The sequence below is a fragment of the Microcoleus sp. D2_18a_B4 genome (genome assembly GCF_036702475.1).
Taxonomy (GTDB): domain Bacteria; phylum Cyanobacteriota; class Cyanobacteriia; order Cyanobacteriales; family Microcoleaceae; genus Microcoleus.
In genome coordinates this window covers 1-57,671 of sequence record NZ_JAUBTL010000017.1, presented here as the reverse complement: position 1 = coordinate 57,671, position 57,671 = coordinate 1, and the positions used below count along the sequence as shown (strand labels likewise).

Sequence of the window (57,671 nt, the reverse complement as noted above, 5' to 3'; positions counted from 1 at the left end):
GCTTTTTTATAAAATTAATTTCTTTCCATAACAAAATAATGATAGTTTTCGCTATCCTCATCCTCCTCAGAAGAAAAACCGATAGAAAATGGGTCTTCAATTCCCACAAGTTGTGCAAAAAGTTCAAACACCATCATAAACTTAATCCACTTGTTTTGGTGAGCTATTTTAACCGGAACTTCCCATTCTACGCTCTTAACTTTTCTCTGAAACCATTTATAGCGGTTCTCAAGAAAGTGAAGTAAGTAGGCTGCGTCCCATGCCCTATTGGTGTCAACTTAGCATCAAACCGATAGTCCGGCAGGGGTTTAAACCCCTGCCTCAAAGCTAAAGTCCTCTCAAAGAGGACTGAAGAACTCATTAGTCCTCTTTGAGAGGACTTTAGCTATTAGACAGGGAATTCATTCCCTGGCGGACTGACGGGTGGGCGGGAGGACTGGTGGACCAAAAGCTTAAGTTGACACCAATGCTCATGCCCCATGCCCTATCCCAATTCCCAATAACTACGCTTTTTTAATTTCATTAGTAATCCAATCAAAAGTTTCCATAACTTGCTTCAGTGCCGATTCGTCTTGCAAAGTAAACAAAGCCAGACTAGGCGACCTTCTCTCACCTGGTTCTATAGGTAGCGACAGACCGATCGCACTCAGCTTACTTCTCAATTCCAGCCAATTCGGTTCCGCATTAAACGGCGGCTGGGAACCGTAATTGTTAGCAGAAATCTCCATTCTGCCAGCAATATCTACAGTGAATAACTGATAGGGTTTTCTTCCCCTTTGAGGCAATTGAGCCGCGAAACCGCCATAGGCATCCCCCGTTCCCCACTGGATCTGAACTTCGGGTTCTTGACTTTTTGCCCAAAGGTAAATTGCTTTTGCCATTTGCGCCTCGTCTGCGCCTCGTCTAGCTTTGATTTCCGCAAAAAATGAAGATTCATCCCAGCGCCTTCTTTCGCGCGTTGCGCTGGATTTTTTCTGCTGTGCTTCCGCTGTCTGACCGATCACTCTGGGAACCAGCGTTTTCAAACCGTCTTCACTTACATACTGCTTAATTTCCAGGGCGAAAACTTCAACCGGGTCCATTTGTTCGTTGAGAAATTCCACAACTCGGCGCATTTCAGCAGAAATCTCGTCAGCTACAAACACTAAGCGAACTTTACCCGCTTGCAAATTAGTTTTAACCTTCTGCCAAAATAGGTCTTCATTAGCATTTGCACCGAGAAACTCTTCAAAAATCTGTTCAGGATCGCGACCCCGATCGCGACAATTAGCTTCAAACAGAGCAATAATTGAATCGACAGGCCAGTAAACCAACGCATTAGCAGCATAGTCGATCGACTGACCCAAAACTTTTTGTCGGATATCAGCATTAGGAGTTCGCCGGACATCCACCAAAGTAGGAACTGCATTTTGGTCGAGAAACAAATGATCCAGCGACCACTGCACCGCTGTTTCCTCATCGCTGGGTGCAGCTTCCCGCGAAATTAACAGCCACCTCCGCGCCGTCACCCGATCGATTTGGTCTCCCGCGATCAAATTAGGATAAGTTACTAGCAAGTCTTGTAACTGGTCTTCCGAGTCGTAGGGCTGTTCCATCATTTCTACCAGCCTGTCGTCGTCCTGAATGAGATAAATACCTCCAGCCATGCAAGCCCACCTACTTAATTTTAGATTTTAGATTTTAGATTTTAGATTTCAGGCTTAGTTATTAATCTTCAGTCTTCAGTCCGCAGTCAATGATATCATGTCCGATCAATTAACCATAATATCCCCGTCGGGGCGGGTTTTTGAGATTGTCAATTATTGGCAGGTATTGTTGGCTCACGGGCCCCTACAAAAATCGCGGTCGCTCGATCGGACATGATATGATTTGTGAAGGCGGAAGGCATTGGTCAGAATGCAATAAAAATTTTGAATTCAATAATTTTTATTGCTTGTTAATTAAACAAAAAATTCCTTCTGACTAATGACTGATGACTAATAACTAATGACTAATGACTAATGACTAATGACTAATACAACCAGTAAATACTCGCTGTGCCGGCCCGGTCATGTAAATTCGCCCAGAAACTTCCGCCCATTCGATTTCCAAAACGCCGCCGGGGAGTTCAACCGCAGTTACCCGATCGCACTTTCCTACCAACACTCCAGCTACCACAGCAGCACAAGCACCAGTCCCACAAGCTAGAGTAACACCCGCGCCTCTTTCCCACACCCGCATTTTTACGTAGTCTGAACGTACCACTTGAATAAATTCCGTATTGGTACGCTGCGGGAAGGCTTTGTTGTGCTCGAATTGAGGCCCGACAGTTTCTAAAGCAACAGCCGAAACATCCTCTACAAAAGTAATGCAGTGAGGATTGCCCATGCTGACGCAGGTAACAGACCAAGATTTATCAGCAACTTCGATCGGCACATCAATAACTTTGGCATCCGCTGCAGCCAAAGTTGTCGGAATTTCCGCAGCCAGCAGCCGGGGCACTCCCATATCCACCTTCACCTGACCGTCCGATCGCAATTCCGGGCTAATCACACCAGCCAGAGTGTGGATGCGGTACTGAGTTTTCGCCTCTGACCCGTCCAAATCCGCGATAAACTTAGCCAAACAGCGAATTCCGTTGCCGCACATTTCCGGTTCCGAACCATCGGAGTTAAAAATCCGCATTGTATAGTCAGTGTCGTTTTGACCCGGAAGAGCAAATATCACACCGTCTGCGCCAATCCCGAAATGTCGATCGCACAAATCCACAGCTTGTTCTGGCGCGATCACCGGTTCTGACGAGTGGCGGTTGTCAATCAGAATAAAATCATTTCCCAGTCCGTGATACTTCGCAAACTCGATCGGCATAAAAACAAACCTCTTTTGGTTAAAACGGATTAGATAATTTGATGACCAAATTACCCATTTCCCAGTATTATAAAACTTTATGCAATTTATAGTCCTTTCTACTGAAATATAAACAAATATAATATTTATAACTCCACAGGGATATCTAATTAATGCTGATGTCAATGGCTCAATGAATATCGGTCGAAAACTAGCCGCCAACTTGTTTATCCCTCATCGGGTAGACGCGCTTGTAGTTGCGGCAGTAAGGGTTAAACGGTATAAACAGAAGAATATGGTTTAAGGTAATATTTGACTATATTTTTCTGAACTATGTCTGAATTTGAAACCGGATTGCCCAGCGTTCGCTTAATACAAAGCTACATCAAAGACAAACAACAGGTGGAGATCAAACTCCTTACCGGCGACTTACTAGCGGGCAGAATTTTTTGGCAGGATAATAGCTGCATTTGCCTCCTCGATCCGTCAGAAACACAAATTCTGATCTCGCGGCCAGCAATTGCTTATCTCAAACCCAACGGCTGAGAGTGGGGCATGGTGAAGGGGGCATCGGGCATCGGGCATCGGGCATGGGGCATGGGGCATGGGGCATCGGGCATCGGGCATGGGGCATGGGGCATCGGGCATCGGGCATCGGGCATGGGGCATGGGGCATCGGGCATTGTTGACTGTTCGCTGGAAAGCTCACCACAGTCAACAGTCAACAGTCAACTGCCAACCGTCAACTGCCAACTGCCAACTGCCAACTGCCAACCGTCAACTGCCAACCGTCAACTGCCCACTGCCAACTGACTAATCGCTAAACAGCTTTTCGATGACTTGGGCCTTGACCAAAGGCAGCTTTAAAGCAGGTTGCGGCACCCGCGGTGAGGCCGTCCGCTGCATCAAGCCGAGCTCGTAGAAGCCGCCGCACAGCAGCAAACGATCGCCTTCTTGCAAATTGCTCGTTCCGTCGGGCCAGCGAGTAAATTTCCCTTCCCGGCGGATCGCCCGCACCTGCACCCCGTACTGGGTCAGCAAATCTACCTCTGACAGTTTTTTGCCGGCCCAAGGGCTGTTTGCTGGTAGCCTCAGCCACTGGCAAGAACTGTCGCCCTGCGGGACTGCAACTTCGCCCTTCGCCAGCAACTCAAAACTGATGAGTTCTTCCGGTTCTCCCACTACAAAAAGTCGATCGCCCGGCTGCAAAGCTGTCTTGCCGTTAGGATAATCAATTTCCTCGCCATCTTTGCGGACGATCGCCATCACACTGACCCCTGTCAACTGCCGCAAGTTAGTTTCTTCCAGAGTCATGCTGGCGATGGGAGAACCTAACGGCAAGTTGTACCACTCGCTGTTCATATCTCGAACCGCCACTTTCAAATCCCGCGAAATCGCCAAAGGTTCGCGCGGTGGCCGCAATTCCAGATAGCGGCTGCTGCGAATTTGCTGCACATCCCGCCCGATCGCCATTGCCGAGAGCCCCATGCCAGCCAGCAAGTGGGAAGACAGTTCTAAACTGGCTTCAAACTCCGGCTGCACAACTTCCCAGGCCCCCAGTTGGTAAAGCAGTTCGATGTCTTTATCTTGGTTCGCGCACACCACAATATCCAAATCCGGGACTAATTCTAAAGCCCGCTTCAGACACAAGCGAGTGCTCATGGGATCGGGAAGGGCGATCGCCATTGCTTTTGCCCGTTCCACCCGCGCAGCTTCCAATACGTGCAAGCTGGCAGCATTCCCGTAAATGTAAGGAATTCCTTGCATTCTGCACTCTTGAATTCTACTTTCTGACTCGTCGATTACCACAACTGAACAGTTCCGGCTTTGCAGCATTTTGACTAAAATTCTACCGACTCGCCCGTAGCCGCAAACCACAACATAATTTTGTTCCGGCAAAGTTTCAGCTATTGCCACAGGTTGAGATGTTTCGTCAAAATAGCGCTGCAAAGGCCCGAAATTTTCCGCCCATTTCAATAACTGCGGCACGCTTCTCAATACAAACGGAGTTAGCACGAGGGTGACTGCTGTCGTTCCTAAAATTAACAGGTAAACGTTCCGCGAAACCAGCCCCATAGCTTGGCCGGCACTAGCGAGTACAAAGGAGAATTCTCCTATTTGAGCTAAGCCCAAACCTGCGATCAATGCTGTTTTTAGCGGATAGCCAAATAGTCGGACGATCGGCGTTATAATCAAGAATTTGCCGACAAATACTATAAATACCAGTCCCAGAATTACTTCTAGATGGTTCCACAGAAACATCGGGTCAATTAACATTCCGATGGTGACAAAAAATAAGGATGCAAAAATATCTCGCAAAGGCTCGACATAAGTTAGAGTTTGGTCGGCATATTCCACCTCCGAAATCATTAAACCCGCCACAAATGCGCCCATCTCGATCGAAAAACCCAAATATTCTGTCAGTAGCGCAATCCCTAAAGCCAAAACCACAACTCCCAGCAAAAACAGTTCCCGGCTTTCTGTTTGCGCGAGGTATCGCAGCAATTGCGGTACCATCCAAATGCCGGCGACTACAGCACCGACAGCAAATAACCCGATCCGCAGCAGGGCCCACGCTACCGTCATGCCGATCTCTTCTGCTGGCTGATTGAGTGCCGGCAAAACTGCTAGCATTAGCCCCAAAGCCAAATCTTGAACTACTAATATTCCCAGCATGACTTGACCGTGGGAAGTACCCGATTCATTGCGTTCCATCAAGCACTTGAGTACAACTGCGGTCGAGGAAAGCGACAGAATCGATCCTAAAAACACGCCTTGAGCAGGCGATTCTACCCACCCTACAGCCAAGGAAATTGCAGTAGTAATGGCGATCGTCAGCACAATTTGCAAGCCCCCCCCGCCCAAACTAATGGCTTTAACTTTCTGGAGTTCGGCGAAAGAAAATTCTACTCCCAAGGCAAATAACAGAAAGGCAACCCCGAATTCAGCCAGGGTGTCTACCTGAATTAATTCTTTAATCAGCCCCAAACCAGCCGGCCCAACGACGATCCCTCCCAGGAGATACCCGAGAATTACCGGCTGTCGCAATAGCGATGCAAAGAGTCCTCCTGCTGCGGCAGCAGCGAGAACTAGAACTAAGTCAACGATCAGTCGGAAGTCTTCTTGCACAAGTTTATGAAAAAAGTATAAAGTTATATTATAGTGTCTAATGTGTTGACTATGTTTAGTGGGTTGACTGTAGTTGGTGAGCCAGGGCAACTGCAACTATATAACCCGGTATTTTTTGAGGCTAAAGAGTTTCACTGCTCCCAAAAAGCTTAACCTCTTGCAAGTTTATCTAGGCAGTGCGGCTTTATTGGGGGTAATGTTTCACCTCCACGAGATGAGCGTGGATAGATTTAATCAGGTTACTTTTTTGATCCATTTCAGGCGGGGTGGAGTGATTTGAATTACCTTTGTGTATTGAGTGGTTTTATCATGGTGTACGTTCACAGATATGCGATCGGTAAAAAGGATTAGTTAAAATCGTTTTTATTTATGCAAGCCCTGCTTGCGGATTTACCCGATATACTGGATAATTACTCAGGCACTTTTGTGTTTTTTTATAGTAATCCCCGGTTTTGCTAACAATAAAGATTTAGGTTTTAGACAAGTAATTTTGTCGTTGCTCTTGATACCTCACAATGACAAGTCCATTCGGGATGTAGGTTGGACAAAGCTGCCGTGGCCCCTGTAAAGACTGCGCTAGAGGCGATCGAGTCCCTAACTGTAGGACACCCGTATTTGCTCGGTGACGAACTGAGCATTGGCGATTTCTACGTAATTCGGGTCTTCACTTACCTATCGCAGACCCCAGATTACGAAGCAACGATCGCGCAAACTTCAAAGCTGCGGACTTGGTGGAATAAAGTCAGTCAACTTCCCACTGTGAAGAAAGTCTGTGCTTGACATCTGTGCATTTTATAACTCAGGGGTTTACAACCATGTCGCATTTATTTGAGCCATTGGATCAACGTGGTGTTACCTTCCGAAATCGCATTGCAGTTTCTCCCATGTGTCAATATTCAAGCGTTGATGGGTTCGCGAATGATTGGCATCTGGTTCATCTCGTCAGTCGAGCCGTAGGAGGGGCAGGGCTGGTGATGACTGAAGCAGCGGCAGTCGAGCCTGAAGGACGAATTACGCCGCAAGATTTGGGAATCTGGGACGATGCTCACATTGAAATGTTGGCGCGAATCGTCGAGTTAATTCACCGCAACGGTGCGGTTGCAGGAATTCAACTTGCTCATGCAGGTCGAAAAGCCAGTACAGCGCCTCCGTGGGATGGCGGCGATGTGCTTTCGGAATCTCAAGGAGGATGGACTTCGATCGCCCCTAGCGCGATTCCATTTGAACCCGGTACCCCCGCCCCGATCTCTCTGAGTATCGAAGACATTCAGAAGCAGACGACACTCTTTGTGAACGCAGCCCAACGCGCCCTCGAAGCCGGATTTGACGTAATAGAGATTCATGCGGCTCACGGCTACCTACTGCATGAATTTATGTCTCCCTTGAGCAATCAACGGACAGATGACTATGGTGGCAGTTTTGAGCATCGCATCCGGTTTTTATGTGAAGTCGTAGAAGCGGTGCGAAATGTTTTGCCCGATCAAACACCGCTTTGGGTTCGCATCTCTGCAACCGATTGGGTTCCAAATGGTTGGGACATTGAACAAAGTATTGTACTCAGCTATAAATTAAAGTCACTTGGCGTTGATTTAATCGATTGTTCATCAGGCGCAATTGTACCGGGTGAAAAGATTCCGACGGGCGCAGGTTATCAAACTACCTTTGCCGATCGCATTCGACGCTCCGCGAACATCGCCACCGGAGCCGTTGGTATGATTACTGCACCCGCCCAGGCTGACCACATCATCCGTACAGGTCAAGCAGATATGGTATTACTTGCCAGAGAAATGCTGCGCGATCCTTATTGGCCGATGCGGGCTGCGAAGCAACTACGTCAATCCGTGCCTGCTCCAATTCAATACGATCGCGCTTGGTAATTAAGCGGATTTGCGATCGTCGGTTTTACACAAATCCACTAGGAATCACTTTTTTAGTGTTTCTGTAAACCAGTCGGTCAATAAAGGCTTTTTTGATTCTGTGATCGGCTCCTGTACAAGGCACGTTCCCATCGCCGTGACGTGATTCGATGCGAACGCTAGCGGATGCAGTCAGTCGGATAGTGCTCTTTGGCTTGTTTTAGGCGCATTTGTGGCAATTGTCACCTGAAATCACCCTCGAAGAGATGCGGAGTTTTGCGGCTGCACCGTCTTTTGATGAACTGCTGCATTAGCTTGCTTACAGGGAACTCAGCAAGGTGTGTCGGTGGGTTCGATCGCACATCCCCTCGCGATCTGTTGGCACTCCCCATCCGTTTCTCTGAGTGCATCGTTGTGTCGATCGCACCTTCCCAGGTCAAACTCAACAATATAATAAATCTAGCCACCATAATATCGGATAATTGTAAAGCAATTCACCAAGTCAAAAGCGTCACTAACCCCAGCCTAAAGGCATGGGGCTTGAAAGAGGAAGACTCACCACCTTCTTAATTTGAGACTAAAACAGTGTCTAGCCTGCGTCTTTGAGACAAACTGAATTATCTGGTGGTGGTACACCGAACGATGTTACTGGATGCCTCCCTAGTCTGTAACCTCTCGGATAGTCAGTGGCGAAGGGATATACACACACGGGCTTACCGCCACTTGTTATGCGTACAGGTAGAAAGCACTCGATCCGTAACTGTCCGGGTTAAAGGCGAATACAAAACGTCGAACGTCGTTAGTATATCCAAGGCGGTAACAAGCATTCATCGGGGGAGAATTCCTCCCCCCCCATCCAATGTAAAGCCGTCCTAAAAGGACGGGGTTTCAAACCCATATTTCTGATGAGTATTGACCAATTAAACACAGACTACGGCATAGCCGGACACCTCACCTTCGCCACCGGAAACGGTGGTTTCCCCATGATTCACATCGACAACGGTCAAGCCAAAGCCTTAATTTCTGTGTATTCCGGTCAAGTGCTCTCCTTTCAACCAGCCACCGAAACCACAGACTTGATGTTCGTCAGCGACAAAGCCTACTACGCAGAAGGGAAAGCCATCAAAGGTGGTATACCCATCTGTTGGCCCTGGTTTGGCCCAGATCCCGAAGCCTTGGGGCGTCCGAGTCATGGGTTTGTGCGGAATCGCCTCTGGAATGTGCTAGGAACCGCCACAACTCCAGACGGCGCCACCAAAGTCACTCTAGGACTCAAGGATAACGATGAAACTAGAGCAATTTGGCCCCAAGCTTTTGAACTGGCGATCGAGATTACGATCGGCACCAGCCTCACGGTAGAATTAATCACCCGCAATCTAGGCGACAAAGCATTTCCCCTCACCCAAGCTTTCCACACCTATTTCCAAGTCGGCGATATCAACCAGGTGCAGGTTTTAGGCTTAGAAAATAGCCAGTATCTTGATAAAGCGGATGGTGGTGTGGAAAAAACTCAAGTGGGTGCAGTGGTAGTAACAGGTGAAGTCGATCGCATTTATCTTGATGTCACCAACGAATTAGTCATTGACGATAGCGCCCTCAATCGTCGGATTCGCATTAAATCATCGGGTAGTAAATCCGTCGTAGTGTGGAATCCCTGGGTGACAATTTCTGCAAATATGGCCGACCTTGATGATGCAGATTATCAGCGTTTGCTCTGCGTAGAAACGACCAATGCAGCTACAGATATTGTGGAAGTTCCCTCTCATGGTGAGTTCCGCTTGCAGGCAATTTACAGCGTTGAACGCGACTAAGGAATTAGAGCTTAAGCTTAGCGGTGATGGGGCCAAAATTCCCAGTAAGCGGTTCAACATTTCAATTGGATATTTTGGGCGTTGCTCAAATCCCACCCACAAGACTGGGATTGTTTGTTTAACTATCAGCCGAGAAGTCCCTCGGTATATTTAAAGGGGAGCAATCTGAGCGCCGCGAAGTACCCCGAATAAATTACCGAGCGTGATGTCCAGAAGCGTCGGATGTCGCGGACGGAAGCCGACAATTAGACATTGCGAGTACCTTTAACTTTGATGTACTTTCTAAACATTAAATTGAAAAAATGGTACATTAAAGTAGGTCGAAAAAAGGAAGTTTCCAATGCAACTGACATACAAATACCGCCTCAAACCCACAAAAGCCCAACTAGCAACAATTGTGGCTCATCTAGAACTCTGTCGCCGACAGTATAACTACCGACTCGGCGAAAGATTTAGATGGTGGGAAGCCACGAGAACACCTATCAATGCCTGCCCCTTGATTGTTTCAATAGTCCCTATTGAGGAGATATATCAAAATATTCCCTTAACCAGGGTGCAAACTAGAGATGGCAGAAAAAAGGATGCGTCAGGCAATCCTTTGACTAGAAAAGGTGATGTTTTCTCGAATATTGAAGGCGGATATGTCCAGTGGCAAACCATACAGCTTGCTGACCTAAAAAACACCAAAAAACAATTTCCTGATTATAAGCTTTTGGACTCCCAGGTTTTGCAAGATGTCCTCAACAGAGTGGAAACTTCCTTTTCAAATTTCACCATGCCGGACAAAAATGGCAATCGTAGAGGCAAACCTAAATTTAAAGGTTTTCACCACTACAAATCTTTCACTTATCCTCAATTAGACAACTTAGATATTGCTAAGGATGAGCAAAATAGGATTTGTATTAACCTGGCAAAAATAGGTCAAGTGCCTATGGTTTTCCATCGCCCAATACCAACAGGATTTAAAGTTAAGACGGGTAGTATTATCCCAGAAGCGGATGGGTGGTATATTTCCCTAACGCTAGAAGATAAGACGGTTCCCGTAACGGTTGCAGAAATTCAACCGACGGTCGAGAATGCTGTTGGGATCGACTTGGGAATCACTAATTACATTTATCTTTCCAATGGTGAAAGAGTTGAAAATCCCAGATTTTTGAGGAAGTCGGCCCAGAAATTGGCAAGACTTCAAGCGAAGCTGGCTAGTCGGCTTAAGGGTTCTAAGCCTTGGAAAATAATCAAGGATAAGATTTCTAAACTTCACCAATTTATAGCTAGAGCTAGACTGGACTTTCAGTTTAAAACGGCACATGAGCTATTTGGCAAATGTGATGTTTTAGTTATTGAAGACTTGAGTGTCAAAAATCTGACTAGACGTGCCAAGCCCAAGACCGATATTGAGGATGGCAATTTGGTTTATTTGCCAAATGGTCAGTCAGCTAAAAGCGGATTGAATAAATCAATGCTTGATGCTGCTCATGGGCAATTCACCAGCGTCCTGAAATATGTCGCAGGGAAACTAGGTAAAAACGTTTTGTTTGTCGATCCTAAAGGAACTTCTCAACACTGTTGGAATTGCCTCAATAAAGTTCCAAAAGAATTGTCAGATCGATGGCATTCTTGCCAATGTGGAGAATCTTTGGATCGAGATGAAAATTCAGCCAAACTTATAAAGAAGATTGGTCTAAGTTACGAAAGTGGCGGGGGAACTCCGTCACTCAAAAAAGCCTTTAAAAAAAAGGAAAAAGAAGCCTGCGGTCTAACGGTACTCCGTTGACCGTCAGGTTCGTTCACATACAACTTAAATGCCGATTAGCTGATTGAATTGAAAAACTCTGTCACCCTAATGACTAATAATACCAAATCCCAAATTTCTCCCCTGTTTATTTGTTAGTCCGCGAAAGACGATCGGGTAACGCTCAGTCCAACGGGCCGCAGAGGAAAGTTTGTATAATCGGTTTCAACCGCCGACTCCGATCTTTTTACTTACCATCAATTATTATGCAAAACTTCAACTGGACAAAACTTCAAAATGGCTCAGACATTCGCGGTATCGCTCTCGAAGGCGTTCCCAATGAAAAAGTCAACCTCACCCCCGAAATTGCGACAATCTTAGGTAAATCCTTTGTCAGTTGGCTGGTGCAAAAAGTCCAGAAACCAGCCGCAGAATTAACGATCGCGATCGGGCGTGACAGTCGCCTATCAGGGCCAACCTTAATGCAAGCAGTCATGGAGGGAATCGCCTCAGTTGGTGCAACCGTGTACGACTTTGAAATGGCCTCAACCCCCGCCATGTTTATGAGTACCATTACCCCTGGTTTTGATTGCGACGGCGCGATTATGCTCACTGCTAGCCATTTGCCCTTTAATCGAAACGGCTTAAAGTTTTTCACCGCCCAAGGTGGCTTACAAAAACCGGATATTACAAATATCTTAGCACTAGCGCAAAGCAATAACTTCCAGCCAGCCGCCTCGCCCGGTAACATTACAAAGCATGATTTCATCTCTGTTTATGCTAACCAATTTGTCAAAAATATCCGGGAAGCCGTCAATCATCCAGATAATTTTGAGCAACCACTAACAGGATTAAAAATTGTTGTGGATGCGGGCAATGGTGCTGGCGGTTTTTATGTTGATAAAGTCTTAAAACCTTTAGGTGCAGACACCACGGGCAGTCAGTTTTTAGAACCCGATGGTACTTTCCCCAATCATGTGCCAAATCCCGAAGATAAACAGGCAATGCAGTCAATTTGTCAAGCGGTAATTGAACATCAAGCTGATTTTGGGATTATTTTTGATACGGATGTCGATCGCAGTGCGGCAGTCGATCAAGTTGGCAAGGAACTCAATCGCAATCGCTTAATTGCCTTGATTTCTGCGATCGTATTAAAAGAACACCCAGGCTCTACTATTGTCACCGATTCTATCACCTCCGATGGCTTGACACAATTCATCGAACAGGATCTAAAAGGGATTCACCATCGCTTTAAACGCGGCTACAAAAATGTGATTGACGAGTCGATTCGCCTCAATGAAGCCGGACAGGAATCATGGCTGGCGATTGAAACCTCTGGACATGGAGCTTTGAAAGAAAATTACTTTCTGGATGATGGCGCTTATTTGGTCAGCAAATTATTGATTGAATTGGCTAAGTCAAAGCTAGCAAACCAATCTTTGCCAGATTTAATTGCGAATTTAAAAGAACCCGAAGAAAGTGCAGAATTTCGGATTAAACTTGGTGTAGATGATTTCAAGGCTCACGGCGAGAGCGTTATTGAGCAACTGCAACAATTTGTCTCAACGCAACCTGACTGGAAAATAGTTCCCAATAACTACGAAGGTCTGCGAATTTCCTGTACCTCACCTAGCGAATCCGGCTGGTTTCTGTTACGCTTATCACTCCACGATCCGGTGATGCCTTTGAATGTTGAGTCTAATGTTAAGGGTGGTGTTGCTCACATAGTGGCTCGGCTTTTAACTTTTTTCCAAACCACAGAATCCCTTGATTTTTCGGCACTATCGATCTAAGTTTTACTCGTGTCAGACTATTACTAAACCAAACCCAAGGAGTAATTTAATTATGTGGCGTTTAACCATAAAATGTTCTGCTGCAAGCTGGGATACTCATTCCAAAGCTTTCAAAGCCATTGCTGCCAAATATCCTGCCACACCTCTTTCTTCCAAAAAGATGAAAGGCGACGGTCAACGCATCATGGAATATCAGCTTGAGAATGTCAACGATGTAGAGGAATTTATGGAAGAATGCTTGACCTTAGATGGTTTCACCGCTGCCTTTGAATCCCTATAATTCTAGGTGATAGATTATAGCAATTCTCAATTTTTATCTCATACAATTTTAGATGTGAGATTTTAAAGTTGGGAATTAATACTATTTTGCACAAAACAGGCTACAATAACTAGAGAATTTGAGGAACGTTCTTGGCAAATAAACTGCCAAGAAAGAATTGATTTAACAGCAGAGGAATTAAAAATGATGTTGTTGTAGCGCCGTGAACTATAACTAATAGCAATAGTTAAAAGTTATGTAACAGTAGCTAAGCTGTTACACATTTAAACCAATAACGATAGAGGTAGGGTGCGTCAGCTAGAACACTGGCGGGATATGGGAAATACTTATGTACGCTCCGCACCCTACTATCCTCTTTTAAATGCCCAACAGCTTAGGACTGATAAAATATAATCCCATCCGCTTAGACATGAAGACTTACTAAAATCCTCGACATTTCTGGAGAAATCCCGAAATAGCTAAGTAAGTCCAGGCTTTCGTTATTAGGGAGCGTTAAAGTTCATACCTTGGAGTACGTGCCAGCCCCAAGCACTATAACTCCGCAGTTAAACAGGCAAGGATTTGTAAAGCCAGTGCTGTGGAGAAAGTACCGCCTAATAACTATGCCGAGGCAACCTTTACTAATTAGGAATAGACGCAACCATGTCTAAAACCCCCAATCAAGTATTCGTACTTGACGCTGACAAAAAACCTCTAACTCCGTGCCTGCCAGTGATAGCTAGAAAGCTATTGAATGCAGGCAAAGCAAAGGTTTTTAAACTGTACCCGTTTACAATTATTCTGGGAAAATCGGTCAACGATCTACCAGAACCAATTGAAATCCGCATCGACCCTGGTAGCAAGACTACTGGCATAGCTTTGGTTCAGGGAACCCAGGTCATTTGGGGCGCCCAAGTCACCCATCGGGGTCAAGCTATCAAGTCTCGACTTGAAACCCGTCGGGGCGTCCGGCGCAGCCGCGGTAACCGCAAAACTCGTTATCGAAAAGCGAGATTCTTGAATCGTACTCGCCCGAAAGGCTGGTTGCCTCCGAGCTTGCAGCACCGAGTGTTAACGACTATGACATGGGTTTCTCGCCTTCGCAAGCTAGCACCCATCCAATCAATTGCTTTCGAGTTAGTAAGTTTTGACACTCAAAAAATGCAAAATCCAGAGATTTCCGGCGTTGAATATCAGCAAGGGGAATTACAAGGTTACGAGGTTAGACAGTACCTACTCGAAAAGTGGAATCGGGAGTGTGCTTACTGTGGTAGTGAAAATTTACCGCTGCAAGTCGAGCATATTAACCCACGCGCCAAGGGCGGCAGCAATCGCGTTTCCAACCTTTGCTTAGCTTGCGAAAAATGCAACCTCAAAAAGGGGACTCAAGATATTAAGGATTTTCTTAAGAAAAAGCCCGAAGTTCTTAAGAAAATAATGAGTCAAGCTAAAGCACCATTGAAGGACGCAGCAGCGGTTAACGCAACCAAGTCCGCTTTGTTCCAAGCTCTGAAGGCTACAGCGATTGAACCTATTTATGTAGGACGCGGTTCTTTGACGAAGTTCAATCGGACTAATTTGAAGTTCCCAAAGGCTCATTGGATCGATGCTGCCTGTTGTGGAGATGTAAGTCAAGGTTTGACTTTAACTATCAATCAACCGTTGCTAATTAAGGCGATGGGCTGGGGAAGTCGTCAAGTCGTGCAGACTGACAAATATGGGTTTCCGCGTTCGGGGTATAAACCAAAGAAAAAGGTCGCAGGCTGGAATACTGGAGACATTGTTTCGGTAATTGGTGGAAAACATCAAGGGGTTAAATGCAAAAGAATTAAAACCACTAGGTTCAAAGGTAATTTTGATATTCGGGTAAACGATAGCGTGATTAGCGTTTCTCGGAATCAACTTAAGCCTGTTCATCGCAGCGATGGATATAACTACTCGTTTGCCGGAGATTGTCGTGAAATGTCCAAGAAGACAGTTAGAGTGTTTATGTTGAAACTTCGGTTCTCCTAGATTTGTAGTGGAAACGGTAGTGTGAGCATCTGGCTGAAGCAGGCTTTCCTCCCCGCACTACAGGAATTTTTATTGCGGATTGCTAGAGTTAGTCTAGATAGTTAAAAATATATCAGCGAGAGAAAGGTTAAGGACTGCTAGTGATGGTAATGAGTGTGAATCGAGACAACTGCGGGCTAAGTGCGGAAATAATTACAGGTCTGATTTTGCGGTGGCAGCAGTTGAAAGTAAACAAGCTAACCGCCAGTTCGATCGGGGGAATTGTTGCTGGCTTTCTGAGTTTTGCCCTGCCGGTGCAAGCTTTGCAGGTAGTTGTGACGCCGACAAATCCCCAACTGGGAGATACGCTGTCAGTAATGATTCAGGTTGACGGTAACGGCGGGGAAACTCCAACAGTTTCTCTACAGCAAAAAAACTACCCCGCGTTTCCCATCGGCAACGGTCGCTTTCGGGCCCTGCTACCGACGACGCCGCTAGAGAAACCCGGTGCCCGCCTTCTTCAAGTCGCAGGTGATGGACAAGTGCAGAAGTTGAGCGTGCAAGTGCGCGATCGAAATTTTCCCACTCAATCCATCTGGCTACCGCCTGGGAAAGACAGCGAAGGTACAGACGCGGAGTTCGATCGCGTAGACGCATTTAAAGCACTCGTGACACCCGAAAAATTTTGGGACGGCAAATTGTTGCGCCCCAACTCCGGCGAAATTACCACTATTTACGGAGTTCGGCGATACTATAATGGGGTATTTGCTCAAGACTACTACCACCGCGGCGTCGATTACGCGGGTGCTTACGGTTCTCCTGTAGTCGCACCAGCAGCAGGTCGGGTATCTCTAGTGGGACGCGAATCCCAAGGGTTCAAAATCCACGGGAACGTCGTTGGTATCGACCACGGTCAAGGGCTAGCAAGCATTTTGATGCACCTCAGCCGGATTGATGTCCAGGAAGGCGATTTCGTGAAAGCCGGTCAAGTAATTGGTACTCTGGGGTCAACGGGGGCTTCGACAGGCCCTCACCTGCACTGGGGACTTTACGTGCACGGGCAGTCGGTCGATCCTGTACCTTGGCGGCTTCAGGGAGTTGAGTAGGAGTTTTTACAGGTTTTGATGAATAAAGCCGTCAATTATGGGGTAAGTTTGTGGCTGGGGTGTGCAGATAACTGTGATGGGTTATCAGTATTGAGTTAGGATTTGTATAAAATTTCTCAACTCAACTCTCAAAACTCGAATCTCAAGACGCTAACAATCGCGTCTTCACAAAACTTTATTGATGATGCCGTTGAGTGGGAAGCATATATGAGTATTGAAAAAATTGTTGAACAGGCTTTGCAGGATGGCTATTTAACGCCGTCTATGGAAGCTGAGGTGGGACGGATCTGTAATACGGCTTCGGAATTGTCGATCGAAGAGTACATGGCTCTCGATCGTCTGATGGGCTCTTTGTTGACTGGCGAAGTTGTGGTTCTGCCACGCAAACAGTTTATCAACGTGATGGAAGAGTTGGTACTCAGCGATGCGATCGCTAGGGTAGCGGAAATTGAGGCGACGAGCGACCTTAGTCTCGATGTGGGAGATATTGCAGCTTATGCTTTAAATAGGCTGCCACCTCTTTACGCTACGACGGAAGAGGGAGCTCACTTTCAAAGGGCTAGGGCTAAAGAGCAACTTCACGATTTGATTTCCAAAGAAGTCAACGCAGCGATCGCCCGCAACTTGGATCGGCCCGACACCCCAAACCCCACAGCTTTGGGCAAGTCTTCGGGAAACGAAGTTCTTTCACAGCTAAGCACTTGGCTGCAAGCTAACGCCACTAATTTTGAGCCGCAGCCTTAGTACCAGCCCAACAGCTCTATTTTAGTTAAGTTGATCCCGCTCTATTGAGAAAGCGGGATTTTTAGTTTCCGCAGCCCCCAAGATTCATCTGATATCAATTCCGGTTGCACCGTCCGTGATTGTTGACTGTTGACTGTTGACTGTTGACCAAGAATTTCAAAGGTGGTACCCGCCACGTGATTTATCCGTGGAATCAATCCAAAATCCAAAATCCAAAATCCAAAATCCTCAAGCCCCCGCATTTATCCGTGGGGTCAATCTAAAATCTAAAATCTAAAATCTAAAATCGATTGACGGGCGGGTGGAAAAAATGAATGGTTGAGTGTTAACTGTTGACTCGATTTTATTATTTTGATGCAACCGGAAACGATATGAAGGCAGAAGCCAGAAGGCAGAAGCCAGAATTCAAGAACAAAAAATTAAAATTTAAGAGTTTTCTTTATTTGTTACTTCAAATAAAAAATTCTCCCTTCCTTCTTCCTTCTTCCTTCTTCCTTCTTCCTCCTTCCTTCTTCCTTCTTCCTTCTTCCTTCTTCCTTCCTTCAAACGATTAATTGCTGCTGTCAGAAGAGTCAGCCGAAGGGCCGACGGTAACTTTTGTCTCTCGTTTTTCGCGTTTTTTCCGTTCCGCTTGGATGACATCTTGAAGCACTATTCGCGCTTGAGCCATTTTTTCCAAATTGCTGCGGTACAAATCTAAATCTTTGCTAACTTTCTCTTCTGGGAGGTGCAAGGCCGCACTGACTTTGGCGATCGCGTCGTTTCGCGTTTCTTGGTCTTTTACTAAGTTAGCGTCAGCTTTTTCTAATAGCGAGAACAAACCGATCGCGAACAAGCGGCTGTACTTAAATTGAGGGTTGCTGGCGATCGCCCCTAAAGACGCTTGCAAATCCGCTGTATCTTCAAAGCTAGTCGAGCGATCGATCCACGAGAGTAACTCTTGCCCGGAAAGTCTATCCGCCAAGCTTTCCAATCGCTGAGCGTCTTGCTTGTAGCGCTCTGGATCGTCTTCTAGGGACTTGCACAAAGCGTTAAAAATCGAAACTCTGTCTGCTTCTGGGGCGTACCCAAGCATGAATCGATCGAAAGCTGTCACTACACCCAAAGCATAAATCGGGTCGTATTGAAAATCGGCATTCGCCGAAAGCAAGTGCATTTCTACCATCAACTCTTCCACCACTCGACGGTAAATTGAGTTGATCGGTCGAGTGTGAATCGTATAGAAACTTCGCTTAGTATCTGAAACAGTACGGTTATTGTTCACCTGAGTCTTATAGATAAATAATTTTGCCGTAGCGGGCGTGCCAGCGCGGCGTGAGTAAAGTCGGGGAGTCAATTCTGCGACCGATCTGACAAAAAGTGCCAGTTTTTTAAGCGTTGCCGCCGGATTGCGAGACAAAATTTTATCAAAAAAATTTTACGCCCGATCGGCAGCAACCATTAATATGTCGCAATAGGAGGGAAAAACCCCAGTATCTTTACAATCATAGCTCTTCTGGGATCGCTCATAACTCTAATCTTCTGACTTGCCCAGCCCAGCTCTCGCAAGACATATCACAATTAAGTTTTTTTGTCAAGTCCTAATCGTGAAAAATCCAACAAACATGACAATTTCTCCTGAATTAAGAGCTTTAGCCCAGTACATGGCGGGCGAATTTGACAACCGGGAACAAGCGCTAGCAGAGCCGGCGTGGTACGTCCACCTTCGTATGTGGCAAAGACCCCTGCCAGTTGCTTTATTTTCCGAACCCAGCATTGCCCTGTTTGCCGAACAAGCCAACATTCTGGAATTAGACAAGCCATACCGCCCCCGCATCGTGCAACTGAGGCACTCACAGATAGCGCCAGGACTGATTGAAGCTCAGTATTATATGTTCAAGGATATCGCAGCCGTCAAAGGAGCCGGGTGCAACCCCGACTTGCTTGGAAAGCTAACGAACGAGCAAATCCAACTCCTCCCCGGCTGCACCCTCTCGGTTGCGGTGCAAAATTTAGCCTCAAACGGCTATCGCTTTCGGGCATCATTGCCGGAGGGCACTCGCTGCGGCTTTGCCTACGGGGGGCAAAATTACCAAGTAGACTTGGGATTTGAAGCCGCAGGCGAGGAGTTTCTCAGCTACGACAAAGGAATAAGCCCCACGACAGGCAAGGCTATCTGGGGAGCATTAATGGGCCCTTTTAGATTTGTCAAGCGTCAGGATTTTGCTTCTGAGATATTGGGTTGAACCAAAAAGCAACAAGAAATAAGGAAGTCTGAGATATTGCGTTGAACCAAAAAGCAACAAGAAAGAAAGATTTAGTTATCTAGGAGAGAAGGCAAGACTTTACCTTGACCTATTCTTCTGCTTCAGTGTTTTGGTGAACGTCTCAACCTTTCAAGAAAGTAAGAAGGCAGAAGGAAGCCGGCAAAAATTTACCTGCTTCCTGTTCTTCTGCTGGGTTTCTGCGCGCTTCTGAGTCTCAAGCTTAAATTACCCGCGACACTGCAACCGATGCCAGCAGGAGCGCTCAACTTGCGCGCGGCACCCCCTCTAGAGCTTCTTCTTCCGTTTCAAAGATTTCAAACACAGAATCCATCATGGTGACTTCAAACACCAGTTTGGCTTCTGGATGAACATTGCAAATGCGGAAACTTCCCTTAACTTTATCCGCATCCCGCATACCTGCTACAAGTGAGGTCAGGCCAGAACTATCGATAAAGTTAACCTGACCAAGATTCACTACGACATGGCGGCTGAGTTTGGAAATACACTCTTGCAACTTGAGGCGGAATTGCCAAGCTGTAGTGATGTCCAACCGTCCTGTCGGTGCTAAGACGATAACTGTTGTACCGTCTTGAAGCGTGTGGGTTTTTTGATCAATATGAATCACTGACCCTTCCCTCAAATTTATTATCTATCGCGGTGGTTACTGTCCCAGTAGTTTAACTCAGGTCGGTGACTGCTGAGGTATCCAATTCGCCCAATCTTGCGGTTTTAAGAACTTGGAGTAGAGTTCGGCTTCGGGAGAGTTGGGTTCTGGCTCATAGCAGTATTCCCAGCGTACCAAAGGCGGCAGGGACATGAGAATCGATTCGGTGCGTCCGTTGGTTTGCAAGCCAAAGGTCGTGCCTCGATCGTACACTAAGTTAAATTCAACGTAACGGCCACGGCGGTAAAGTTGGAAATTACGCTCGCGCTCGCCGTATTCTTTCGATCGGTGCTTTTCAACAATTGGGGTGTAAGCTGGCAAAAATGCCCGGCCGCAGTCCTGTACAAAGGCGAACAGCGACTCCCAAGTCCTAGGTTCCGGCACGCCAATGTTGTTGCTGCACTCAGCGGCCTTGCCTTTGACATGATGGTCGCGGTAAAGCGCGCCTTGAGCGCTTTGGTAGTCAAAAAACAGGCCGCCCACCCCGCGGGTTTCTTGGCGGTGGGGGAGGTAGAAATATTCGTCGCACCAAAGTTTAAATGTCGGATAATATCCGGGATGGTGGCGATCGCAAGCTGCTTTCAGAGTTTTGTGGAAATGAGCTGCATCCTCAGCCAACGGGTAATAAGGAGTCAAATCCACACCGCCACCAAACCACCAAATCGGGCCGGCCTCAAAATAGCGGTAATTTAGGTGAACCGTAGGCAAGTAGGGATTGCGGGGGTGCAGCACCATCGAAGTGCCCGTTGCATAGAAATCGTGACCTGCTGCTTCTGGGTGCTTTGCCAGAATCAAAGCCGGCAAACTTTCGCCCCACACTTGGGAAAAATTGACTCCCCCTTGTTCAAACACATCGCCTTCGCGCATGACGCGAGAACGTCCGCCGCCACCTTCGGATCGTTCCCAAGAGTCCTCCTTAAATTTGCCAACGCCATCGAGCTGTTCGAGGGATTGACAAATCTCGTCTTGTAGGGTTTTCATAAATTGGCTGACTCTAGCTCTAGAGTCAGCGGGCGGCAAAAACGGGGAAGTGGCGGTTTTAAGTGTTGTAGAAACTGTCATAAAATTTTCTGTTGTCAGATTTGAGTTTTAGATGGGCGATGAATCCCAAATCCAGTCGTCATGTAATTATGCCACCGCAGGTCTGCAAATGATCGCTATGAAGTTACATTAAAAAATAGCAATAAAAATATACTTAAACCTGCGATCGAAAATTCGCAAACCCAATTGCAGAGCTATGGTGGAGAACACAATGCCCAATACACTCGATGTTAGTTCAGTCTTAGAAATCCTGCGACCCGTGCAAGACCCCGAACTGCAAAAGAGTTTGGTGGAATTGAACATGATTCGTAACATAAAAATTGACGGCGGTGTCGTCAGCTTCACCTTGGTGCTGACAACGCCTGCTTGCCCGCTGCGAGAATTTATTGTCGAAGATTGCCAAAAAGCGGTCAAACAGTTGCCAGGAGTCGAAAAAGTGGCGGTGGAGGTGACAGCCGAGACGCCGCAGCAAAAGGGAGTGGTCGATCGCCAAGGCATTGAAGGCGTTAAAAATATTATCGCAATTTCCAGCGGTAAAGGTGGAGTCGGCAAAAGCACGGTGGCGGTAAATGTGGCAGTAGCGCTGGCGCAAACCGGCGCCAAGGTGGGTTTGCTGGATGCGGATATCTATGGGCCCAATGACCCGACAATGTTGGGTCTGGGGGACGCGAAAGTGATGGTAAGGGACGGGAAAAGCGGGGAAAGCCTCGAACCCGCCTTCAACTACGGCGTCAAATTAGTGTCGATGGCGTTTTTAATTGACAAAGACCAACCCGTGATTTGGCGCGGCCCGATGTTGAACGGGATCATTCGGCAGTTCCTCTATCAGGTGAATTGGGGCGATTTAGACTATTTGATTGTCGATATGCCTCCGGGTACTGGAGACGCGCAGTTGACAATGGCGCAAGCGGTGCCGATGGCCGGTGTCGTGATCGTGACGACGCCGCAGACTGTGGCATTGTTGGACTCTCGCAAGGGTTTAAAGATGTTCCAGCAGTTGGGAGTGTCGGTGTTGGGAATTGTGGAAAACATGAGCTATTTTGTGCCGCCGGATATGCCCGACAAGCAATACGATATTTTCGGTTCTGGTGGCGGGGAAAAGACTGCTGCTGAGTTGGGAGTGCCGCTGTTAGGCCGCATTCCGCTGGAAATTCCGTTGCGGGAAGGTGGCGATTCGGGGGTGCCGATCGTGGTGGGGCAACCGGGTTCTGCTTCAGCTAGGGAGTTGCGGGCGATCGCTGGCCGCATTGCCGGTAAAGTTTCCGTAGCAGCCTTAGCCTAACTCACATCTTGGGTTGTTAATCAGCTTTTGATGGGCGGGCGTCCCGCCCAACCCCTACTTCCCACAAGAAACCTGTTTAGTGTGTGGAACAGGCATCTTGCCTGTTTAGTTAGTGGAACAGGCATCTTGCCTGTTTAGTGTGTGGAACAGGCAAGATGCCTGTTTAGTTAGTGGAACAGGCATCTTGCCTGTTGAGTGTGTGGAACAGGCATCTTGCCTGTTTAGTTAGTGGAACAGGCATCTTGCCTGTTTAGTGTGTGGAACAGGCATCTTGCCTGTTTAGTGTGTGGAACAGGCATCTTGCCTGTTTTAGCATCAAGTCTCGATCGCCAAGAAAAGGTAAACTATAACCAGCAAACATAACATTGAAACAATTATGATTTTTCCAGGTTCGGCAGTTCGAGTTAAAGATAAGGGTGAGATTTACTACGCCTTTCAAGGACAAGTCCAGCGAGTTACCGACGGGAAAGTCGCGGTACTGTTTGAAGGCGGCAATTGGGACAAGCTGATTACATTCCGCGTGTCACAGTTGGAACTTGTGGATGCTACGGCTGGTCGCGCGAAATAGTTCAGTTGTCAGTTGTCAGTTGACAGTTGTCAGTTGTAATTAGTTATTAGTTATTGTTTATTAGTAGCTACTTACAAATAATAATAAATAACAACCAACTGCCAATAACCAACTGCCAACTGTCAACAACCAACAACCAACTGCCAACAACCAACTGCTAACTGACTAATATGCGTTTACCTTTACCCCAATTTGCTACAAAAGAGCGCCATCCCGATCGCATTGCTGAGGTAATCGAGACGGCAACTTCGGAGTTTTTGGCTCAATGTTTGGAACCGGAAGACTTAAGCTTTCCCGTGATGCCGCCTTTTGGGAGTTGGGTGAAGGCCGAGGATGAAGAGTCGAAAAATCAAATTTACGGCGTGGTTTATTACGCTACGACTAGCCCGATCGACTCGGTGCACAGAGCTCGCGCTTTGGGTTTGTCGCTGGAAGAGTTGCGGGAAGAACAACCGCAGATTTTTGCGATGCTCAAAACCGAGTTTCGAGTGGCGATTGTGGGCTTTGAGACGGCGCCGGAAAGGTTGAACGGTCACGGCCCATCGAGGGGTAAAATTTATCAGTATTTGCCGCCGCGCCCGCCGCAAATTCACCAGGCGGTTTATCGCTGCGAACCCGATGAGGTGATTGATTTTACGGTGCAGTTGGATTTTTTGAGGACGCTGCTGGGGGTGGCTAATGCGCCGGTGGATGCGCTGACGGCGGCGGCGATTCGGGAGATTTATCAGTTGCGGATGCGCGATCGATCTTGGTTGGTGGAAGCGGGGAGGAGTTTGAGTGTTTTGTTGAAGGATGATTACGATCGGTTGCGGGTGATTTTGAGTCAGATTCATCCATAGGGAAAAGCTGAATAGTATGTTTGAGGCCGATCGTCAAATATTGAGGTGATCGCACCAGTCAGACTCTGGTATTTTATCGACCTTACAATTAAATTGAGAAGGAAGAAACGATCGCACTTAATTCAAAATGCAATCGCCCGTTTGTCTGGCACAGTCGTAGGATATGATATAATGGGAGCGAGTAACATGATTTCTCAAAATCTATGTCTGCCAAAGATATCTTTCATGTCTCTGTATGTTCAGCTTTGGAAAAAGAAGGGTGGACTATTACCCACGATCCTTTGTACCTCAAAGTAGACGAAGATAAGCTTTATGTGGACTTAGGAGCCCAAAATAATTTGTTAGGAGCCGAAAAGTACGGACAGAAGATAGCAGTAGAAATCAAGTGTTTTTTAGGTCTGTCATTGATAAATCAGTTTCACGAGGCTATAGGTCAAGCCTGGAATTATAAAGTGGTTTTGGAAGAGTCAGAACCGGATAGACTTCTTTATTTGGCAATTCCAGAAGATATTTATGAAGAGTTTTTTACTCGGCGTTTAGCTCGAATGTCAGTGACGCGGATGCAATTAAACTTGATTGTGTTTAATCCTGCGAGAGAGGCGATCGTTATATGGAAATAGAAAAGTATAGAGAGCTAATTCAATCAATCATTGAAAAACACTCTAGCTGCGGTTCGGACGATGGGGAGATAGAAACTGAAATTGCTTGTGACATCAAACGCGATCGCTATTTGATGTTTCATGTGGGATGGCGTGGAGAAAGACGAGTTTATGGTTGCGTTATTCACATCGATATTAAAGAGGACAAGATTTGGATTCAGCGAGATGGAACTGAAGTAGGAATTGCTAATGAGTTAATTGAAGTCGGAGTACCCAAGTCGGATATTGTTTTAGGGTACAGGTCTCCCTATATGCGTAAGTTTACGCTGGTTGGCGGCGGGCTAGGCGATCGCCCCAGCCAAACTCCGGTATTTGACGAGCCATACAATTAAATTGAGAGGGAAAAAACGATCGCACTTAATCTACAAAGTTTACCGCACTTGGTGACAATCAGCAACGTTTACAGGAGGGTGACTCTCTGACACAATCGGGAGCATGGGAAGAGCAGGAAAAGCCCTCAAAAAAATATTAGAGGCATACGATATCAGTCAATATCAATTGGCGGCCAAGATGGAAATCGATCGCTCAAACGTTAGCCGTTGGGTGAGCGAAGAACGAGACCCATCTGCTGAGGCGGTATTTGCGATTAAGCAAGCGTTGCAGACATTCAATCGGCAGGCGGCTGATGAATTCGTCAGGTTGTACCTGGGAAATGGCGAGGAAAACAGTTAGGTTCTCAGGTGTGGAGAGTGTCGCACCCATCGCCCTTGCTGCATTCAAGGGCGATCGCCAATTAGTTTGTGAGAATTTATTTAAAGCGAGAAAGATTGTATATTGTCAGCTATTTGTTGAGTCTATCTCAAGCATAACTGGCACGGGAGGCGATCGCCCGATCGCCCATATTATTACTCTTCGAGTTTTTCCTCCAAATCATCTAAATACAAACGAATAAAATCCCCTGCGGCATCGGGATTAATTTGCTGTAATCCCTTGCGAATCTCTAGAACCGCTTCAGATGCCGGATCTCTATTCTCGTTAACCCAACGGTTAATGCTCGATCGTCCAATGCCCATAGTCGCTGCCAATTGATTTTGGCTGATGCCATAGGTTTCTAAAACCTGCTTCAGCGCCTTTCCTGCCTTACTCATGGCTTCTATGTTCTCAGAAGCTCGCAGCTAAGTAAAGATTGTGGACATTATTACTCTTCGAGTTTTTCCTCCAAATCATCTAAATACAAACGAATGAACTCCCCTGCGGCATCGGGGTTAATTTGCCATAGTGCTTTCCGAATGTCCAACACTGCCTCTGCTACGGGATCTCTACTTTCATTGACCCAACGATGAATGTTGGAACGTGCTACGCCCATTGTCACAGCCAAGCGATTTTGACTGATGTTATAAGTTTCCAGCACCTGCTTGAGTGCTTTGCCTGCTTTTCCCATGCCTCAGATTGTCTCAGAGGGCGATCGTTTCGTAAATGTTGCCTAAATAGTCGGCTGTTTGTTGAGTTTATCTCAAGCATAGGTGGCATGGGAGGCGATCGCCCATATGATTACTCTTCGAGTTTTTCCTCCCAATCATCTAAATACAAACGAATAAAATCCCCTGCTGCATCGGGATTAATTTGCTGTAATCCCTTGCGAATCTCTAGAACCGCTTCAGATGCCGGATCTCTATTCTCGTTAACCCAACGGTTAATGCTCGATCGTCCAATGCCCATAATCGCTGCCAATTGATTTTGGCTGATGCCATAGGTTTCTAAAACCTGCTTCAGCGCTTTTCCTGCCTTACTCATGGCTTCTATGTTCTCAGAAGCTCACAGCTAAGTAAAGATTGTTGACATTCGTCTACACTGCGGTAAGATAGTGTTGTTGACGATTGTCAGCAATCCACCCTGTAAACAGCCGGATAATGCTTATGCCGAAAAACTTCCTTGCCAATCCCGCAGCAACCGATAGTGCTACAGCGACAGTACCCGTCACAGAGCCTCCACAACCCGATCGAGAACCCGTCAAAATCCTGCTGATAGGTTCTCCCAAAGCGGTGAGGAGAATTATTCACATCCTTTACTGTTTGGGTTTTGCCTCTGTCAACGAGTGGAGCCCGCTCCAACCTGCTCAAAAGCCCGGTGAAGTTATGAGCATTCTCATGCGTTACCTGCGGCTGTAGGGGTGATATAACATTCTTTGCGGGCGTGAATTACCGCCAACAGCTTGTACAGTCTATTCAGACTTTAAGAGGTGTTGGGGTTAGAATTAGACAGCGATCGCTCGTTGTTCACTATGCCTTTTGGACGATCGCGCATTAATTGGCAATAATTTATTTAAAGCGAGAAATATTTTATGTGGGTAGAGGTAACAGCGCTAAATCAAGTTCCCGAAGGGGGTGTGTTGAAGGTAAAAGTTGACGAAAATTCAGTGATTTTGAATCGTCAAGGCATGAATGTCACTTGTTACCGTAATGCTTGCACTCATTTAGAATATCCGATCGACATGGGTAAGGTAAATAACGGTATCATTACCTGTCCATTTCACAAATATCAGTACAAGTTAGATACGGGTAAATGTTTGAATGCACTAGGCGATTCCCTGGAATCTTATCCGGTAAAGATTGAGGGCGATCGCGTTTTTGTAGAAATAGATTAGTTATGGGTTATTAGCTAAGTCCGACAGTCCGACAGGGGTTGAAACCCCTGTCTCATAGCTCAAGTCGTCTCAAGACGACTGTAGATTAATATTTGATATCAAGTCCGGCTTAAATACCCCCTCACTCTCTTAGTCTGCGGAGGCAGACTTTGTTTGACAAGGAGCAGTTTCAACCGCCGAACCATCTTTCAACCTACCATTTTCGCGCGCCGCTGACGGAGGAAAACCGCCAAAAGCCCGATCGCACCTACAGTCAACAGCAGCCATTCTTCGGGCTCAGGAACCCCCGAAACATTCAGAGGATTATTCGGCTTACTCAACTCCTCCTTACCGGATTCTACCTCTCTGTCAAATCGATCGCTCTTAGCTTCCGCTGCTTTTAGCTGCTCCCTTTGCGCGTCATTAACTAACACAATCATCGAAGAATAAGGCGTCACCACTTGGAAATTTTTAGCTACTGCGTGCATCGCATCCAGTTGCGTTAATTGATTTGAACTTTTCTGCTTGCTAAGTGCAGTTATCAACTGCCGCGCCGCTATCGGTTTAAACCCTTCATTTCCGGCATTTTTTGACTCTGCGACTGCCGCCGATTTTGCGGTTTTTTTCGACGGCGGCGTTTGGGCATAACTCCAAGCATAGCCGTCAACAACATTAACTGTAGATTCGCCCGAAGCTGCTGTCGTTGCTACTCGCTGCATAGCCTCTTTCATATCCGTAGCAACTCCGCCGCCGCTATCTTGAATTGCCTTTAAAGTAGCGTCGTCGTAGCCGGGGGGCAAACCTCCCAAATGCACTGTCCATAGGGGTGAAGAGATGGAAAGTTTAAGTTTGCGATCGTCCGACAATTCGTAACTGTGGCGATCGCTCACCAAAAATACAGTATCGTAACTTTTATCGCCCCGCAACTGTGCAAACTGTTGCAGCATATCTTTGAGCTGGATTGTACCATAAAATGTCACCTTTGCCGCATCGAAATTGCGTACATCTTCCACAAACTTAGGCGGCATTCCCGCAGCGCTGGCGACATACAAATCAACAGCGTTTTTGCCTGCTGCATTAGCTTTCAACCATTCAAAAGTCTCTTTTACATCCTTATTTTCCGCCGCCATGCTGCGGGAAGTATCCAGAATAACTGCAAATTTTTTGCCTTGCGGTAACGAGTAATTTGCATCAGCCAGCGGCTTAGCAGAAATGATATTTCCTCCCGGTAGAACCGCCTGCTGCGCTGTTAGAGGTTGCTGTGCGACTGCGGGCAAAAAGGGTGGCAGCCAAGTTTCTCGTGCTTCTTTACCGCTGTATTTTACCTCTTTCCCGGCGATCGTGCGGCGAGTATTTTGGTTCCAAAAAATGTTGCGTTTCTCAGCCAAAACAGGCATAGCCCAACCCTGCGGCTGGCGCATGACTTTGTAAGTAAGCCACAGGTGCATTTCGGTTGGCCCGTCAGTTAGCGTAAATTCTCGTTTAGCCGGGATTGGAAAAGCCCGCAAACGGTATTGTTTGGGGCCAATTTGTTCTAGCAAAGCCGGATCGACTCTTTCTCTCACCTGTTGGTTGTAGACTTGCTGGGCGGCACCTCTAGGCGATACCGTAAATACAAAACGTTTGTTTAAATCGCCAGTATCTCCCAGCCAAACTCCTGTAACTGCGGCGCTTTCCGGCAGCGAAAAGTAGTAGAATACTTCTTGCAAGTTCGGCGTTTGATTTTTGTAAACTTCGTAGAGTTGAACGTCAGCCCAGTCGCCGTTTTCTTTGACTGTCACTTCTTGCGACTGCAACCACACTTTTTCCTCACTGACATTCAGCAAACCAGCTTTAGCTTCTTCCTGGTTTGATGTTGACTGTACCGCGTGTTTTACTGCTTCGGTGTCGCCTTTTTGCAGTTCCGTATCGAAGAATTCGCCGTAGAGTTTTTCTGCTTTTTCTACATCAGCACTAGAGCCTTGATACAAAAACGGCGACATTAAAAAATTATAGCTGTTCTGCACAGTTTGAGCCGCTTGGTCAGGCAAATTCAAAGTGTTTTTGTATATCTCATAAATGTGGTTGTTTTCTCCCACACTGCTGAGGTAGCGGTAAGGAGACAAATAAGCATTGACTAAGCCGGAGCGAATCATATCAGACTTGGCTAATAAAGTTTGGCGAACCGTGTCATTTGCCGGGGGAGTCGCCAGCATTTTCAGTGCTGCAACTTGTGGCTGCTGCTGCAAAGCCGAGAAAATAGCCAGCCAAGCTGCTATGACTCCCAAACTTCCGATTAGCGCTTTGTTTTTCCCGTATTGTGCAGCAAAACTCTGCCATATTTTCCGCCCGGAATGAATGTAGAGAAAGCCGTACAGCGAAGGCATGACAACGAACAAGCTACAGGTTAAACCAAACAATATAAACGATAGGGGTAGCCAAATTAAAGCCCATGCCCAGGCCCCGTATCTAAACATATCCCAAAATGCTGATACCCATGTAAACTTGAAAAATTCAATGACTACAGTGAAGAATCCATAAAGTGTATACAATGCCACAGGTACAGCGTAATAAATCAGCAATGTTGCCGCCCAAATGCCAACTACTACCATTAAACTGTGACATCCTAATTGCAGCCACGCACTTCGCTTTTCTCCGATTAACCTGAAAAAAATAGGCTGTTTATTAGGGGAATTCTGGGAATCGAAAATATTTTGAACATTTTCTCTTTTACCCAGATATCCGTACAGCATTTCCACTGAAAATGCTGCAATGCACAAAGCAATAGTAGCGATGATTTGATAACTAGCTGGGGTAAGTTCTCGCAGCAGGAACAAGCGCAGCAAACACAGCAAAAATAGCGGTGCTTCTACGCCGTAAAACCAACGCATTAGCTCTAGGGGTTGCTTGCTAAAACGCCTAGCTCCTATTACAGTACATACAGTGGGTACTGCGATCGTAGCTGCCATCGTCAAAGAAAACTCTAGCGGGATAGTGCCATCGATTGTCGCCATAATTAAGGGCACTCCTATAATCGGCAAAATTCCCAAGTAAACAATCGATAAAAATGTCAAATTCCACAGCCAAAAAATTGTTTTAAAAATTCCATCAAAGAGCTGTTTGATTTTCATTTATTTCTCCTTGTAAGCTTTGTTTAACGGTAGTGTATACATTACTCGCAAACTCCTTTACTTCCTGATTTTCGGCTTGTAGCGAACTGTCAAATAAAATGGAAACTAGCACCCAATTGTGATTTTTGTGGGTGAGGTCGCTGCCGATACGGGACAAGAAGTTATCTGTAGTTAGCTGTGCAGATTGCAGCCAGTATGCTGCTGATAATTGGTTGTTTTTGAGAGACAGCCAGCGCGCTGTTACTGAAGGAGTTAGTTGTTTTTTTTCTATGCGATTGACGGGAATTCCGCTCGCTACAAAACACAACTCGGGGGCGTGATAAGTTTGCCAGGATGTGCTCGCTACTGTGAGCATGGAACCGCGCAAGTTGCCGGCGACAAATCTGATTTTTTGTGTTTGCGTGTCTGGATAGTTGCCAAAGAATTTTTCTTCGCTAGGATTCAGGGGAATCGACTCTGATTTAATGTATTCAGGCAATCTTAAAGGTGCGATCGCCATTTTTGGCGTTTCTACATGAGACAGTTGAGCCATTACTGCCAAAACAGTGACTGCTGCAATTATTCCGGGTTTGGCTAAAGGGTGATTTTGCAGAATTTCTGAGTTGGGTTTGGCAGAAATACCGCTGGTTTTTTCTGGCTGAAATTTCGGTACTCGTTGCAGCATTAACCACGTCACAAAACAAGCACAGACTAAACCGACTATTCCCAGAGGAACGTGCATAATTTGTGCTAGGTTGGGCTGTTTAAAAACTTCTGAAACCAGGACTAACACGGCAACCCGCGCAGCGTTAGCACACACCAACATTAAGAGATTAGCAGCGCCGACTGCTAGCCATCTTAAGCTCAATTTACGCCCTTCCAGCCAGGTAGCAGCTAGCAAAAATAGCGTTCCGACTAAGAGGGTTTTAATGCCGCTACAAGGCACGTCAACGTGAGCGATGCCGTTTTCCAAAACGATAATATCGTAAGAAGAAATAGCCACCACGTGCAGCATTGAGAGCAACTGTTCTACTACCTGAGCAGTAAGCACTCGCGCCGGCAAACCTAATCCGCTATTAAACTGACTGTTGAATGGTAAAATACAAGCCAGCAAGCCCGCAACTGGCAAGTTTTTTTGCCAAAAGTTCTGCTCCACCAATAAGCCGCACAGCCCGTAAGTTCCGAGGATAAATAGCAGGACAGTAACTTGTTTGATATCAATTATGTACTGAAGGGCGATCGAGCAAATACCCGCACCCAACATCAATAGCAGCGGATCTCGCCTCAAAACGAAATGGGGCGAAAATCCGGGCGGGCGATCCGAGTTCCCAATCGATCGCACTCCTAATGCTACAATCAGAAAGCCAATTACTATCTTGTACAGTGTGGGTATCTCAACAAACGAGGATAACAGCCACTTAACAGCCGAGATATTGGTCCAAAACCAAGCAAGCGCCAGCAAAAAAGGAGCCAGCCAAACCAAATTAACCGCAGGATGAGGAGTAACAGAATCTGGAATTGCAGAATCAGTGATATTGGTGCGCTGCATGATACCGCTTGACATTCACGTTGGTGACATCTTAGCTCAGCCAAATTGGTAATGTCTAGACCGATTATTTAAGTTTTGTCAAGCTTCGATTTTCTCTACAGAGAAGCTAGCGTTATAATTAATTTTAGCGGAGGTAAAAATGAGCGAAAAAAGCCCAGGATACAAAATTGTTAGCGATAACCGACAAGCGCGCCATCTCTATGAAATTATAGAGACATACCAAGTGGGAATCGAGTTGAAGGGAACCGAAGTCAAATCTATTCGGGAAGGAAAAGCAAATTTGCGGGACGGATATGGATTAGTTCGGAACGGCGAACTGTGGCTGATCAACGTTCACATTTCGCCTTGGAGAAGTGCTAGCAACTATTTTAATCACGAACCCCGCCGCACACGTAAATTGCTGATGCACAAACAGGAAATTCGCAAATTAATTGGCAAAGTGGAAGAAAAAGGGTTGACTTTAGTGCCGTTAAAAATGTATTTGAAAGGCGGCTGGGTCAAACTGGATATCGGTTTGGGTAAAGGGAAGAAACTGTACGACAAGCGTGAAGATTTGAAGAAACGCGAAGACAAACGGGATATGGAAAGAGCGATGAAGCAATTTTAGTCATTAGTCAGTAGTCATTAGTCATTAGTCATTAGTCAGTAGTCAGTAGTCAGTAGTCATTAGTCAGTAGTCATTAGTCATTAGTCAACAATTCCCCTGTCAACAGTCAACAATTCCCCTGCCATCAGTCATTAGTCATTAGTCATTAGACATCTCCGAAAAATCAACTAAAATCTTTGCTACTCGAAGGTTGAAAGTTAATTTATGGAGATGTTTATTACTCAGGAGTCATTAGTGATTAATGATTGGTAATTGCTGATTAGTGATTGATTATTTTAAATCTAGTTCGGTTAATTACTCATCATAAAATTGTTTGATATCCCCCGTTGAGAATTTTGAGGGCTTTCGTGGTCACTACAAACATAATTAGAGTTATAGCGCTTCTCAAGCGTGGTGAGGTATGGGGGCGAGTCCTATGCCAATGCCCAATGCCCAATGCGCTATGCCCTATGCCCAAGAACACCTCATGTTACTGAGAAGGCTATATTTTATCTCCTAATACGGTCGCATACTGTCGATCGACTGACCGCTGACTAAGTATTATTACTTAAGCAATGGGAACAGTTCTACCTTCTTCCTGCTTCCCGCTTCTTTTTTCTGAAAATATCCGGATGGCGTGTGGAGCCTCATGAAAGATTAACCTATGCTCGAATACCTCTGGGTAGTGGGAGCATTACCCAAGCATTCGGCTGTGGACTGACAAACTCTTATGAGAAATGGGCTCAAACCTGAGTCATTTCGTAAGATTATGAGGCCATTAGGGTGGCAATTAAATCTGGCAAAAAAAATATCGCTCAACTCTCAAGTTAAAAAATGCTAAAAATGACACCATTAGCTAACATTTTCAATGCCATGAAAGAGCCAGCAAAAAACCATCACAACTCGAAGTGGGGAGCCTTCTTGCTGATCCTAGCAGTAGGCTTGGGCGGCTGGAAAATTGGGCGGCCGGAACTGGCATCTTTTTTTAATAATATGGCATTTGAAAACTACAAAGCCAATAGATTGGCGGATACTCAAAAAGCATATGAGTTAGCGCTCGCTGTAGATCCAAAAAGCCGAACAGCTCTTTACAATTTAGGATGGCTTTGCGAAGAGGTGCAAGATTTACAATGCGCCCGAGGAAAATATCTGCAAGCTGCAAAACTCGGTCTGCCTGCTGCTTACAGCAACCTGGCTAGGTTATATATAGTCGATCAAAAAAACTATCCGGCTGCCGTTCACTTCCTGTGGCAAGGTTTGAAATTAGCTGAGGACGATCGAGTAAAATATTCTTTACTCAAAAACTTGGGATGGGCTCGCCTGGAACAGGGTCGATATTCAGAGGCATTGCAGCATCTGGATGCAGCGATTAAACTTGATAGTGAAGGGCCAGCAACTTACTGCTTAAAAGCGCAAGTCCTAGAAAAAATGAAAAATACTAAGGCAGCGCTACCGCAGTGGAAAATTTGTCTAAAGTATGCGGATTCTCAAGAACTCGATGAGGATATATGGATAGGGATGGCACGTCAACGATTAAACGAGGAAAAAACAAATAAATGAAACGCACAGTTTTGTTTTCATCAACCATACTGGCAATTATAACGGTACTGGAGCTAAGTCAAGCCTCAAAAGCACTCCCAACTCCTGCGACTGTTAACCCTGCCGTTAATGAATCAGTCAAAATGCTGTTCAACTCGAATCAGTCGGTGCGACGGCGGTGCAAAGATAGAAATGGTGGAATATATGCGTGTCCGAGATTCATCATGCCTTCGGAGAGCGAAGAATAAGAGTTATTTTCAATAAATTTGGTAGAGTGTACCATCACCACTTTACAGCAACAGGTATGTAGTATGTAGTAGTATTATGCCGGGTGCGCCGTCCGCACCTTATAGCATTTGAGATTTGAGATTAAGAATTGAATAATTGGAAATAACTTATGGCAATAATGGTTTGCAGCTTGCATAAAGCTGCATTCTTTTTTTGCACTGATATAACTCTTAATCATTGCTGTATCGATTATTTCTGGAATCCACACCGGGCGCAGGGCTGTTTCATTCGAGCTACTAGGGGCAAACCCTCGTGAAGAACCCCAACATTTGAAACATCGATTTCATCATTCGTGGAGGGTAGGCATTCTTGGCACTACCCCTACAAAACGATGATTTCCCTGAGAATGAAACCGCCCTGCCACCGGGCGGGGAGAACATCCCCGCCCGCAATTCTATCTACTCGCCCTCGGTCAAAGCTGAATCTTGCTGTTGGTGCGAGTTGCTGTAAAAACTAGCAATAATCGCCACCATCAACCACCAAAGCATATTAACTTCCGGCCTGTACCAAACTGTATCGACAAAACCGTGGGCCATCATGCCGGCTAAAGTTGCGATCGCCCCAATCAACCAAAACCCCTGATTCGATTTTAGATTTTGGATTTGAGATTTGGGATTTCGGGATTCTTCCTCTAAATTAGAGATGTTAAATTGTGCATCCCGCAGATTTTTTATCTGCAACAAACCTTGATTGACGGTGACAGTCATCAGCCAAAGGAAAGACATTAAACCGATAAAACCGGTTTCCACCGCAATTTCCAGCAGCACGGAATAAGCGCTTAAAGCAGTGAATCTCGGCTTCATATAAAGTGGATAAACTTTATTAAAAGCAGTGTTTCCCGGCCCAATTCCGAGAATTGGTCGATCGCGAATCATGTCAATCACCGCCGTCCAAACATTAATCCGAAAATTGTTGCTGCTGTCACCTCGGCCGATAAACATACTCGAAACTCGATCGCGCAGAGGCTCGACTAAAGCCACTCCCAAAATTAAGGCTCCTGCCAAACCTCCTAATCCTAACGGCAGCGCCCAAGTTCGCCAGAACCGAGGCATCAAAGGGCTGTACCAGTACCACAGCAGCACTAAAAATACCACCAGTAGAGCCACAAAACCGATCCAAGCACCGCGGCTGTCCGTGTAGCGCAAACACGCGCAATTCACCACCAGCATTGTCAGCGCTAAAACTCTTGTTCCCCATCCTTTCCACACAAAAAGTGCGGCGGCGCTCAATGCAATGGCCGGCAGTAAATAGGAACCAAGCAAGTTAGGATTTCCCAGAAAGCTGTAAACTCGCGTGACATTGGCTTGAGTAGAAGTCGGATCGTTCCAAGTAGCTAAGGGCGGCACTTTGTCAATCCACTGCCGCACGCCGTAGAAACTGACAATTAAAGAGACGTTCAAAAATACGGCAATTAACCACGATCGCCAACGGGGATCTCGCAATATCCGAGCCATCAGCGCAAAAAACAGCAAATACAGCGTTAGCTTGCTCCAACCAGTAGCAGCGGCGACTTTCACCGGCGACATCGCGGTTGCGACGGTGGCAATGCCCCAGTACAGCAGTACCAGCAAGTGAATCGGCGTGAAGGGGATCTCGCGATCGTCCGAAACAGTCAGCAGCACCCAAAATGCAGCGCTAGCCGCCATCAACACCCCCACCAAGGCATTGTTTACAAACGGCGCCAAACCGAAAGTCAAGGCCAGCAAAACAAAACCCAAGGGTTCTGCCCACTGCATCAGCCAGCTACTCTGCCGCCAACTGCGTAAAGAGCCGATCGCCAAATTGAATAAATAACTTCTACTTTGCCACTGAGAGAGCGGCAAATTTGCCAGAGTTAATTGTTGCCAAACTGAATTCATTGCTATTTTAGATTTGTACTTAGTAATCGGGCATTGGGCATCGGGCATCGGGCATTGGGCATCGGGCATTGGGCATCGGGCATTGGGCATTGGGAAAAAGGTAATTGTTATTTCTAACAACTGCCAACTGCCAACTGCCAACTGCCAACTGCCAACTGCCAACTGCCAACTGTCAACTGCCAACTGCCAACTGCCAACTGCCAACTGCCAACTGCCAACTGCCAACTGCCAACTAACTTCATCCTTCCAACAATTCCGTAGCATTTGTGCAGGGCAGCCAGAGCACGTAGCGATATCCAGATTCCGGGGTACCTTGAATTGAAAGTTGACCGCCTTGAATTTCCACCAATTGGCAGCAAAGCAGCAGCCCCAAGCGTTCCCGCGCTCCGTAACCAGCTAACACCGGTGCGGTATCCTCTGCATTCTGTGCCACTAAAGCCGCCAACTCAGAAAACGCCAGCGTTAATCGCTGCGAACCCTGTGTCGGGAGTTGCGCTTCGACTCCGGGGGAGTCGGTTTCGGAGTTCGAGGGCGAACCGCTACCCGATCGCACCTTCAACAAGTAGTCGGTGTAGAGTTTAGCATGGGGCAAACTTTCTCCCAACCAAGGATGAAAAACCCAAACTCCGAGGTTGATACCGTCTTCTTTCCGAGAAACGTGGACTCGAATCACGCTGCCTGCCCCAGCAGATTGAATAATGCTAAAAATTAAGTGGTGCAGCATTTGCTGAACCTTATCTTTATCTACCAACCAGATGCGCGATCCGGGCCCCACCGACAAATTAATTTCTTGCTCTCGTCTACTTGCCGCCGAGGAGAGGGTGGTCACAACCTGCTGGCACAAAGTTTCTATATCGACTGCGGTTCGCTTCAAGGTGAAAGCGGAATCATCTAGTTCTGCCAGTTCCAAAATTTCTTCAACTAGCGATCGCAAAGAGCGGCTGCTGTCTTGGATCACGTCAATATATTCTTTTTGCTTGCTCGTTAAGGGGCCATAAATTTCTTGTTTCAACACGCTTGCCATGCCGAGGACAGAAGTGAGCGGTGTGAGCAATTCCTGCGCTAAATTATTCAGCAGTTTTACCTTAATTGAGTTCGTAGACAAATCGATAGGTTTGTTAGTCATCGCTAATTTTTATTGGTTCATTGTCGATCGAGGGTTTGCGGTTCATTAGACCTATTCCCAAAGTCTATAACAATCTGTTTATAATTCACGACAAAAAAAAGTAGTGAAGAAAAATATATATTCCTTCTTCCCTAGAAGCTCTTGTTTATCTGAGTAATTAACTACCAGCCGGGAAGTCCCTCGGTATATTTAAAGGGGATTAATCTGAGCGCTGCGCGAAGTACCCCGTTGGGAATTACTCCTTGGGATGAAAGGCTCGTCGGGTGTAGGTACCCAAAGCGACAATTATTTCTGTATATCCCTTGATAATCTGGAAATACTCTGATAATATATTAGCAAGTGGGGGTGGAACTACCTCACTATAAAAAGCCTTTGAAAAAAAGGAAAAAGAAGCCTGCGGTCTAACTGTACTCAGTTGACAGTCAGGTTTGTTCACGATTTAATCATTGCTTCTAAAGCTGATTGCAAGTCTTGAGTGAGTTCGGCAACTGCTAACCTGCGGCTGGTTTGATATCGATCCCAACGATCGCTCACTGATATGGGTTCGCCCACGGTCATTTGTACCTGCTGTTTGCCCAACTTGGGGCGGCCGAAAGGATTTCCCCCTTTGATGCGAGCCAGTACGTCCCACAGCAGTAAAGTTGTTTCTGCCAAACGTTCTGCTGTCAGCTTTTCTTCGACGTACCTGCCCGTGACGGATACGAAACTTTCTACAAGTCTCATGTGCCACATCCGAAGACTTGCTTCTTCAGCGAGGCGATCGGCTAATCCTCTTTCTAAGGGAGAAAGTGCTGCAATATCTTTGATATCTTCTCGATAAATATACTCCCAGCCTGCTTGTTCAAGACGGCGGCAGCGGTCTATTAAACTGCCTTTGGGCTTTAAGTTGAAATATTCTTCTCCTACTTGCAAACCCACGTCTAACAGTGCTTTCAGTCGAGCCATCATTACTTCATTGCCAGAATCATTTCCCGTTTTGTTGGGGAGCGATAATGAGGTTAAAATAGATGTTTCTGGGTGTATTTCTTTATGATAAAAACGGCTGTAAAACTCTTCCATTACTGACAGTAAATGGCTGCCCAGTCGAATCAGGCGCAGATATTGGAATTGGTGATTTTGGTTTTCGGGAGCTGGATTTGTGGTCTCTAAATTAGCGAGGCCGGTGCGTTCTAAGGGCGGCAGTCCGCAATCAATTTCTAATTGAGTTAAAAGTTTTTCTAGGGGTTGCCAAGGTGGATTGACATAGCGGTATTGAATGCCGATCGGCACAATTAAAACTTTTTCAGTGCGTCCGACTTTTAGCAAATCTTCAAGGCACCAGAAGCCCATTTGAGCAATTCCCGGTTCGAGGGGGCTAACTATTTCATTGTGACCGTTGGTGGCGCCTTCTGGGGCGGCGGCGATCGGGAATTGGCTGTTGACAAATAAATCGCGGGCCGATCGCAATCCGACGCGATCGATTTTACCGCGAACGATCGGAGTGCCACCGAGTTGGGAATACAGCCAGCCGACTCCAGCACCGGCCCACAGGGGAATGCCGCGATCGTAGATAAAGTGGGAATGTACCGGGAATTGCAGGGGAATGCCTTTGGCCCGCGCCGCCTGGGGAACGAGTTTCCAAATTAGTTGTGCCAAACAGTAGGGATCGTCTGAGTTGGGGTGGCGGAAGGCTAGCAAGAAGCGAACTTTCTGATTTTGAAATTGGTGGAATAGTTCGGCGAGGGTTTCGACGTTTTCGGCTTGAATGTGGCTGATATTCGTCCGAAATCGCAGCCACCAGGGGAATATTTGCTTACAACCTTGCATCACTAGCGGGTTGTAGGCTGGGGGTATGAATTCCAGCGGCGGCTGAACTTGGCTAATTGAATTGGGCATTTTGCGATTTTAAATTTTAGATTACTAGGCTGCGGTAAAAACTGCCAATTTTTACAATGCTAATGTTTTTTTTATTAACCGCAGAGGACACAGAGGACACAGAGGAAGAGAGGAGATAGCAAGGCGTGTCAACTTAAGGTCAAAAGTATTGCCCGTCACGGATCGGATATCATGTCGAGTCGATCGACCACAATATTTTGGTCGGGGCGGGTTTACGGGATTTCTGGCTTATATTACAACTTGGGGGTGAACCCGCCCACACAAGAATTAGGATTATTTTACAGGACTATATTATGAACCCATCATCTTTTTTACCCCCCTGCCCTTGACAAAGGGGGAGTAGGGGGTCAATCGATTTTAGATTTTAGATTTTAGATTTTAGATTAAAGGATTGAAGCATTGACCCCACGGATAAATTCGGGGGGCAAGTTTCATCGGATACACATTTTTTATTTCTGGACGGATAAATTCGGGGGCTTGTATCCTGGATGCTTTCGGTCAGAAACTCGACTAAAAACGAGATTTATCCTCAGTTTCAGCCTTCAACGCAGATTTTTGCAATCCAAAATCTAGAATCTAAAATCTAAAATCCTATTGTGCGGCTTCAAATATCATTTCCTGGAAGTTAATGACATCTGATCGCGGATCGCAGTGGGTGACTTTGACTTCTAGCCGATCGCCGATTGCGACCGATCGACCAAATCGCATTGCCAATTCTAAACCCAAATCTTCCAATAAAATCAATCCGAGATTGCTGTCTTCCCTCAGCCAGCGCAGCATTAAAGCTTCCCAAACTTCATCGGGGTTGCGCCGCAAATATTCCAATCCCCAATAGCGGTTAGTTTGGCGTTCGACGGTGGATGCTTCTTTAACTGCGGTGCCGAGACACATGACAATATCCTGTATTTCTTGGGCCGAAAAAGGCAGTGGTTCGCCCCGCAGGTGGGCTTTGATTTGGAAGTGAGCCAGCAAGTCGGTATAGCGGCGGATCGGGGAAGTAACTTGAGTGTATAATTCCAAACCCAAGCCCGCGTGGCGTCCGGGGGTGAGGCCCATTTCGCTGCGGGGCATACACCGGCGCACGGCGCAAGCGCGGGCGGGGCCTGCGGGCACGGCTAGCAGTTCTTCATCGGGAGGGAGTTCGGGCTGTGGCTGATAGCGGTAGGGTATGGGCAGGCTATGAGCTTGACCGTAGCGGGCGGCTAGTTCGCCGGCTAAAATCATCATTTCGGCTACTAGCATCCGGGCTGTGGAGTCGTCGATGACGTGGATTTTGATTTCGTCGCCGTTGACTTTGATGACGGATTCGGGCATGAAAATGCTGATTGCGCCTTGGGCTTCCCGCCATTTTTGCCGCAGTTTTGCCGCAGAGGCGATCGCTGCTATTTCCGGTTCTGCTTCGATTCCCAACTCCAGCATTTCGTCTACATCATCGTAGGTCAAGCGGTAGGTGGGTTTTATGGTGCTGATGTGGATGCTGTAATCTTGAGCCGCGCCGATTTCGTCTAAGGTGACGCTGAAGCTGAGCGCGCTGCACTCTTTGCCTTGAATTAAACTCATCGGCCCGGTTGCCAAAGCTGGGGGAAACATGGGAATCATTCCCGTGGGCAGGTAAACCGTAGTGGTGCGCTTTCTGGCTTCGAGGTCGAGTTCGTCTCCGGGGGAAAGCAAGCGGGTGGGATCGGCGATGTGTATCCACAGGCGCTGCTGGCCGTTTTCGAGGAATTCTAAGCTGAGGCCGTCGTCGATTTCGGTGGTGCTTTCGTCGTCGATCGTGTAAACCTTGAGGTGAGTTAAATCGAGACGATTTGTGTCGGAGTCGGTTGGGGGATTTTCTAGGCAGCGTTGGGCCACTTCTAATACCTTTGCGGAGAATTGTAGGGGAATTTGGCTGCGCCGCAAAAACAGGTTTTCGTGGGTACTCCAGAGGCCGAGCTCGACTAGGAGGCCAAATGCTGCTTCGGGGTTTTCGGATCGTTGTAAGCTGGCTAAAGTTTCTAAGGCTGGGGTGCGGTGCGTTGCTTCTTCTCCGAGGAGGGCAAAGCGTTCTAGGGCGTCGAGGCGAGTTCGATCGCTATTTTCCCAATCTACATTTTCTCCTGCCAGCCGCTGTTTGACTCGATCCCAAAATCCTTGGGATTCTTGGTGTCGCTGCTGTTCTACTTCTTGCTGGTGTTTGATTTCGGCTACTTGGGCTGCCGATCGCGGTTCGTAGCGATCGCCCTTTTGTTTAAAATACAGTTTGTCTGTTGATAACAAACAGTAAGCCGCGTAACACTGGGCCGCACTACTCTCAGAAAATAACAGCTTTGCCAGGGATTCGGGATCTGCTGTTTCTCCGTCACCGACTAAAAGTTCCCAAGCGACTTCCAAACTCGACGGATCTGAGTAGGCTTCTACTTCTTTGAGAAATTTGGGAATATCGGAGGGTTTGTAAGTTTCTCCGACTACTTCGTAGGTGATTTGTTTGGGCGGTATGCTGTGCGGTTGACCGTTTTCGTCTACCACCACCCAGTTTTTCTTGCCGTCGGGGCGATCGGCAACTGCCAGACGGCGGTCGCCGTGCACTCTAAATTCTACTAACGTTCCCTTCTCCACTTGCCAGCTTTATATTTGAGATTTTGGATTTTTACAGTAGCCACTTATCGAGTTTCGAGCTTGCGATTTTAGATTTTGGATATTGGCAATTTTTCTGGTCAATTGTGAAAGTTAAAATCTAAAAAGTTGTTCTTTCTTCTTGCTTTTTTTTTAACTTTTGACTTTTGATTAAGACTTGCGCTGCGGCGACTCTTAACCCTATTTCGCGATTATTTCGCTGCATTCTTGCTGCACTTTTAATGGCAGAAAGACGTTGTTTTCGCGCAAGTCTTATTCCCAGTCCAAAATCTAAAACCCAAAATCCCAAATCCTGTTAACCTTCTTGGTTTACGAAGGGCATCAAAGCTACAATTCTTGCTCTTTTGATGCTTCTGGTCAGGTCTCGCTGCTGTTTGGCAGTCAAACCGGTAATCCGGCGGGGCAAAATTTTACCGCGTTCTGTGACGTATTTTTTGAGCAAATCGACATCTTTGTAGTCGATCGGGTCTCCTGGTTTGATTGGCGAAACGCGCCGGCGAAAGTAAGTCATGGTTTGTTGTTTGTTGACTGTTGACTGTTGACTGTTGACTGTTGACTGTTGTCTGTTGACTGTTGACTGTTGACTGTTGACCAATAACAACTGACCATTGACAACTGACAACTGACAACTGATCTACTTGATCTCTTTGTGGGCAGTGTGCTGGTTGCAATGGGGGCAGAACTTTTTGAGTTCTAGCCGCGCCGTCGTGTTGCGACGGTTCTTGGTGGTGGTGTACCGAGACACGCCTTTTGAGCGTTTGCTTACGTTTGTACGGCACTCAGTACACTCTAGAGTAATTATGATGCGGACGCCTTTAGCCATAATTCTAAATAAATTTCGACTAATTTAAACACAATTTATTATCTTCTCACATTGCTCTGCACTTGGTCAAGCAATCTTCTAACTTTGATGTCGAGGGAGTAGCCGCGGCGGGTCCCGACGACCATCGTCCCCCCGATGCGATCGTGGAAAGCTTGGGGAAACCTTTCGCCGGAGTTGAGGGCAACGCTACAGTCGATCGCCAGGGGCAGCATCAGCAGCAAGACGGCGGCGTTGGTAGAGGTGAGCCCAGCTATACCTGCGAAGGCTAAGGCGGCGCAAAAGCCCAGCAATGCTTCGCGCTTGCACAGTTCTTGCACTCCCGGAGTCCGTAGGAATCTGGTATCGGCAATTTTCATGTCCAAAGCCCAGCGCCCAATACTTTGACCTTGGTTTTTCCTGACGATGGCTACGCGCAGGATCAGCCACAGCAAAACAAAAAATATGGTTTGGGCGATCGCATTAGTGCCCAGAAGCAAACTGGGCAGCCAAACTGCGATTCCGTCAATGCAGAAGGCCGCTGCGCGGCGGCCGACGGATACTTTGGGAAGGAGGGGTACTAAATCGGAACTCATAGGCAAAAAGGTCGATCGCTACTAGCTACTTTTTCATATTAAGCTCTCGATTAATCGATCGGCATCACTGGCGCGTAAATCAACGTCAAAGCCAACCGCTAATTCTTCAACCTGAAAATGGATTTTCGCCTATTCCCAACTGCTTTTTCGACTTTTCCACCTCTTCCCAGAGTGTTTGTATCTGAGTAAATGCCTGTTCCACAGAGATTTTACCGTTAGATGTCAAGGAACTTATGTAACCCACTCGCTGAGAAAACTCTTGTAAATTCGCATTAAATACTAAATTCTCTGGCTTTACTTCACCGTAATAGCGAGTTTGAGGATATAAAAAATTTGAATTTGCTACCATTGCTTTAACCTCGCCTGAAAACTTTTTTCCTGAACATATCAATATTATAAACCACCATCACCTGCTAAAGTTGTGTTGCACTTAGCAGAAATCCTGTGACATTTGGCGAACTTTTTTGTGATGGCAATTACACCGACCGATGAGGGTGACAAAAACCTCAGTAATTTCACATATACAAATTACGCAGGCGGGGTCAATCGATTTTAGATTTTAGATTTTAGATTTTAGATTTTAGAATGGAAGCATTGACTCCACGGATAAATTCGGGGGGCAAGTTTCATCGGATACAGGTTTTTTTTCTCCACGGATGAATCCGGGGGCTTGTATGCTGGATGCTTTCGGTCAACAACCTGGTTTCTGCGTTAAGGCTTATAACTTCGGATTTGGCGTCTAAACCAGGTTTTTGTGAGGCCAGGACTGAGTTATTGAAATAAGTGACAAAAACCCCTGAAATGGATAATATTATTGCAGAGATAAATTAGTTAGAGTTTTAGTAGGAATCTGCGTAATGTATCCCAATGCGCGTGAAGCGAAGCTATCCCGTTCCCCGCAGGGGTTCCCGAAGGGTAGGGAATCGCCCCGTCCCAAACTCCGGCTGAGGCAAGTTTTAATCAGACTTCCCATCGCCGTAATTGCTGGTATTATCATCGCCTTCAACATGCCTCACTCCTTAATTCCAGTGTTTAAAGAATCCGTATCCCAAGCAACGCCCCCACCAGAAATCCAGAACCTGCTCGTCGGCAAGCGCAAAATTGTGATAGTGGGCGACAGCATCACCGAGGCCGGGAAATACCCCGGAGGTTACGTTTGGCTGCTGCAACGCTATCTGAATGCCCTTTATCCCGATCGCAAAATCGAAATCGTCAACGCGGGGATCGGCGGTAACAAGTCAACTGATATGCAAGCGCGCTTCCAGAAAGATGCGATCGACCAAAAGCCAGGTTTAGTGATGATTAATGTCGGAGTCAACGACGTTTGGCACGCTTTCATCGACTTCCAAAACTATCAGTTTTATCCGGAAGGCAACTGGCGCGCGGGAGTGCCACTGGCACAATATCGGGAGAAAATAACTCAAATGGTGCTGGCGGCAAAAGCCGCAGGAATTCGAGTTGTACTGCTTTCTCCTACTCCGATAGGGGAAAATCTCGACGGCCCAGAAAATCGCCGGTTGCCAGAGTATATTGCCGCGATGCGAGAACTTGCGTTAGATAATCAGTGCTTGTTTATTGATTTGAATGCGCCTTTTCGGGAAGTTATCGGCACGTATCAAAAGCACGCGGGCAAGACTGTGAATTTGTTGGCTGCTGATGGAGTTCACCCGAATCCGTCGGGGTATCAAATTATGGCTTTTACTATTTTGCGAGGTTTGGGAGTACCCGCAAATGATATTGAGAATTTAGAAGTCAAAAAGTGAATCTTTGAATGTAGTTGACTGTTGACGGTTGGCTGTTAATTGAAAGTATCGAAGCTACAACCCCCCTGATTTAGATCGGGGGTAACTTATTCCAATCTAAAATCATTCAATTGGCGGATGATACCGCTTCAACCAACAGCTACCAATAATCACCAACGCAACCACAACAATAATTTCCGTCCAAAAAAACGACAGAAAATCACTTGCAGTTCCCACCGGAGGCACTCCCGGTTGAGCATTGCGGATAGCAGGAAAAGCAAACAGCATCACAGCAGTCCAACTCAGCATTCCCACTTCCGGCACTTTGCCCGATTTCATCACTTTTAATGCTAGCAACAATGCCATAATTGACAGCACCCACATGATGACAATAATCACTAACGCAAAGAACTTCACCGGCAGCGATCGAGTTGCAGAAACATCGATATAAATAAAGATAGATGAATTCTCTTCCATCGGCTTATAACTAATGTCGAAACCTGGAACATCGGCATTAAACTTAAATTCCAGCGGCACGGGATTCAGTTCAAATGGAGCAAACTTTTTCCCAATCGAAGGCAGCGGGTCGATGGAAATAGCTACTTTAGCAATGTGCTTGTCAAACGGATAATTATTAATTTTTCCCTTGACTAAGTTGAATTTTAATGCAGGGACAATCATCGGTTTGCCTTCTTTAAAGGTAATTTCCGAATCCGGTACATTTGCGCCGTTAACTGTCATTAACAAGTCTTGAGCTGGGTAAGTTGGCCCTTTTTTATAAATACCTTTGAGTTCAAACTGCAACCGGGCTTCTAATTCGTTTTTAATGGGATCAACGGCAATTAATGTCATTTTGAGCTCAACCAAGCCTTTGGACGCTACAGCGCTTTCGGGAGATAAATTATAAGGCTCTTGGGCGTTAGCATTGTGAGAATAAATAGATAAGATAATTGCCAAGATTACGACGATACTGCAAATTAAAATAAGTAGTTTGTGGAGAGGAAATTTGTTGACAGTTTGCATTTACTAGGAATTTTTATCTGTTGAATTTTTGTTAGTATTTCTCGCAGTCTCCGCAGTCCGCCAGGGGTTTAAACCCCTGGCTCATAGAAGACAGTCGGTTGAAACCGACTGAAGAAACTCGATCGATAATAAATGTTGGTTTTAGTCCTCTTTTAGAGGACTTTCGCTGTGAGCCGGGGGTTTTCAACCCCCGGCGGGCTGTGGCGAGCGGCGCAAGAACCAGGCGAATCAACGCCCAACTAGGAACCGATAGGAAGCAGTACATTTGGTGTAAAACTGCCGTGCAAACCGTAGGGAATGTGCTGTTTTAAATGCAAGCGCGCTACAGGGCCTTTGGTGATGTCGCGAGCATCTAAAATCACTAAGGTCGATCGATGATTAGCTGCATCATACATTAAAAGCAGCAGCCAGCCGTCATCCTCAGCCGTTGCACCTTCAGGCGAGACGCCTGAACCACGGGGAACAAACACCGGTTCTCCCGCAAAACCGCGTGGCGCCGCACTCCAAATTTGCCTTTCACCAGTCACGAAATCCATTTTGAGGATAGCTTGCAAAGGAGCATTTCCAGTGGGAGCATCAGCAGCACCGATATAAAGATATCGGTAAGGTTGTCCGACATTATTGGGATGCAAAGTGGGAAACTCGCAGCACCGAGTTTCAACAACTTGATGCTGTACGGTTTTGTCTTGCAAATTCAACTTAAACCGCCACAATTCTCCCGCTGGAACGCTGTCAAAATCAATCTCCCGAAAATCGCCGTCTGCTTCTACAGTGGGAAATGATTCGTAACAAACTGAGTCAACAAAAACTTCGTCTCCTTCTTCCCAGGCGTTGCAGTGGTGGAACACAAAACAAGGTTCAGTTTCTAATATCTTCACCTCGTCAGTGCCGTTGCGGGGAATTAAAATTGCTTGCGTTGGCTTGTTTGGCGAAAATTGAATGCACTGGGATGCACTCCGAAATCCTAACAGGAATGGTAGAGGATTAAATGAGACGGGATTTTGGAAGAATATGCAGTAATTCGGGGTAATTACCATGTCGTGCAGGAAGGCAAAACCCGGTATTGCATGGGCGTGACGCTGCAAAAGTTTGCCGCTTTCGTCGAATTCGTAAATCGTGATGGTACTCGACAAACCGGGCTTGACAGAAAAGTTTACTAATCTGTCTCCTTTGCCATTTTTCCCTTTTTCAATTCTGGGGTGGGCGGCGAAGGCTTCACCGGGTTGTAAAACGCCGTCTAGGGTGTCTAAGCCGAGTGTTTCTAGGGTACGGGGGTCGAGTCTGTAGGGCTGTGCTGCTTCCCAAAGTGCTAGCAGTTTGTCGCCCCAATAAATGATGTTGGTGTTGGCAATGTTTTTGATTTTGACATCAAAGATGTTGGCAAGCGGGCCCCCCGGTTTCTGTGTGCCGAAAACGCCTCGGTGGAGGATTTTTCCGGCTTTTTGTTCGGCGAGATAGCCTTCTGTGCGGACGAATCGGTTGCGGAAATGGGCGCGGCCTTCGGATATTGCGATCGCACAAATCATCCCGTCGCCGTCAAACGGGTGGTGGATGCGCTGGCCGTTGACTTCCAATAATCCGGGCCCGTTGCGAAAGAATGTGCCTTGCAAGCCGGCGGGGATTTCGCCTTCTATGTTGTCAATCCAGTAATCTGATTCGTTGGGTTGGGATTCGTAGCCGCGCTGCCAGTCTGTGCGATCGTATGATGGGTTTTGGGCGGCTGTTTGAGGTTGGGAAATCTGTAATTTTTGCATGGGTATAATAAGCTTTTATTGATTTAACCGCAGAGAACACAGAGGGCGCAGAGAGAAGGAAATTCGGAGAATAGGCAAACACAGTTAAATTCATCGGTGTATCCGTGTCAAAATCCGTGCGTGCCTTCCTTTATTTGCTATCTGCTGTGCGCCTTTGTGACCTTACTGTCGGTACTAAGTCGGGAAAGTATTCGGGCATGAAATGCTGTCCGCCTGGTTTGGAACTGCCCGGTTCTGGTTCTAATACGGGAAGAGAGTTTTGAGAGTTTGGATCGCTGCTTTCTGTACTCTCGGCGGGCAGCCAATTTAAGAAGGGTAGGGGCAGAAGTGTGGACAGGTTTGTGATGATGACTAGCAGCCAGAGGTTATCGAAATTGCGCTCGGTAATTCCTAGCAAGTGGGTCAAAAGTGCACCGCCTTCGTGGGACAAAAGTCCTGCTAAATTTGTGATTGACATCAGTAGCGCAAATAAAGTTGCTTCGACGCCTCGGGGACACAATCGGGCGGAGAGTACCAGCACCGGCATATAAGCAATTTGTCCGATTACTGTCAGGATCAGACTGTCTCCGATGCTGAACCATTGATCGTCAATTCCTAAAGCTCGGTTCGCATGAGTTACTAATAATAAAGTAGTCATGCCCAAAGCAGTCGCAATGACCGTTGACCAGCCAAAAATTACTCGAAATGGAACTGTTTTAAGGAAGCGTTGAAACAGCCAGACGCCGGCGAGGGCGGCAATGCTGGTAACGAGGCGCACTCGGCCTAGAAATTCTGGTTGAAAGCCTAATTCGTTGGTGGTGAAAAAGAAGAAGGCGGAGTCTGAGCTTGGGGTGGCTTGTAAGAGGAAGAGAAAGGCGGTGGGCAGCCAAATTGTTTTTTGGGTAACAGCTTGCCGCAGTTGTTTTAATTGGTCTTTGACTGTTTCAAAGTCGGTTTTTTTCTCGGTTTTTTCTTCGGCAATTAACCAAGCTGTTGCTGATACAATTAGCGGGAAAGATGCGGTGATTAAAAAGATAGTGTGGGTGCTGAAGTGTTGCAGCAGGGAACCGCTGAGGTAGGCGGTAATTAATCCGCCGAGGGCTGCAGCGCCCCAAGACAAGGATTGCAGGGAACCTGCGTCGGTAACGGATTCTTTTCTGGCCCTTTCGACTACCAGGGAGTCGGCGATTACGTCGCTGACGGCGAGGGAGAGGGAACTCAGGGCGATCGCGCCTGTAGCTGCAAGCGGTGTGTGTACAATTGTTGCGAGGCTCACCCATGCTGACGTTCCCAGCAGCCCGGAAAGGACGATGTAAGGGCGTCTGCGGTAGCCGAATATCGGCAAACCGTCCGACATGAAGCCGAACACGGGTTTGATAATCCAAGGCAGGGCGACGACACCCAGCATTGCCGAGACTTCGGCGGGACTCATACCTAGTTCGTCTTTGAGAAAGAAGCTGACGGCTAAGCGGGCGAGTCCGAGAATGCCTTGGACGAAGTAAATCAGTAAGATGGCTATGAGTTCGGGGGTTGGCTCATTCCCAAAGAATACTTTTTCTTTTAAAGATTCTTTGAGTTTGCTGACGCCGGAGGGGGAAACGAGCATTTGAGCAATATTTCTTAATGAATCTCAATATTTATAACACATTCTTAATGGTTTGCGGGAACTGCCGGAGGTGGGATGCGAAAGTGAAGGGGAGGTGGCAGCTACTATAAAATTATGATGAGCTCGAATTAAAGGATTTTGGGTAGCAATGAAAGCAGAAATTAGAATTGTCTTTCTGGCAGCAGCTTGGATTTTAGGAATGGGGAGTAATTTAGCCTTAGCTGTACCTGTTGCTAACAAGCAAGGTGATTATCCGGTGCCGCCTGCGAGACAGCGGGGCAATCGGCAGGTAAATTGGGTGGTTGTTGACTCAGATTCTCAAGGGTTGAATTGCCGGATGGCTCAGAGATTTCGCTCAATTTCTGTAGACGGTTTGGATGCGCCTGCTGAGTTGTTTGAAAGAAATAAACACAATGTTTCGCAGTGGGCTGTCGTGACTGCGTTTCGGCGCGGAAAACGATTGCAAGCGGTGACAGGAAATAATGCCAATCAAATTATGATTTCTGACTCTCAGGGTAAACCTTGGCTGCCGATTTCCACGCAAAAAGGCAATTGTTTTGTGCGGGCGAACAGCCGTTTTATTAAACCGATTCGGGAAAATTCCACGACTTTAAAACCGTTAGAATAAGGCAGAATGGAAACAGGAAAAACAAAGCTTAGATTATACAACTTATATGCAAACCGCGAGCAATTCTCAAACCCTAACAATCCAACTGTCTCCTGAAGACAGCGAAAGGCTTTTGGCAGAAGCAAAACGCCGTCGAGTTGATGCCAACAGCCTAGCCGAGATGCTGCTGCACGACAGCTTAACCCAGCTAAATCCAGTTTCTTTGGCTGATATTAAATCTTTGGAAAAATTGTACAGCTTCCGGGAAAAAACAGAAATATTGCAGTTCCTAGAAAAATATCAGTTTTTGATTCCCATATTGCTGGAAGCACCAGACAAAATTTCCAATTACTTCCCCGGTAAAAAGTTGTGCCTTGAAGTTGAGGCAGACTCGGAATTTATTGACTCCGCGCAGCTATTTCTGGATATTATTATTGATGGTGACGCCGATGAAATCATAGACGAGGCACTTGACAAAGAAGAAAAATTGTCTGAGGATTGGTATTTACCTCTGCCGTATGAGGTGCGGAGAGTTTTTAGTTGTGGCGTGCGCTAATAATGACTTTTGACTGGTCGCAGTACCTGAATCTAGCAAAAGAATTTCTCGGTCAACCGACTCCTCCTGCCAATCAAGAAGCCAAAATGCGATCGGCTATCAGTCGGGCATATTATGCAGCTTTTATCAGTGCTAGAAATTACTTGCAGGAAACAGAAGGGCATTCTATTCCGAAAACGGCAGATGCTCACAAGTATGTTGTGCAGCAGTTCAAACAGAGTTCGGACGCCGATCGTAAAAATATAGGGAGGAACTTGGAAAAGTTGAGGAGGGATCGAAACCAAGCCGATTATAACAATAGTGTACCCGAACTGTTCAAGATTAGCAAAATAGCTGTCAAGCGATCGCAGCGGGTAATCTCTCAGTTAAGCAACTTATAAACTGTCAAGTTTTAAGCCCTAGCGAGTCACTGTTTCGACAATTATTTTCTTAGTTTCAGCGGGTGTCAAATTTGGATTTTCCTACTTGGTCTACAATCTAAAGTTGATAGGTAATGTGGGCAAGATTTCCCTATTCTATTTAGGACTGTTATATGATTATCGATCCTAAAAATGTGCCGGAAATTACGGGTTCCAAGTACCCTCAGCAATTCCAATATGCTGTTGCGGGGAGAGTAAAAAAACGCTTGGGCGATGCTGCCGGATTGCAGAATTTTGGGGTAAATTTGGTGAGACTTGCACCGGGAAGTTGTTCTGCTCTCAGGCACTGGCATACCCGTCAAGATGAGTTAATTTATGTTCTGGAAGGGGAAGTTACTCTGATTACAAATTCGGGAGAGCAAGTGCTGAAACCGGGTATGGCGGCGGGTTTTCCGGCGGGTGATGCAGACGGCCATCATTTAGTCAACCGCTCGAATGCAGATGTTGTTTATCTCGAAATTGGCGATCGCACTGATGGTGATTCAGCTAATTACCCAGATGATGATTTAATTGCGAAAGCTAACGGGAATAGTTGGATTTTTACTCGCAAAAATGGCGAGGTTTATGAGAGTTGAAAATTTATGAGTCAAGTGAATCTTTGGACTTCGGCGGAACACGCTTTGTGGTATCTTGCTAAAGCTGATGGTATTCCTCACCGCACTGAAGGTGAAGCGGTTTTGTTGGAGGAAGTGCCGAAAAATGTGAAGCGAATTCTGGATGTGGGCACGGGAGACGGGCGGTTGCTGGGTCTGCTTAAGTGCGATCGACCAAATGTTGAATGTGTGGCGATCGACTTTTCGCCGACAATGCAGGAAAAAGCCAGAATTCGCTTTGCTGATGACCAGAATGTCACGGTAATCGAGCACAATTTTGATGAATCGCTACCGGATTTGGGCAAGTTTGATGCCGTTGTTTCCAGTTTTGCGATTCATCATGTAGCAGACGATCGCAAACGTTCGCTTTACACCGAGATTTTCGAGCTTTTGGAGCCCGGAGGCATTTTTTGCAATTTGGAGCACGTAGCGTCACCAACTCCCGCTTTGCATGATAAATTTCGAGAGGCGATCGGTATTAGCGATTCGCCAGACGATCCCTCTAATCAATTGTTGGATGTAGAAACGCAATTGCGCTGGTTTAGAGAAATTGGTTTTACCGATGCAGACTGTTATTGGAAGTGGCGGGAACTCGCTTTATTAGTTGGGGTGAAACCTGTTTAGCTGCGGGTAAGCTGTTCGGCATTTAAAGGACTTGCGTAAGGTGCGTCAGCATCTAAGGTTTTCCGTTTCAGCGTAAGGGTTCTAGCTGACGCACCCTACTAGCCTCGTTACTGGTTTAAATGCTCCACAGCTTAAGGACTGCATTCTCGTGTCCTTTTAAAATTGGAAATAGTCACAATTAGTAAGGTGCGTCAGATTTTCAAACCCTGGATAATTGTTCTAAAATTTCACCTGACGCACCCTACAGCTTGATTTTAGTGCCAGTTGCCTAAGTCCTGAATATAAGAGGTTGCTGTTGTAGTAGTAGAAGTTGAGCGCGAACAGTTCTGGTTATTTGAAAATAACCAACAGAGTATTGAGGAGAGAACAGGCGAACTCTTCACCCAAACGATACAGAAAGCAACCGTTTTTTGGAGTAGTGAGCAAATTGATGAACATCCAATTTACACTTGTAGTTAGTTGGGATGGAAGATATTGTCCGATCGCTCGCACATTGGGATCTTACCTAGTTAGAGGGCTGTTTTAAGAGTTATTAACCAAACGATCGAATTAACAACAAACAAAAAGGTATAAAAAATATAGATTGATGGAGCACAGATAGCTCTCCATAAAGAAGGCATTTTAATTTTTTTTAATGAACCGAGCGGGTGAACAAGACCTTCCGGAATTGAGCGAGTATCAAAACTTTTATCTAAGGCGCTTTCATTATTCAAGAATTGGGTGATTGCATTGGCTCTTTGCATGTAATAAAATTGCACCTTCCAGTAGGTAGCTTCTAAAAACCAGAAACCAAAAATTATAACGTATCCTAGGGGAACCAACCCATCTATTTTGCTTGTAAAAACCCAACCAATCAACGCTAGCCAAATGCTAATTGCCGCCGTTTATAATTGCATCAAAATTGTTGTAAAGTTAGCTATTTTTTTCTCTAGTTCCTCTGCTCCTTTTTGCAGCATTGCTAGCTGAAATTCAAATCGATCCATGTTTGATTCCGTGAATGTTTATATTAGAGTTATCGAAAAAATTATAATCTTCTTTTCTTTCGGTGTCGTTAGAGAGCTTCGCCTGACGCACCCTACAAGTCGATTTTAGATTATATATAGCAATCCTTGCAGGAGTCGTAAATTTTTTACCCCACCCCAGCCCTCCCCTTACTAAGGGGAGGGAGTAATACCAATTTAATGTGAAGTTGCACATATCTCGATCCCCCTCGCATACCCCCTACTCCCCCTGATTGTTGGGGAGTAGGGGTTGACTTTGAGAGGAATCTTGTCCCCCCCTCCGGCGGGGGGCGCCAGGGTGATCGGATTCTATGCAACCTCATAAAAAATTGGTATAAGAAATTCACAATTGACTTAGGAGCGCTATAGTAAGGTGCGTCAGCTCCCGAAATTCCCGATCGCTGTTAGAGAACTTCGCCTGACCCACCCTACAAGTCGATTGTTGTGTGACAGTTGCGTCCAGGACTATTAAAGTCACGCACGTGACTGAATTAAATTAAATCAGGGACTTTAGGTTTGATTCGGCGCTCGTACCAGTTCATTAGCGGGGTGGAAGTAATCCCGTGCAAAACCACAGAAATTATGATTGTTGAAAAGGTAATCCAGGCAATTCTTTCCCCTATTTCGCCTTCCAAACCCTTACCAAAAGCATAGGTAAGATAATAGATAGAACCGACACCACGAATGCCGAACCAGCCATAAAGCCAGCGGTTGGCGGGATGCAAAGGACTGCCGATCGTACTAATCCAAGCTCCCACAGGCCGGATTAAAAAAATCAACAATCCAGCTACTAAGAGGGAGTATCCTCCATAGGCCAACATAGGCTCTAGGCGCAAAAGCGAACCTAATAGTAAAATAGTTGCTACTTCCATTAACTTTTCTATGCGCTCGGTAAAGTGCAGTTGGGAAAGCGGCTTTTCTGGGTTTCGGTAACTCCCCTGCACGACAATTCCTGCTACAAAAACTGCGAGAAATCCGTAGCCGTTGACTACTTCGGTGAGGGAATATGTGAGCAGAATTGTGCTGAGGGCAATGAAATCTTCCATTAATTGATCGGCCGGTCGATAGCGTTGGAGTCTTAGATCGATCCAGGTGACGGCTTTAGCTACTAAAATTCCCATAACGATACCTGCGGCGATCGCCCAAATCAAGTCAACTGCTACCCACTGCGAAAACCACTTCGACCAGTTGTTATCTTTTAGCGAATAAATTCCGAAATAAACAAAGGGAAAAGCTAAAGCATCGTTCAAACCGCCTTCGGATGTTAAACCAAAGCGCAATTCATCGCGATCGTCTAGATTAGCTAACTGAACTTCTGAGGCTAAAACTGGATCGGTGGGAGCGAGAATTGCTCCCAGTAAAATCGCCGGGCCCCAATCTAATTTCACAAACCAATGACCGATCGCAGCTACTGCAAAAATAGAAATCGGCATTAAAAAACCGATCAGCCGCACTGTGGAATTCCAGGCCCAAAATTTCAGGGGGCGATTCATTTTTAAGCCGCAACTGAACAGAGAAACAATAACTACAAATTCTGTAAGCCTTACTAAAAATAGAGCTCCGGGACGCAAGTCAATCAGCTTGACGCCGTAGGGCCCCAATCCGATACCGACAATTAGATAAATTAAGGCATAAGATACAGGCAATCGCGAAATCCATCCGGAACCCAAGGTAACGGTAAGCAGGAGGATGCCAATAACTAGCAAGTTGAGAATGTAATCATCCACCATAGCGATCGCACTTTTAATCAGGTTTACCAAGTGCGATTTTGACAGGTAAAAGCTTCGAGCGCATCCACCGCCCGCTAGATTCAGCTATCCTCCGAAAGTTGCAGTTTTTATGCTAAATGACTAACAAGTCCCAACTCACAACTCACAACTGCTGACTACTGACTGCTGACTACTGACTAATAACTAATGACTACTGACTTTTTTCGGTAGCGATGATGTGCAAATCTACGTGTTTGAGCGATCGCACTAACTGTTGAGTCAAAGAACCGCGCAGCAACAATCTCCAGCGGGATTGCTGGCTTTCGCCGATCACAATTTGAGTAATGCGATACTGTTTCGCTACCTCCGAAATTGCTTTGGCTATATTAGTGCCGTTAACCCGCAAAAATTGACCGTTAAATTCTTGACAAAGTTTCTCACAAGTTTCAACGTGCAAGCTTTCTGCTTTTGTTAAAAATCGGTCTGGATCGTTGACAAACACAGCATAAAATTGGGCATTCATATAGCTAGCAATCCTCGCGCCCCGCCGCAGCAGTTGCAAGGAATTCGGATAAGTCGAGATGCACACTAAAACTCGTTCGTGAATGTTGCAAGATTGACCTTTTAAAGTTGCTGCCTCGTCTTCAACATTGTCTGCTACTTCTCGCAGGGCGAGTTCTCGCAAAGCAATTAAATGATGGTTTGCCGGGAATTGGCGGTATTGAAGCGTGCCGCCAAATTAAAGATCGACATCCAGCAATTCCGGTTTTAATTTTAACATCTCATTCTCAAAAATCCTTAATTGAAAGATTAATTGCAGCGGGAGCTCAGGGCTATTGCCTTAAAGGAATTGCGGCGGAAACTTTGGTTTTGGCAATTCGATCGATAGCAGCGGGTGCTTCGTGGTGGGATAAGGTGGCAACTGCGGAAATTCGGGCAGTTTTTGCTAATCCTGAACCTGTGAAAGTAGGGTCAAAATGGGAAGTTTTGGAAAATCCGCTGACGAAGCGAGAACAGGAAATCTTGGCTTTAGTTGCGGGGGGGAAAAGCAATCAGGAAATTGCACAAATATTGTACATTGCTCCGGGGACTGTGCGGGTTCACGTACACGCGATTTTGCAAAAGTTAGAAGTGCGCGATCGCACTCAAGCAGCAGTGCTCGCTATTCAGAAAGGATTGGTAGCAGAAGAGCTTTTAGCGATCGAACCCTAAAAAAGCGAGTTGTGTACCGGAATTGTCGGTTTTTTAAAGGAATTATTGGCTAAACCCGCCCCTATCAAGAGGCTTCTGTTGCAGGTTCACGGGAAATTAGTATTCGTCTTGATTGTTAATTTTACTCATGACATTTAATTTTTGAATTTGCTAAGCTAGACAGGCCTTAATTTTCCTACCGTCATCTAACCAAAGGTGTATTATGCCAAATTTTATCAGTTCAGTTTTTAGTTCGATCGCCTTTCTCGACTCTGCCCTTCCCGACAGCCAAACTCTCCACAACGGCATCGCAGCGGGGACAGAAGTTATTACCCTCGATGCGGCGCGGGATGGAGTAGCACAAATTACTGAGGCTCTAGCGAGTCGCAGCCATATCAAAAGTATTCATATCATCTCCCACGGCCGCCCCGCGAGTTTACTGCTAGGCGCGATCGAGCTAAACTTGACAAATTTAAAAACTTATGCTAAGCAATTGCAGCGTTGGTGGCGCTCGCTGGCAGACAGTGGAGAGATTTTGCTTTATGGGTGTGATGTAGCGGCGGGGGAAAAGGGCGCTAACTTTGTGCAGCAACTGAGTCAGCTAACTAAGGCAAAAATTGCGGCTTCTCGATCGCCGATCGGCAGTTCCGCTATGGGCGGAGATTGGGAATTAGATTATACAACAGGAGCGGTGTCCTCTGGGCTGGCGATCGACCCAGCCACAAGAGCCGCTTACCAATTTGTGTTCGGTTTTACCCTCTATGACGGCACAAGTAACTTTGGGCTTTCTTCTGCAACACCGGGCATAGGGACACCGGGCGGTACTCAATTAGCTTACGGGCAGATACCTCTACCTTTTCTGCCTCCCCCAAATGGTTCTGGTGTTCCTCCTGCTGCTGGTGCGTTCTCGCCCAACACGACGGGCCTTAATACTGCTAGGGTGACTGCCGCGAATAACAATACAGGCTACGCGGGCTATAGCAACTACAAGTACACCCCTACTCCCGCGCCAGGAACATTTAATCTAGTTAACCCAAGTTTCCCCGCACTCAACCTCACCGACGGTTACAGCGTTTCTTTTCGAGTTGCAGTCAACGTTGAAAACAGTAATAGTGACAATCGGGCGGGTTTCAGCATCATCGCCATTAGCAGCGATGCTCAAAATGGCATTGAACTGGGTTTCACCAACCGCAACCTCGCCCCCAACGGAGGCATTTTTGCTCAAACCGGTGGTACACCAACATCAGCTCCCACCTTTACTCGCGGGGAAAGTGCACCTTTTAACATCAGCGAGACTACAGACTATAAACTCGTCGTTCAAGGCAGCACTTACAGCCTGTTTGCCGGCGCCACAGCATTGCTGACAAATCAGCCGCTGCAGAACTATACGGCATTTAATCCGGCAACCAGTCAGCCGGCTTTACCCTTTACTCCCTACAACAAGGCAAACTTCCTATTCTTCGGCGACGACACCGATCAAGCAAGTTCCACTTTTACTCTGGGCCCCATCTCGGTTAATAACTTCCCGGTGGCAAATCCTGACACCTATACTGTCCTGCACGACCAAATTCTCAACGGACTTCCATCCGTCTTAATCAACGACACCGACGCCAACAGCGACCCGCTAACTGCCACTTTAGTCACAGGCCCGACTAACGGTACGATCGCCTTTAATCCCCTCGGTGAGTTCACTTACACTCCGAACCCTGGGTTCGTCGGAATTGATACCTTCACTTACAGCGCTAGCGACGGGGCTGCGACTGTCCCCGCGACGGTGAACATCAACGTTACCAACAGTCTGCCAATAGTAAATCCCGACACCTACAGCGTCCTGC

At 46.5% G+C, this 57,671-nt stretch carries 55 protein-coding genes; 31 read left to right on the top strand and 24 right to left on the bottom strand.

Translation table 11 applies throughout. The features are described from left to right. Positions 1 to 503: 503 nt before the first annotated feature. On the bottom strand, positions 504 to 1,646 hold the full coding sequence (locus QUB04_RS12645) for a hypothetical protein (RefSeq protein ID WP_333284634.1): 1,143 nt from the start codon (positions 1,644 to 1,646) through the stop codon (positions 504 to 506). 358 nt (positions 1,647 to 2,004) lie between these two features. Beyond that, the gene (gene dapF / locus QUB04_RS12640) at positions 2,005 to 2,847 is read right to left on the bottom strand and encodes a diaminopimelate epimerase (protein ID WP_333284632.1); all 843 of its coding nucleotides are present in this window, start codon (positions 2,845 to 2,847) and stop codon (positions 2,005 to 2,007) included. A gap of 312 nt (positions 2,848 to 3,159) precedes the next feature. On the opposite strand from dapF, the gene QUB04_RS12635 reads away from it, so the two are divergent. Continuing rightward, positions 3,160 to 3,372 (top strand): Hfq-related RNA-binding protein, encoded by a 213-nt coding sequence (locus QUB04_RS12635; protein WP_333097600.1) that lies wholly within the window; start codon positions 3,160 to 3,162, stop codon positions 3,370 to 3,372. Between the two features lie 9 nt (positions 3,373 to 3,381). Further along, positions 3,382 to 3,639 (top strand): hypothetical protein, encoded by a 258-nt coding sequence (locus QUB04_RS12630; protein WP_333284629.1) that lies wholly within the window; start codon positions 3,382 to 3,384, stop codon positions 3,637 to 3,639. Here the strand turns inward: QUB04_RS12630 and QUB04_RS12625 are convergent, their stop codons facing one another. Continuing rightward, positions 3,640 to 5,955, bottom strand: coding sequence for a cation:proton antiporter domain-containing protein (locus tag QUB04_RS12625; RefSeq protein ID WP_333284627.1), 2,316 nt, complete (start codon positions 5,953 to 5,955; stop codon positions 3,640 to 3,642). A gap of 555 nt (positions 5,956 to 6,510) precedes the next feature. Between QUB04_RS12625 and QUB04_RS12620 the strand changes: the two genes are divergently transcribed. The 9 genes from QUB04_RS12620 (at position 6,511) to QUB04_RS12580 (ending at position 17,248) form a co-directional block, all read left to right on the top strand. Continuing rightward, positions 6,511 to 6,735, top strand: coding sequence for a glutathione S-transferase domain-containing protein (locus QUB04_RS12620; RefSeq protein WP_333284625.1), 225 nt, complete (start codon positions 6,511 to 6,513; stop codon positions 6,733 to 6,735). Positions 6,736 to 6,770: 35 nt separating this feature from the next. Continuing rightward, complete coding sequence (locus tag QUB04_RS12615) at positions 6,771 to 7,832, top strand: NADH:flavin oxidoreductase/NADH oxidase (RefSeq protein ID WP_333284623.1); 1,062 nt, start codon at positions 6,771 to 6,773, stop codon at positions 7,830 to 7,832. Between the two features lie 884 nt (positions 7,833 to 8,716). Then, a complete protein-coding gene (locus tag QUB04_RS12610) occupies positions 8,717 to 9,622 on the top strand; it encodes a D-hexose-6-phosphate mutarotase (protein WP_333284621.1) in 906 nt (301 codons plus the stop codon). A 340-nt stretch (positions 9,623 to 9,962) separates the two neighbouring features. Beyond that, entirely contained in the window at positions 9,963 to 11,396 is a 1,434-nt protein-coding gene (locus QUB04_RS12605; RefSeq protein ID WP_333284619.1) for a transposase, read from the top strand. A gap of 224 nt (positions 11,397 to 11,620) precedes the next feature. Continuing rightward, the gene (locus QUB04_RS12600; protein ID WP_333284617.1) at positions 11,621 to 13,147 is read left to right on the top strand and encodes a phosphomannomutase/phosphoglucomutase; all 1,527 of its coding nucleotides are present in this window, start codon (positions 11,621 to 11,623) and stop codon (positions 13,145 to 13,147) included. 52 nt (positions 13,148 to 13,199) lie between these two features. Next, positions 13,200 to 13,427, top strand: a complete 228-nt coding sequence (locus QUB04_RS12595) for a hypothetical protein (protein ID WP_333284615.1) — start codon at positions 13,200 to 13,202, stop codon at positions 13,425 to 13,427. Positions 13,428 to 14,069: 642 nt separating this feature from the next. Continuing rightward, entirely contained in the window at positions 14,070 to 15,419 is a 1,350-nt protein-coding gene (iscB, locus tag QUB04_RS12590) for an RNA-guided endonuclease IscB (protein ID WP_333284613.1), read from the top strand. Positions 15,420 to 15,562: 143 nt separating this feature from the next. Beyond that, complete coding sequence (locus QUB04_RS12585) at positions 15,563 to 16,504, top strand: M23 family metallopeptidase (RefSeq protein WP_333284717.1); 942 nt, start codon at positions 15,563 to 15,565, stop codon at positions 16,502 to 16,504. Positions 16,505 to 16,711: 207 nt separating this feature from the next. Next, on the top strand, positions 16,712 to 17,248 hold the full coding sequence (locus QUB04_RS12580; protein ID WP_006631395.1) for a late competence development ComFB family protein: 537 nt from the start codon (positions 16,712 to 16,714) through the stop codon (positions 17,246 to 17,248). A 550-nt stretch (positions 17,249 to 17,798) separates the two neighbouring features. On the opposite strand, the gene psb29 is transcribed toward QUB04_RS12580, so the two are convergent. Further along, complete coding sequence (gene psb29 / locus QUB04_RS12575; protein ID WP_333284715.1) at positions 17,799 to 18,512, bottom strand: photosystem II biogenesis protein Psp29; 714 nt, start codon at positions 18,510 to 18,512, stop codon at positions 17,799 to 17,801. Between the two features lie 340 nt (positions 18,513 to 18,852). Between psb29 and QUB04_RS12570 the strand changes: the two genes are divergently transcribed. Further along, positions 18,853 to 19,473 (top strand): chromophore lyase CpcT/CpeT, encoded by a 621-nt coding sequence (locus tag QUB04_RS12570; protein ID WP_333284713.1) that lies wholly within the window; start codon positions 18,853 to 18,855, stop codon positions 19,471 to 19,473. Positions 19,474 to 19,756: 283 nt separating this feature from the next. On the opposite strand, the gene QUB04_RS12565 is transcribed toward QUB04_RS12570, so the two are convergent. Together QUB04_RS12565 and hemF are read right to left on the bottom strand one after the other, a co-directional pair. Next, complete coding sequence (locus tag QUB04_RS12565) at positions 19,757 to 20,119, bottom strand: STAS domain-containing protein (RefSeq protein WP_006631392.1); 363 nt, start codon at positions 20,117 to 20,119, stop codon at positions 19,757 to 19,759. 57 nt (positions 20,120 to 20,176) lie between these two features. After that, positions 20,177 to 21,220, bottom strand: coding sequence for an oxygen-dependent coproporphyrinogen oxidase (gene hemF, locus QUB04_RS12560; protein ID WP_333284610.1), 1,044 nt, complete (start codon positions 21,218 to 21,220; stop codon positions 20,177 to 20,179). Positions 21,221 to 21,410: 190 nt separating this feature from the next. On the opposite strand from hemF, the gene QUB04_RS12555 reads away from it, so the two are divergent. The 6 genes from QUB04_RS12555 to QUB04_RS12530 all read left to right on the top strand — a co-directional run bounded on the left by QUB04_RS12555 (position 21,411) and on the right by QUB04_RS12530 (position 25,219). Next, positions 21,411 to 22,481: an Mrp/NBP35 family ATP-binding protein gene (locus tag QUB04_RS12555; protein ID WP_006631390.1), complete on the top strand. Its 1,071-nt coding sequence runs from the start codon at positions 21,411 to 21,413 to the stop codon at positions 22,479 to 22,481. A 376-nt stretch (positions 22,482 to 22,857) separates the two neighbouring features. Further along, positions 22,858 to 23,049, top strand: a complete 192-nt coding sequence (locus tag QUB04_RS12550; protein WP_333107595.1) for an NAD(P)H dehydrogenase subunit NdhS — start codon at positions 22,858 to 22,860, stop codon at positions 23,047 to 23,049. 170 nt (positions 23,050 to 23,219) lie between these two features. Continuing rightward, complete coding sequence (locus QUB04_RS12545) at positions 23,220 to 23,888, top strand: HAS-barrel domain-containing protein (protein ID WP_333144649.1); 669 nt, start codon at positions 23,220 to 23,222, stop codon at positions 23,886 to 23,888. Positions 23,889 to 24,091: 203 nt separating this feature from the next. Continuing rightward, positions 24,092 to 24,508, top strand: coding sequence for a XisH family protein (locus QUB04_RS12540; protein ID WP_333144650.1), 417 nt, complete (start codon positions 24,092 to 24,094; stop codon positions 24,506 to 24,508). Then, positions 24,499 to 24,879 carry a XisI protein gene (locus QUB04_RS12535; protein ID WP_333150128.1) on the top strand — a complete coding sequence of 127 codons (381 nt, stop codon included), beginning with the start codon at positions 24,499 to 24,501 and terminating at the stop codon, positions 24,877 to 24,879. The genes QUB04_RS12540 and QUB04_RS12535 overlap by 10 nt, the downstream gene beginning before the upstream one ends. A 103-nt stretch (positions 24,880 to 24,982) precedes the next feature. Beyond that, positions 24,983 to 25,219 carry a helix-turn-helix transcriptional regulator gene (locus QUB04_RS12530; RefSeq protein ID WP_333284608.1) on the top strand — a complete coding sequence of 79 codons (237 nt, stop codon included), beginning with the start codon at positions 24,983 to 24,985 and terminating at the stop codon, positions 25,217 to 25,219. 173 nt (positions 25,220 to 25,392) lie between these two features. Here the strand turns inward: QUB04_RS12530 and QUB04_RS12525 are convergent, their stop codons facing one another. The 3 genes from QUB04_RS12525 to QUB04_RS12515 all read right to left on the bottom strand — a co-directional run bounded on the left by QUB04_RS12525 (position 25,393) and on the right by QUB04_RS12515 (position 26,281). Beyond that, the gene (locus QUB04_RS12525) at positions 25,393 to 25,635 is read right to left on the bottom strand and encodes a helix-turn-helix domain-containing protein (protein ID WP_015175929.1); all 243 of its coding nucleotides are present in this window, start codon (positions 25,633 to 25,635) and stop codon (positions 25,393 to 25,395) included. A gap of 50 nt (positions 25,636 to 25,685) precedes the next feature. After that, the gene (locus QUB04_RS12520) at positions 25,686 to 25,928 is read right to left on the bottom strand and encodes a helix-turn-helix transcriptional regulator (protein WP_333284606.1); all 243 of its coding nucleotides are present in this window, start codon (positions 25,926 to 25,928) and stop codon (positions 25,686 to 25,688) included. A gap of 110 nt (positions 25,929 to 26,038) precedes the next feature. Next, positions 26,039 to 26,281 (bottom strand): helix-turn-helix transcriptional regulator, encoded by a 243-nt coding sequence (locus QUB04_RS12515; protein ID WP_333284604.1) that lies wholly within the window; start codon positions 26,279 to 26,281, stop codon positions 26,039 to 26,041. 122 nt (positions 26,282 to 26,403) lie between these two features. Here QUB04_RS12515 and QUB04_RS12510 point away from each other — a divergent pair, with 122 nt between their 5' ends. Both QUB04_RS12510 and QUB04_RS12505 read left to right on the top strand, forming a co-directional pair. Continuing rightward, entirely contained in the window at positions 26,404 to 26,655 is a 252-nt protein-coding gene (locus QUB04_RS12510; protein ID WP_333284602.1) for a peptide ABC transporter substrate-binding protein, read from the top strand. A gap of 173 nt (positions 26,656 to 26,828) precedes the next feature. Continuing rightward, the gene (locus QUB04_RS12505) at positions 26,829 to 27,131 is read left to right on the top strand and encodes a Rieske (2Fe-2S) protein (protein WP_333284600.1); all 303 of its coding nucleotides are present in this window, start codon (positions 26,829 to 26,831) and stop codon (positions 27,129 to 27,131) included. Between the two features lie 188 nt (positions 27,132 to 27,319). Here QUB04_RS12505 and QUB04_RS12500 read toward each other — a convergent pair whose 3' ends face one another. Both QUB04_RS12500 and xrtO read right to left on the bottom strand, forming a co-directional pair. Beyond that, positions 27,320 to 30,220 (bottom strand): TIGR02921 family PEP-CTERM protein, encoded by a 2,901-nt coding sequence (locus tag QUB04_RS12500; RefSeq protein ID WP_333284598.1) that lies wholly within the window; start codon positions 30,218 to 30,220, stop codon positions 27,320 to 27,322. Beyond that, complete coding sequence (gene xrtO / locus QUB04_RS12495) at positions 30,198 to 31,763, bottom strand: exosortase O (protein WP_333284596.1); 1,566 nt, start codon at positions 31,761 to 31,763, stop codon at positions 30,198 to 30,200. Before xrtO ends, QUB04_RS12500 begins: the two co-directional genes overlap by 23 nt. Before the next feature lie 124 nt (positions 31,764 to 31,887). Here xrtO and smpB point away from each other — a divergent pair, with 124 nt between their 5' ends. The 3 genes from smpB to QUB04_RS12480 all read left to right on the top strand — a co-directional run bounded on the left by smpB (position 31,888) and on the right by QUB04_RS12480 (position 34,121). Then, the gene (gene smpB / locus QUB04_RS12490; protein ID WP_006631384.1) at positions 31,888 to 32,355 is read left to right on the top strand and encodes an SsrA-binding protein SmpB; all 468 of its coding nucleotides are present in this window, start codon (positions 31,888 to 31,890) and stop codon (positions 32,353 to 32,355) included. Between the two features lie 822 nt (positions 32,356 to 33,177). Further along, positions 33,178 to 33,894, top strand: a complete 717-nt coding sequence (locus QUB04_RS12485; protein ID WP_333284594.1) for a tetratricopeptide repeat protein — start codon at positions 33,178 to 33,180, stop codon at positions 33,892 to 33,894. Continuing rightward, positions 33,891 to 34,121: an Osc7112_2153 family protein gene (locus QUB04_RS12480; RefSeq protein WP_333163359.1), complete on the top strand. Its 231-nt coding sequence runs from the start codon at positions 33,891 to 33,893 to the stop codon at positions 34,119 to 34,121. The genes QUB04_RS12485 and QUB04_RS12480 overlap by 4 nt, the downstream gene beginning before the upstream one ends. 438 nt (positions 34,122 to 34,559) lie before the next feature. Here QUB04_RS12480 and QUB04_RS12475 read toward each other — a convergent pair whose 3' ends face one another. The 8 genes from QUB04_RS12475 to QUB04_RS12440 form a co-directional block, all read right to left on the bottom strand. Next, positions 34,560 to 36,020: an IctB family putative bicarbonate transporter gene (locus QUB04_RS12475; RefSeq protein ID WP_333284711.1), complete on the bottom strand. Its 1,461-nt coding sequence runs from the start codon at positions 36,018 to 36,020 to the stop codon at positions 34,560 to 34,562. Between the two features lie 238 nt (positions 36,021 to 36,258). Continuing rightward, entirely contained in the window at positions 36,259 to 37,146 is an 888-nt protein-coding gene (locus tag QUB04_RS12470) for a histidine kinase dimerization/phospho-acceptor domain-containing protein (protein ID WP_333284592.1), read from the bottom strand. A gap of 432 nt (positions 37,147 to 37,578) precedes the next feature. Continuing rightward, positions 37,579 to 39,021 (bottom strand): 1-acyl-sn-glycerol-3-phosphate acyltransferase, encoded by a 1,443-nt coding sequence (locus QUB04_RS12465; protein WP_333284589.1) that lies wholly within the window; start codon positions 39,019 to 39,021, stop codon positions 37,579 to 37,581. A 591-nt stretch (positions 39,022 to 39,612) separates the two neighbouring features. Next, on the bottom strand, positions 39,613 to 41,619 hold the full coding sequence (locus QUB04_RS12460; protein WP_333284587.1) for a ribonuclease R family protein: 2,007 nt from the start codon (positions 41,617 to 41,619) through the stop codon (positions 39,613 to 39,615). A 313-nt stretch (positions 41,620 to 41,932) separates the two neighbouring features. Beyond that, complete coding sequence (gene rpsR, locus QUB04_RS12455; RefSeq protein WP_006631377.1) at positions 41,933 to 42,148, bottom strand: 30S ribosomal protein S18; 216 nt, start codon at positions 42,146 to 42,148, stop codon at positions 41,933 to 41,935. Positions 42,149 to 42,271: 123 nt separating this feature from the next. Further along, positions 42,272 to 42,460 carry a 50S ribosomal protein L33 gene (rpmG, locus tag QUB04_RS12450; RefSeq protein WP_190658616.1) on the bottom strand — a complete coding sequence of 63 codons (189 nt, stop codon included), beginning with the start codon at positions 42,458 to 42,460 and terminating at the stop codon, positions 42,272 to 42,274. 38 nt (positions 42,461 to 42,498) lie between these two features. Then, positions 42,499 to 43,032 carry an RDD family protein gene (locus tag QUB04_RS12445; RefSeq protein WP_333284585.1) on the bottom strand — a complete coding sequence of 178 codons (534 nt, stop codon included), beginning with the start codon at positions 43,030 to 43,032 and terminating at the stop codon, positions 42,499 to 42,501. 106 nt (positions 43,033 to 43,138) lie between these two features. Beyond that, complete coding sequence (locus tag QUB04_RS12440; protein WP_333284583.1) at positions 43,139 to 43,381, bottom strand: DUF7219 family protein; 243 nt, start codon at positions 43,379 to 43,381, stop codon at positions 43,139 to 43,141. Between the two features lie 508 nt (positions 43,382 to 43,889). On the opposite strand from QUB04_RS12440, the gene QUB04_RS12435 reads away from it, so the two are divergent. Further along, on the top strand, positions 43,890 to 44,795 hold the full coding sequence (locus QUB04_RS12435; RefSeq protein WP_333284582.1) for an SGNH/GDSL hydrolase family protein: 906 nt from the start codon (positions 43,890 to 43,892) through the stop codon (positions 44,793 to 44,795). Positions 44,796 to 44,897: 102 nt separating this feature from the next. On the opposite strand, the gene QUB04_RS12430 is transcribed toward QUB04_RS12435, so the two are convergent. The 3 genes from QUB04_RS12430 to QUB04_RS12420 all read right to left on the bottom strand — a co-directional run bounded on the left by QUB04_RS12430 (position 44,898) and on the right by QUB04_RS12420 (position 49,136). Then, the gene (locus tag QUB04_RS12430; RefSeq protein WP_333284580.1) at positions 44,898 to 45,797 is read right to left on the bottom strand and encodes a DUF4436 family protein; all 900 of its coding nucleotides are present in this window, start codon (positions 45,795 to 45,797) and stop codon (positions 44,898 to 44,900) included. A gap of 239 nt (positions 45,798 to 46,036) precedes the next feature. After that, entirely contained in the window at positions 46,037 to 47,551 is a 1,515-nt protein-coding gene (locus tag QUB04_RS12425) for a carotenoid oxygenase family protein (protein WP_333284578.1), read from the bottom strand. Positions 47,552 to 47,681: 130 nt separating this feature from the next. Then, on the bottom strand, positions 47,682 to 49,136 hold the full coding sequence (locus QUB04_RS12420; protein WP_333284576.1) for a folate/biopterin family MFS transporter: 1,455 nt from the start codon (positions 49,134 to 49,136) through the stop codon (positions 47,682 to 47,684). A 148-nt stretch (positions 49,137 to 49,284) separates the two neighbouring features. On the opposite strand from QUB04_RS12420, the gene QUB04_RS12415 reads away from it, so the two are divergent. The 5 genes from QUB04_RS12415 to QUB04_RS12395 all read left to right on the top strand — a co-directional run bounded on the left by QUB04_RS12415 (position 49,285) and on the right by QUB04_RS12395 (position 51,935). Further along, complete coding sequence (locus QUB04_RS12415; RefSeq protein WP_333284574.1) at positions 49,285 to 49,764, top strand: hypothetical protein; 480 nt, start codon at positions 49,285 to 49,287, stop codon at positions 49,762 to 49,764. Positions 49,765 to 49,810: 46 nt separating this feature from the next. Beyond that, entirely contained in the window at positions 49,811 to 50,299 is a 489-nt protein-coding gene (locus QUB04_RS12410) for a hypothetical protein (protein WP_333284572.1), read from the top strand. Positions 50,300 to 50,301: 2 nt separating this feature from the next. Then, the gene (locus QUB04_RS12405) at positions 50,302 to 50,679 is read left to right on the top strand and encodes a HEPN domain-containing protein (protein WP_333284570.1); all 378 of its coding nucleotides are present in this window, start codon (positions 50,302 to 50,304) and stop codon (positions 50,677 to 50,679) included. Between the two features lie 152 nt (positions 50,680 to 50,831). Next, positions 50,832 to 51,293, top strand: coding sequence for a cupin domain-containing protein (locus QUB04_RS12400; RefSeq protein WP_333284568.1), 462 nt, complete (start codon positions 50,832 to 50,834; stop codon positions 51,291 to 51,293). Between the two features lie 6 nt (positions 51,294 to 51,299). Continuing rightward, a complete protein-coding gene (locus QUB04_RS12395; RefSeq protein ID WP_333284566.1) occupies positions 51,300 to 51,935 on the top strand; it encodes a class I SAM-dependent methyltransferase in 636 nt (211 codons plus the stop codon). Positions 51,936 to 53,427: 1,492 nt separating this feature from the next. On the opposite strand, the gene QUB04_RS12390 is transcribed toward QUB04_RS12395, so the two are convergent. Then, positions 53,428 to 54,696, bottom strand: a complete 1,269-nt coding sequence (locus QUB04_RS12390) for a sodium:proton antiporter (protein WP_333284564.1) — start codon at positions 54,694 to 54,696, stop codon at positions 53,428 to 53,430. 160 nt (positions 54,697 to 54,856) lie between these two features. Then, positions 54,857 to 55,330, bottom strand: a complete 474-nt coding sequence (locus tag QUB04_RS12385; protein WP_333284562.1) for a universal stress protein — start codon at positions 55,328 to 55,330, stop codon at positions 54,857 to 54,859. A gap of 17 nt (positions 55,331 to 55,347) precedes the next feature. Between QUB04_RS12385 and QUB04_RS12380 the strand changes: the two genes are divergently transcribed. Beyond that, a complete protein-coding gene (locus QUB04_RS12380; protein ID WP_445301047.1) occupies positions 55,348 to 55,857 on the top strand; it encodes a LuxR C-terminal-related transcriptional regulator in 510 nt (169 codons plus the stop codon). Positions 55,858 to 56,059: 202 nt separating this feature from the next. Beyond that, a partial coding sequence (locus tag QUB04_RS12375) for a DUF4347 domain-containing protein (protein WP_333284558.1) occupies positions 56,060 to 57,671 on the top strand: 1,612 nt, incomplete at its 3' end.

Bases quoted from the DNA above. Each gene is read 5' to 3' on its own strand.
- QUB04_RS12645 (WP_333284634.1), bottom strand. From the start codon at position 1,646: ATGGCTGGAGGTATTTATCTCATTCAGGACGACGACAGGCTGGTAGAA.
- dapF (WP_333284632.1), bottom strand. From the start codon at position 2,847: ATGCCGATCGAGTTTGCGAAGTATCACGGACTGGGAAATGATTTTATT.
- QUB04_RS12635 (WP_333097600.1), top strand. From the start codon at position 3,160: ATGTCTGAATTTGAAACCGGATTGCCCAGCGTTCGCTTAATACAAAGC.
- QUB04_RS12630 (WP_333284629.1), top strand. From the start codon at position 3,382: ATGGTGAAGGGGGCATCGGGCATCGGGCATCGGGCATGGGGCATGGGG.
- QUB04_RS12615 (WP_333284623.1), top strand. From the start codon at position 6,771: ATGTCGCATTTATTTGAGCCATTGGATCAACGTGGTGTTACCTTCCGA.
- QUB04_RS12610 (WP_333284621.1), top strand. From the start codon at position 8,717: ATGAGTATTGACCAATTAAACACAGACTACGGCATAGCCGGACACCTC.
- QUB04_RS12605 (WP_333284619.1), top strand. From the start codon at position 9,963: ATGCAACTGACATACAAATACCGCCTCAAACCCACAAAAGCCCAACTA.
- QUB04_RS12600 (WP_333284617.1), top strand. From the start codon at position 11,621: ATGCAAAACTTCAACTGGACAAAACTTCAAAATGGCTCAGACATTCGC.
- QUB04_RS12595 (WP_333284615.1), top strand. From the start codon at position 13,200: ATGTGGCGTTTAACCATAAAATGTTCTGCTGCAAGCTGGGATACTCAT.
- iscB (WP_333284613.1), top strand. From the start codon at position 14,070: ATGTCTAAAACCCCCAATCAAGTATTCGTACTTGACGCTGACAAAAAA.
- QUB04_RS12585 (WP_333284717.1), top strand. From the start codon at position 15,563: ATGGTAATGAGTGTGAATCGAGACAACTGCGGGCTAAGTGCGGAAATA.
- QUB04_RS12580 (WP_006631395.1), top strand. From the start codon at position 16,712: ATGAGTATTGAAAAAATTGTTGAACAGGCTTTGCAGGATGGCTATTTA.
- QUB04_RS12570 (WP_333284713.1), top strand. From the start codon at position 18,853: ATGACAATTTCTCCTGAATTAAGAGCTTTAGCCCAGTACATGGCGGGC.
- hemF (WP_333284610.1), bottom strand. From the start codon at position 21,220: ATGACAGTTTCTACAACACTTAAAACCGCCACTTCCCCGTTTTTGCCG.
- QUB04_RS12555 (WP_006631390.1), top strand. From the start codon at position 21,411: ATGCCCAATACACTCGATGTTAGTTCAGTCTTAGAAATCCTGCGACCC.
- QUB04_RS12550 (WP_333107595.1), top strand. From the start codon at position 22,858: ATGATTTTTCCAGGTTCGGCAGTTCGAGTTAAAGATAAGGGTGAGATT.
- QUB04_RS12545 (WP_333144649.1), top strand. From the start codon at position 23,220: ATGCGTTTACCTTTACCCCAATTTGCTACAAAAGAGCGCCATCCCGAT.
- QUB04_RS12540 (WP_333144650.1), top strand. From the start codon at position 24,092: ATGTCTGCCAAAGATATCTTTCATGTCTCTGTATGTTCAGCTTTGGAA.
- QUB04_RS12535 (WP_333150128.1), top strand. From the start codon at position 24,499: ATGGAAATAGAAAAGTATAGAGAGCTAATTCAATCAATCATTGAAAAA.
- QUB04_RS12530 (WP_333284608.1), top strand. From the start codon at position 24,983: ATGGGAAGAGCAGGAAAAGCCCTCAAAAAAATATTAGAGGCATACGAT.
- QUB04_RS12525 (WP_015175929.1), bottom strand. From the start codon at position 25,635: ATGAGTAAGGCAGGAAAGGCGCTGAAGCAGGTTTTAGAAACCTATGGC.
- QUB04_RS12520 (WP_333284606.1), bottom strand. From the start codon at position 25,928: ATGGGAAAAGCAGGCAAAGCACTCAAGCAGGTGCTGGAAACTTATAAC.
- QUB04_RS12515 (WP_333284604.1), bottom strand. From the start codon at position 26,281: ATGAGTAAGGCAGGAAAAGCGCTGAAGCAGGTTTTAGAAACCTATGGC.
- QUB04_RS12510 (WP_333284602.1), top strand. From the start codon at position 26,404: ATGCCGAAAAACTTCCTTGCCAATCCCGCAGCAACCGATAGTGCTACA.
- QUB04_RS12505 (WP_333284600.1), top strand. From the start codon at position 26,829: ATGTGGGTAGAGGTAACAGCGCTAAATCAAGTTCCCGAAGGGGGTGTG.
- QUB04_RS12500 (WP_333284598.1), bottom strand. From the start codon at position 30,220: ATGAAAATCAAACAGCTCTTTGATGGAATTTTTAAAACAATTTTTTGG.
- xrtO (WP_333284596.1), bottom strand. From the start codon at position 31,763: ATGTCAAGCGGTATCATGCAGCGCACCAATATCACTGATTCTGCAATT.
- smpB (WP_006631384.1), top strand. From the start codon at position 31,888: ATGAGCGAAAAAAGCCCAGGATACAAAATTGTTAGCGATAACCGACAA.
- QUB04_RS12485 (WP_333284594.1), top strand. From the start codon at position 33,178: ATGACACCATTAGCTAACATTTTCAATGCCATGAAAGAGCCAGCAAAA.
- QUB04_RS12480 (WP_333163359.1), top strand. From the start codon at position 33,891: ATGAAACGCACAGTTTTGTTTTCATCAACCATACTGGCAATTATAACG.
- QUB04_RS12475 (WP_333284711.1), bottom strand. From the start codon at position 36,020: ATGAATTCAGTTTGGCAACAATTAACTCTGGCAAATTTGCCGCTCTCT.
- QUB04_RS12470 (WP_333284592.1), bottom strand. From the start codon at position 37,146: ATGACTAACAAACCTATCGATTTGTCTACGAACTCAATTAAGGTAAAA.
- QUB04_RS12465 (WP_333284589.1), bottom strand. From the start codon at position 39,021: ATGCCCAATTCAATTAGCCAAGTTCAGCCGCCGCTGGAATTCATACCC.
- rpsR (WP_006631377.1), bottom strand. From the start codon at position 42,148: ATGACTTACTTTCGCCGGCGCGTTTCGCCAATCAAACCAGGAGACCCG.
- rpmG (WP_190658616.1), bottom strand. From the start codon at position 42,460: ATGGCTAAAGGCGTCCGCATCATAATTACTCTAGAGTGTACTGAGTGC.
- QUB04_RS12445 (WP_333284585.1), bottom strand. From the start codon at position 43,032: ATGAGTTCCGATTTAGTACCCCTCCTTCCCAAAGTATCCGTCGGCCGC.
- QUB04_RS12440 (WP_333284583.1), bottom strand. From the start codon at position 43,381: ATGGTAGCAAATTCAAATTTTTTATATCCTCAAACTCGCTATTACGGT.
- QUB04_RS12435 (WP_333284582.1), top strand. From the start codon at position 43,890: ATGTATCCCAATGCGCGTGAAGCGAAGCTATCCCGTTCCCCGCAGGGG.
- QUB04_RS12430 (WP_333284580.1), bottom strand. From the start codon at position 45,797: ATGCAAACTGTCAACAAATTTCCTCTCCACAAACTACTTATTTTAATT.
- QUB04_RS12425 (WP_333284578.1), bottom strand. From the start codon at position 47,551: ATGCAAAAATTACAGATTTCCCAACCTCAAACAGCCGCCCAAAACCCA.
- QUB04_RS12420 (WP_333284576.1), bottom strand. From the start codon at position 49,136: ATGCTCGTTTCCCCCTCCGGCGTCAGCAAACTCAAAGAATCTTTAAAA.
- QUB04_RS12415 (WP_333284574.1), top strand. From the start codon at position 49,285: ATGAAAGCAGAAATTAGAATTGTCTTTCTGGCAGCAGCTTGGATTTTA.
- QUB04_RS12410 (WP_333284572.1), top strand. From the start codon at position 49,811: ATGCAAACCGCGAGCAATTCTCAAACCCTAACAATCCAACTGTCTCCT.
- QUB04_RS12405 (WP_333284570.1), top strand. From the start codon at position 50,302: ATGACTTTTGACTGGTCGCAGTACCTGAATCTAGCAAAAGAATTTCTC.
- QUB04_RS12400 (WP_333284568.1), top strand. From the start codon at position 50,832: ATGATTATCGATCCTAAAAATGTGCCGGAAATTACGGGTTCCAAGTAC.
- QUB04_RS12395 (WP_333284566.1), top strand. From the start codon at position 51,300: ATGAGTCAAGTGAATCTTTGGACTTCGGCGGAACACGCTTTGTGGTAT.